Source organism: Microbulbifer sp. ABF4_148 (assembly GCF_056158985.1).
In genome coordinates this window covers 3,119,910-3,176,975 of sequence record NZ_JBSWUI010000001.1, presented here as the reverse complement: position 1 = coordinate 3,176,975, position 57,066 = coordinate 3,119,910, and the positions used below count along the sequence as shown (strand labels likewise).

Genomic DNA, 57,066 nt, shown 5'->3' with positions numbered 1-57,066 from the left:
GCAGGCCCAGCGCGATTTGCTCGATTGGCAGGGGCTCGGATGTTCGGTGATGGAGATCAGTCACCGTTCTCCCGAGTTCGTAGAAGTGGCGGAGACCGCTGAACAGGATTTGCGGGATCTCCTCCAGATTCCCGACAATTACCGCGTCCTGTTTGTGCAGGGTGGTGCCACCGGGCAGTTCAGTGCCATTCCGTGGAATCTGTTTGGTGGCGAAAGCCAGACCGCAGACTATATCCATACCGGGCAGTGGGCCAAAAAGGCGATTGCCGAGGCGCGTCGCTACGGCCAGGTGAATATTGTCGCGTCCAGCGAAGATCAGAATTTCTCCTATGCGCCGGCTGCAGACAGCTGGGAGCAGACCCCGGGTGCGGCTTACTTCCATTACACGCCAAACGAAACGATCGGCGGGGTGGAATTTAATTACGTACCGGAAGTCACCTGCCCACTGGTGGCGGATATGTCTTCCAATATTCTTTCCCAGTCCATCGATGTATCCCGGTTCGGCATGATTTATGCGGGTGCCCAGAAGAATATCGGCCCCTCTGGCATTGCGGTAGTCATCGTGCGGGACGACCTGCTGGATCGCGCTTTGCCGGAGATTCCCCGCAGCCTGAACTGGAAGATCGCCGCGGAAGGCGGCTCAATGGATAACACCCCGCCGACATTTGCCTGGTACCTGTCCGGACTCGTGTTCCAGTGGTTGAAGGCGCACGGCGGGGTCGAGGCGATGTCACGCCTCAGTCTTGAGAAATCTGGCCTGCTCTACGACTTTATTGACGGCAGCGATTTTTATTCGAGTCCGGTGGCGCTGGATAGCCGCTCCCGAATGAATGTTCCTTTTGTGCTCGCCGATGCCAAGCTGGATAAGGTGTTCCTGAGTCAGGCAGAGGAAGCGGGTTTGTTGGGCCTGAAAGGGCACCGGTCGGTGGGGGGCATGCGCGCCTCTTTGTATAACGCGGTCAGTGTAGAGGCAGTGGAAGCGCTGGTAGCGTTCATGAAGGATTTTGAGCAGCGCCAGGGTTAATTGTCGCTGTTGGTAAGGAGAGGGGATAAATGTCAGAGAGTAAGGCTTCGGTGGATCCGCGCTTGATTGCATTGCGCGATCGCATCGATGCAATCGACAGTGAAATTGCCGAGCTGATTAGTGCGCGCGCAGAGTGTGCACTGGAAGTCGCCGAGGTGAAGAAAGCCGGAGGCGGTGATGCCGTCTATTACCGCCCTGAGCGCGAAGCCCAGGTGCTGCGCCGGGCGATGGAGCGCAACCGCGGGCCATTGAATGATGAGGAAATGGCGCGGCTGTTCCGGGAAATCATGTCGGCGTGCCTGGCACTGGAAGAGCCGGTTAAAGTCGCGTATCTGGGGCCGGAAGGTACCTTTACCCAGCAGGCCGCACTGAAGCACTTTGGCAATTCGGCCCAGAGCCGGCCGCTTGCCGCCATCGATGAAGTATTCCGGGAAGTTGAAGCGGGCGCTGTGGCTTATGGCGTGGTCCCGGTAGAAAACTCTACAGAAGGTGTGATCAATCACACCCTCGATAACTTCATGAGTTCCAATCTGTGTATCTGCGGGGAGGTGGAGCTGCGTATCCATCATCACCTGATGATTTCTGATATCACCAAGTCGGACGCAATCACCCGTATTTATTCTCACTCCCAGAGTCTGGCCCAGTGTCGTAAATGGCTGGATGCGCATTATCCGAATGTCGAACGGGTTGCGGTATCGAGCAACGCGGAAGCGGCCCGGCGGGTAAAGGGTGAGTGGAATGCCGCAGCGATTGCCGGGGATATGGCGGCAGATCTCTATGGTCTCAAAGTGCTGCAGGAAAAAATCGAGGACCAGCCCGACAACTCGACGAGATTCCTGATTATTGGCACCAAGCAGGTGCCGGCCAGCGGCGATGATAAAACGTCTCTGATGGTATCCATGCGCAATGAGCCTGGTGCCCTGCACGATCTGCTCGAGCCGTTCCAGCGACATGATGTCGACCTGACCCGGGTTGAGACGCGGCCCTCGCAGTCAGGCACCTGGACCTATGTGTTTTTTATCGATTTTATCGGTCATCGAGATTCCGAACATATCGCCGCTGCTCTTCAGGAAGTCGGCGCCTGTGCGTCAGATCTCAAGGTGCTCGGGTCGTACCCGCGCGGAGTGCTGTAAGTGACCAGCGCCAGGGAAGGGGAGCGGAAGCGCAATATCGAGGTGGCGGTCGGCCGCCTGGTTGTGGTGGGGCTCGGATTGATCGGCGGAAGCCTCGCGCTGGCACTGAAGGCGGCCGGCGCCTGCCGGGAAGTGATCGGGGTGGCGCGTCGCCAGCAGACATGTGACGAGGCGGTAGCCCTCGGGGTTGTCGATCGCGCGGTCACCAGTCTTGCCGATGTCATGCCGGAATTGCAGGAAGGGGATGTTGTCTTTGTTTCCGTGCCGACCCTGGCAGTAGAGTCTGTTTTTCGTGAGCTTGCCGATGGTCTTCCCGATGGTGTCACGATCACGGATGGCGCCAGCGTCAAGGGCAGTGTGATAGAGGCTGCCCGCCAGGTCTGGGGTCAGGTTCCTGAGAATCTCGTGCCCGGTCACCCCATTGCGGGTTCCGAGCGCAGCGGGGTTGCTGCTGCGCGCGACGACCTGTATATCGCTCACCGAATCATATTGACTCCAGTCGCGAGCACGGGCGACGCGCATGTGCAGCGGGTAGCCGCCATGTGGCAGGCCGCCGGGGGTGAGGTGCTGTGTATGTCGGTGGGAGAGCACGATGAGGTGCTGGCGGCCACCAGTCATTTGCCCCATGTGATTGCGTACGGTCTCGTCGATACGCTCGCGCACGACTCGGAAAATGAAAATATCTTCCGCTATGCGGCAGGGGGCTTCCGGGACTTTACCCGCATCGCCTCCAGTGACCCCACCATGTGGCGGGACATCATGCTGGCGAACCGCGATGCGATCCTCAAGTCCATCGATCTTTTTTCCGCGAATCTCGGCGCGCTGCGCACTGCCATCGCTGATGGTGAGAGTGAGCAGTTAACGGGGATTTTCACCCGGGCCAAGGTGGCCAGGGATCACTTTACAAAAATGTTGGCTAAGAAAGCGTTTATAGAACCTATGCAAGCTCAGGAAGTTACATTTATCGCAAAACCCGGTGGCACTGTGACGGGAACCTTCAGGGTGCCCGGTGACAAGTCTATGTCTCATCGCTCTATCATGTTGGGCTCGCTCGCTGAGGGCGTGACAGAGGTTGAGGGTTTCCTTGAAGGGGAAGACGCTCTGGCCACACTGCAGGCGTTCCGCGATATGGGGGTGGTCATCGAAGGTCCGGTCAATGGCCGTGTGACCGTGCATGGCGTTGGCATGCAAGGATTGCAGGCACCGCCCGGGCCGCTGTATCTGGGTAACTCCGGCACTTCCATGCGTTTGCTGGCGGGCCTGCTCGCGGGGCAGTCTTTTGACGTCACACTGACGGGTGATGAGTCTCTTTCCAAGCGTCCGATGAATCGCGTCGCTAATCCGTTGCAGGAAATGGGTGCGGTCATTGAAACCGGATCGGAAGGACGGCCGCCCCTGACGGTGCGTGGCGGCGCTGCACTGCAGGGGATCGAATACAAGCTCCCCATGGCGAGCGCACAGGTGAAGTCCTGCGTTCTGTTGGCTGGCCTGTATGCCGAAGGCGAGACCAGCACAGTTGAGCCTGCGCCAACCCGCGACCACACCGAGCGCATGTTGCAGGGCTTTGGTTACGAGGTGCAGCGTGACGGAGCGCGGGCAAGCCTGCGTGGCGGCGGCAAACTGCAGGCCTGCAAGATTGACGTTCCTGCGGATATTTCCTCTGCGACCTTCTTTATGGTTGCGGCATCCATTGCCCCGGGTTCCGACATTCTGTTGCAGCATGTGGGCATCAACCCCACGCGGGACGGTGCCATTAATATTCTGCGAGCGATGGGTGCAGATATCGAGTTGCTGAATCGCCGTGAGGTCGGTGGTGAGCCGGTGGCCGATATTCATGTGCGCTACGCGCCGTTGAAAGGCATTCGCATTCCCGAGGACCAGGTTCCGCTGGCCATTGACGAGTTTCCGGCGCTGTTTGTGGCAGCCGCCTGTGCAGAGGGTGAAACCGTGCTGACCGGTGCGGAAGAGTTGCGGGTCAAGGAAAGTGACCGCATTCAGGCGATGGCAGATGGTCTCGAGATCCTCGGTGTCGATGCCAAGGCGACCCCTGACGGAATCGTGATTCAGGGCGCCGGTGCCGGATCTGCTTTTGGCGGTGGCACCGTCGACAGTCTGGGAGATCACCGTATCGCGATGTCTTTCGCCGTCGCCTCGCTGCGGGCCAGTGAGTCGATTGAAATCCTGCATTGTGCCAACGTGGCCACGTCTTTCCCCGATTTTGCTGGCCTTGCGGCGCGCGCGGGGCTGAATTTGGAGCTAGGCTGACGCCATGGGGCAGTCGACAGGCTGCCCTGACCTTGAGTTGTTTTTTAAAGAATGATGACTGAATCGAATACGCTTCCCCCGGTCGTGACCATCGACGGACCCAGTGGGTCTGGCAAGGGGACTATTGCCCGCCTGGTGGCCGAAAAGCTGGGCTACAGCCTGCTGGATTCCGGTGCGCTCTATCGTCTGACCGCCCTGGCGGCCCTCGGGCGCAGTGTGGATCTGACCGATGAGGCAACGCTGACTGAAGTTGCCGCCAATCTGGATATTCGCTTTGAGTTGCGTGATGGCGAGGTTGCCGCGCTGCTGGAAGGGCGGGATGTGAGCCGCGATATCCGTATGGAAGAGGTCAGTATGGCGGCCTCTAAAGTCGCGGCGATGCACGGTGTGCGCGCCGCGCTGTTGCAGCGCCAGCGGGATTTTCGCGAGGCTCCGGGACTGGTGGCGGATGGCCGGGATATGGGTACCACCGTGTTCCCTGACGCCCCGGTCAAGGTGTTCCTGACGGCCTCGGCAGAGGAGAGGGCGCGCCGCCGCCATGAGCAGTTGCGGGAGCGGGGGGTTTCTGTTAGCCTCCGCGACCTGCTGGAGGATATCCGCGCCCGGGACGCGCGTGATATGAGCCGGGAGGCCTCCCCACTGGCTCCTGCTGAGGATGCAGTCGAGCTGGATAGTACCGGGGTCAGTATTGACGCGGTGCTGGAGCAGGTATTGGCGCTGGTTGAGCAGCGCATTGGTGCCCAATAGGCACACCCAGACAGTTTTATCCGATAGCGGCCGGGATCAGCCAGAATTGCCCGGCCGTTGTCGTAATTCGACCCGCGTGCTGGCAGCGTGGTGGGGCTTTTGCTGGCGGTTGACTACACTTTCAAGTTGCCACCGGCTGGGTCCATATATATAGGTAATGTAATGAGCGAAAGCTTTGCTGATTTATTTGAAGAGAGCCTGAAAAGCGTAGAAATGGCGCCGGGTGCGATTGTTACCGGTGTTGTGATCGACGTGGACAAAGACTGGGTTACCGTTCATGCGGGCCTGAAGTCTGAAGGCGTTATTCCCGCTGCCCAGTTCCTGAACGAAAAGGGTGAAGTGGACCTGCAGGTTGGCGACGAAGTTCAGGTTGCCCTCGAAGCAGTAGAAGACGGTTTCGGTGAAACCCGCCTGTCCCGTGAGAAAGCCAAGCGCGCTGAAGCCTGGAAGATTCTCGACGCTGCACACGCTGCAGACGAAGTGGTCAAGGGTGTTATCAGTGGCAAGGTCAAGGGTGGCTTCACCGTTGACGTGGCTAACATTCGCGCGTTCCTGCCGGGTTCCCTGGTAGACGTTCGTCCGGTTCGCGACACTGCGCACCTGGAAGGTAAAGAGCTCGAATTCAAAGTCATCAAGCTGGACGCCAAGCGCAACAACGTTGTTGTTTCCCGCCGCGCGGTAATGGAAGCAGCCAACAGCGAAGAGCGCGAAGCGCTGCTGGAAAGCCTGCAGGAAGGCATGTCCATCAAGGGTATCGTGAAGAACCTGACCGACTACGGTGCATTCGTGGACCTGGGCGGTATCGATGGCCTGCTGCACATCACCGACATGGCCTGGAAGCGCATCAAGCATCCGAGCGAGATCGTCAATGTTGGCGACGAGATCGAAGTGAAGGTCCTGAAGTTCGACCGCGAGCGCAGCCGTGTATCTCTGGGCCTCAAGCAGCTGGGCGAGGATCCTTGGGTATCCATCAAGCAGCGTTACCCGGAGAACAGCCGCGTGAAGGCGGTTGTGACCAACCTGACCGACTACGGCTGCTTTGCCGAGCTGGAAGAGGGCGTCGAAGGTCTGGTACACGTATCCGAAATGGATTGGACCAACAAGAACATCCACCCGTCCAAAGTTGTCAACGTTGGCGACGAGGTCGAGGTAATGATTCTGGATATCGACGAAGAGCGTCGTCGTATTTCCCTGGGTATCAAGCAGTGCCAGGAAAATCCGTGGGATGCGTTTGCTCGTAAGTTCGCCAAGGGCGACAAGATCTCCGGTAAGATCAAGTCCATCACCGACTTCGGTATCTTCATCGGTCTGGACGGCAGCATCGATGGTCTGGTGCACCTGTCCGACATCTCCTGGAACGAAGCGGGCGAAGACGCAGTTCGCAAGTTCAAGAAAGGTGACGAAATCGAGACCGTTATCCTGGGTATCGACTCCGACCGTGAGCGTATCTCCCTGGGTATCAAGCAGCTGGAGTCCGATCCGTTCTCCGATTACGTTGCGACCAACGACCGTGGCACCATCGTAACTGGTACCATCAAGGAAGTTGACGCCAAGCAGGCTGTCATCGTCCTGGCTGACGAAGTAGAAGGCGTTCTGCGCGCTTCCGAAATCAGCCGCGACAAGGTTGAAGACGCTCGCAACGTACTGAAAGAAGGCGAAGAGGTTGAGGCCAAGATCACCAGCGTGGATCGCAAGAACCGCGTGATCAGCCTGTCCATCAAAGCCAAGGATCAGGACGACGAGAAGCAGGCCATTAAGGATCACACCAAGAAGCAGGCTGAACAGGTTCAGCCGGCCACTATCGGTGACCTGATCAAGGCCCAGATGAACAACAAAGACTAATAGTCTTTAGTTTTCATCAGGCCCCGCCTTATAGGTTGGGGCTATGCGAAAGCCGGACTGGGGTTGCCCAGTCCGGCTTTCTGTTAGATGATTGCGGCTCTAATCTAGAATAATCAATGACTTAGATAAGGTTACGGGGCGCATGACCAAATCCGAACTGATCGAAAGGATTGCGTTGAGGTTGGATCAGCTGCCGGTCCGCGATGTGGAGCTGGCGGTGAAGGTGATGTTGGACTCTATGTCTGATGTGCTGGCCAAGGGAGAGCGGATCGAGATCCGTGGCTTTGGTAGCTTTTCACTGCATTATCGGGCACCACGGACGGGTAGAAATCCCAAAACCGGTGATGCCGTCGCGCTGGCGGGCAAGTATGTCCCTCATTTCAAGCCCGGCAAAGAGTTGCGCGACAGAGTCAATCAACGCATGCACCAGGAGTCGATCCCCGAAGTATGATTGGGGGGATTGATCACCGTTGAATTAACCACGCTCGCGAAAGCGGAGGTGCTCTTGTCATTTTTGCGTTGGCTATTGCGAATCATCTATGGATTGCTCGCGATACTATGTATCGCTATCGGCGTTTACTTCGCAGTAGATAACCCCCAACAGATTTCCCCCAACTTCGTTGGTAATACCATGCCTGCGGGCAGCGTCGGTTTTTGGTTGATCGGTGCTCTGCTGCTGGGCGTGCTGCTTGGATTCCTGATCGGTATTTTGCCGATGGCGAACGAACGTCGCCGGGTGCGCGGGCTGGAGCGTCAGCTGCGCCGCACCGAGCAGGAGCTGTATACCGTTCGCCGCAAGGTGTCCGCTGACTAATGGGTGATCTGACCTTTTTCTTCTTTCTGCTGGCAGCCATCGCAATTGGATGGCTGCTGGGGCGTCGTAGTATGAGGAAGAAAAAGCCCGATTGCAGTGCCCAGGAGCAGGCGTTGGCCCGCTCCTATGCCCAGGGACTCAATTACCTCCTGAATGAAAGGCACGATGATGCGATCGATAAATTTATCGATTCCCTGGAAGTGTCGAGTGCCACGTTCGATACCCATCTGGCACTGGGAAACCTGCTCAGGAAGCGCGGTGAGCACGATCAGGCGATCCGTGTGCACCAGAACCTGCTCGCGCGCCCAAGCCTTGCGCGGCAGGCCCAGCAAAACGCACAGCTGGAACTGGCGCGCGACTATATTGCAGCGGGCTGGCTGGACCGGGCAGAGCGTCTCCTGCAGGAACTGGTGGAAACGTCCTCTGATTTACGTGATACCAGCCTGGAGCACCTGATTGAGGTGTATCGGGATGAGCGTGAATGGGCAAAAGCAATTCACGCAGTGAACTTACTGCATGGACGTCGGTTCAAGCGAATTTCGTCCGAGTGGGCACCGGTGCAGGCACACTTTTGCTGTGAGTTGGCCGAAGAGGCGATTACCTCGAAAGATTACCTGAGTGCCCGCAAGCATATCGACGCGGCACTCAACTATGACAAGAATTCGGTGCGCGCCAATTTGCTGTTGGGCCGTTTGGAGCATCTGCTCGGCCGACCGCGGGAAGCAATCCGGGTGTTACAGCGTATCCCCCGTCAGAACCCGGACTACATTCCGGAAATCCTCGATCTTCTGATCACATCTTATCTGGAGGTAGGAGACGAGACTGGGTTGGATCGCTATCTGGAATCCCTGCTGAAGGAGTATCCCTCCAACAGCGTTTTGATTGCGCTGACAGAGCGTATCCACCAGGAGCAGAATGAATCCGCTGCTGCGACTTTTATGGGCGAGCAACTGGCGCTGAGACCCTCTCTGCGTGGACTCGGACATTTCCTCGACCTGCATCTGGATATCGCTGAAGGGCGCACCCGCGAGAATCTCACTTTACTCAAGACGCTGATTGATCAGCTGATCGCCAGCAGGCCGCATTATCGCTGCGTCAGTTGCGGGTTTTCCGGTAATCAGCTGCACTGGTTGTGTCCCAGCTGTAAGAGCTGGGGAACCGTTCGCTCCGTAAAGGGTGTTGAGGGTGACTAGCGCGCCTTTCCATCTTTCACTTTTTCCACATATTTTCTGCACGAGGTAATTTCTTGAACGCACAGGTTGCATCCCCCGTTATCGTCGCTCTGGATTACAACAACCCGGAGGCAGCACTCACTATGGCGGATTTACTCGATCCGCAGTTATGCCGGGTCAAGGTCGGTAAAGAGCTGTTTACGATTGCCGGCCCGGAGTTGGTCCGCGCACTGGTGGCGCGCGGATTCCAGGTGTTTCTCGACCTCAAGTTTCACGATATTCCCAATACTGTAGCGGCAGCAGTCAAGGCGGCGGCGGACCTGGGCGTATGGATGGTCAATGTGCATGCGAGTGGCGGGGCGAGAATGATGACCGCGGCGCGTGAGGCTATTGAGCCGTTGGGTGAAAGTCGTCCGCTGTTGATTGGTGTCACCGTGCTGACCAGTACGGCATCGGAAGAGCTGGCCGAAGTTGGTGTAGAGCGTGAGCTGCGGGATCAGGTTGCGTCTCTCGCGTTGCTGGCACAAAAAAGTGGATTAGACGGCGTGGTTTGCTCTGCCCAGGAAGCGGCATTATTGCGTTCTGTCTGCGGAGATGACTTCGCGCTTGTCACGCCAGGCATCCGTCCATCAGGTTCTGCCGCGGATGATCAGCGTCGAATTGTGACACCGTCAGATGCAGTGGAACTAGGGTCTGATTACCTTGTGATTGGCAGACCCATTACCTCTGCTGCTGATCCCATGGCAGCGTTGCGCGGCATTCTTCAGGAACTGAATAGCGCATCATAAATTCCCTCCAGACTTTTGTTTTCTTTGTCGTCTCTTCGCTGTTAGAGTGCCTTTTCCCTTTGGAAGTTGTTGTTTTTTAAGGGAAATTTTTTTGACTATCACATGGAGGCGACAATGAAAAAAATTCAATTTTCTTTCTTCAAATTTTTTCTGGTTTGTTTTTTTGCGGCAGCGGTTCCTGCGCTGGCAGTAGAGGAATCTACTGCTTTGGATGAAGGTCAGGCTCAGCTTGCGTCTGTCGAAACCGTCAACCTGAACACGGCAACGGCGGAAGAGCTGGCAGAAAGTTTGGCAGGTATCGGCCTTTCCAAAGCAAAGCGGATTGTTGCGTATCGGGATGCGTATGGTCCCTTTGCGCGCATTGAGGACTTGCTCGAAGTGAAAGGCGTGGGCATGGCAACACTCGAGAAAAACCGCGCCAAACTTTCACTCTGATCACAAATTGAGAATAGAGTGCTGGCGCGATGATTGCGCTTGCTCTAGATTTGTGCAGTCGTAGGGTGCGAAATCTATTTGGAGTCAGGCCGCATGACTCGTTGGGTAGTCGTCGGTGGTACCGGAAAAATTGGCAGGGTGCTCTGCGAGGCATTGAGTGCACAGGGGAATCCTGTGTTGTCCATTTCCCGTTCCTTTTCTGCGCCTGATGGTTGCCAGCAACTCTCAATGAATCTTGACCCGGGCGTGAGTTTTGCCCGGGTTTTTCGTTCTGGGGATCGGGTAATTTACGCTGCGGGCATTGCATCTCGTTCCCGGTGTGAACGCGATCCGGAAAAAGCGCTCTGGCTCAATGCGGAGTGCCCGTCGCAAATGCTGGAAGCCGCCGCGGAGGCAGGGGCTGAAAGCTTTACCTATCTTTCCAGCGTCAAAGCAATGACGGTACCGGCGGGAAAGCTCGCCGATGAAAAAACTGGCGAACCGGCAAAAGATCCTTACGGCCGCACTAAATGGCTGGCAGAGCAAAAACTTCTGAATTGCGACGCGCGCTGCCGGGTCAACATTGTACGCCCTGCAGCGGTCTATGGGTTTCCCGCACGTCAGGCTCGCCTCTCTGCCGATCACTGGAGACGTCGGATATTGAATCTTTTGTCGGTTTTACCCGTTTTGCCTGCCAATGGCATGCGCAGTGTGATCAGCGCAGATGATCTGGTGCGCGCCATCCAGCTGGTGGGTGCTTCACCAAGCTGTCATCGACAAACCTATATTGTCGCAGAGCCTCGCTTTTATGATTTTTGTGGTATTGCGCGTGAACGCGGTGAAGCGCCCCGCTCGAGTAGGGCGCTGTTCAATATAATTCGACTATTACTGTGGCCGTTTCGGTCTGCCTCCCTGGCCCATGCATTTGTCCATTCGGGGAGCAGTGAGCTATTCAGCGCTGCGCTGATCAGGGAAAAGCTTGCCTGGGGAGCACAGAAAACCTATGGCGATTATCTCCGTCTTGAGGTTCGCCAGTGAATACTGCAATCACTGAGCAGTTATTGCCGCTTCTGGTTGCCGGGCTGGTAGGTTACTGCATGCAGCGTGTGGCGCTGCAGAGTGCCCTGCGTATGATTGTGGACGCGCCTAACCACCGGTCGATGCATGACCGTCCGATCCCGCGAACCGGCGGGTGGGCGCTTGTGGTTGGTGTTGCCGCAGGTCTGGTACTTTCTATTGATGGCTGGTCGCTGGTGCTGGCGCTGGCATTTGCTTCCTTGTTTTTGATTTCTGCGCTGGATGACGTCGGTCACATTCCTGCCGCTGTGCGTTTTCCCGTACACGTGTTCTCGGTTGTGTTGGTTCTGATCGCGTTGCCGGGGACGCTCGTCTGGTGGCAATTCGCCGTATTGTTGTTTGCCGGTGCGTGGATGATCAACCTGTACAATTTTATGGATGGGATTGATGGGCTAGCAGCGTCAATGACTGCGGTGGGTTTTTCTATCCTTGGGCTGCTGAGCGCATTGCGCGGATTTGAAGAGCTCGCGACGATTTGTGGACTGCTGGTGGTCGGTGCACTGGTGTTTTTACGCTTTAACTGGCCGCCCGCGAAAATTTTCCTCGGTGATGTTGGGTCTACCAGTCTTGGGCTATCGGCTTTCGTCGTATCCGTTTATGGCTGGCAGGCCGGCGCTTTTTCGTTATTGGCGCCGCTCATTTTGTTTGCGCCTTTCTGGCTGGATGCTACCTTGACGCTGGTAGGCAGAATATTGAGTGGCAAACGGTGGTGGGAAGCGCACCGCGAACATTTTTATCAGCGCAGCGCACTCCAGAATGGGGTCAGGTCTGCACTGCTTTTTCAGTTGAAACTGATGCTGTTGTTGTCAACGGTTGTCGTCATTTTAGCGTTATCAGGGTTGGTTTAGAGAATTTTCACGTTGCAACTAGGGAATAGGGGGCACGGTGAAGCGTTTCTGGAGTGTGGTACAAAAGCATTACAAGCCGGCACTCATGCTGGTGCACGACCTGTTGATGCTGAGCGCAGCATTTATCGGTGCGCTTGCAATTCGCCTGAACGGACTCGGCGAAATCCTGGATTCCTCCATGCTACTTTGCCTTGGGCTTACACTGGCGACGAGTAGCTTTATCTTCTTGCGGCTGGGTCTCTACCGGACGGTCATTCGGTATATGGGGCAGCAGGCGATCGTCGCCGTTCTCCAGGGCGTCACTGCATCGGCAGTCGTATTGGCGGTGGCGTCTTATGTCACCTATGCCGGCGTACCCCGGTCCATTCCCCTGATTTACTGGTGCTTTGCCCTGATTGCGGTGGGTGGTTCCCGCTGGATGGTTCGCCTGTATTACCAGATGGCACTGGAAATTCACAAGACCCGCGTAGCGATCTATGGTGCCGGTACCGCTGGCTTGCAACTGTATAAAGCATTGATTCACGGGGAACTGTACAAGCCGGTTGCGTTTTTTGACGACAACGCCTCGAAACAAAATACCCTGATTGATGGGGTTCTGGTGTACAACCCCGCACATATACTGCATATCGCTGCGGATCGGGATATTGCCGAAGTGCTGTTGGCGATGCCGGCCGTTCCCAAGCAGCGGCGTCGGGAGATTACGCGCTCGTTGCGAGAGCGGGGGCTGGTCGTCAAAGTCATACCCGGGCTGGAAGAGCTCGTGGATGGTGCGGGCAGGACATCAGATGTCCCGCAAATTTATGAAAATGTTCTCGGGCGCGCGCCGGTAGAACCGGAGAAGGCCCTGATCGCTTCATCGATCAGTGAGAAAATTGTTCTGGTGACGGGAGCCGGAGGCTCCATCGGCTCGGAGCTTTGCCGACAAATACAGCAGTGGAATCCGGCGCATCTGGTTTTGTTTGAGTCGTCAGAGTTTGCGCTTTACCAGATTGAGAGAGAGCTTCGACAGGTACAGATTGACGAAGGGCTCAACCTGAAGGTGACGCCGCTACTCGGTGACGTCCGCAACCGGCAGCGTATCGAAGAGATACTTCGCGACTTCGGTGTGCAAACGATCTACCATGCGGCAGCTTACAAGCATGTGCCGTTGGTTGAGCAGAACATTGTTCTGGGCGCGGATAATAATGTGCTTGGGACGTTGGCGGTTCTCGAGGCGGCGGAATCCTGTGGCGTTGAGCAGTTCGTGCTGGTTTCGACCGATAAAGCGGTCAGGCCCACGAATGTGATGGGCGCGACCAAGCGACTGGCCGAACTGGTGTGTCAGGATTTTGGCTACCGATTCAGCAAGACCCGGGTGTGCATGGTGCGTTTCGGCAACGTGCTCGGGTCCTCGGGTTCGGTCTTGCCATTGTTCACCGACCAGATCAATGCGGGCGGGCCGGTGACGGTGACGCATCCCATGGTAACCCGCTTCTTTATGACAATTCCCGAGTCCGCACAGCTGGTTCTGCAGGCGGGCAGTATGGGGTGCCATGGTGAAGTATTTGTGCTCGATATGGGGGAGCCGGTCCGAATCTATGATCTGGCCTGCCGTCTGATCAGTATCATGGGGCATACGGTGCGCGATGAGCATAACCCGAAGGGCGATATCGAGATTCAGATTACCGGGTTGCGCCCCGGGGAAAAACTGTACGAAGAGCTGTTACTGGGCGACAACGTCTCTGGTACCGATCATCCAATGATCATGCGCGCAGAAGAAGAGCGCCTGGAGAGCGAGCAATTGCAGGCCCTGCTGCTGGAATTGCGGCGGGCGATACAGCGTTACGATTGTGAAAAGGTGCACCAGATTCTGCGCGAGGCCGTCAAAGACTATTCGCCCAAACATGGATTGGTTGATTCCGTATTGGTCAGAAAGCGGGAGCTGGAAGCTGAGGCGCCCCGTGGCCAGGTTAAGCATCTGCCCGTAATCGGGGAGGGTAATCGGTAAGTGTCAGCCAATGTCGAGCTCGCTATGCTGTCTTGCTTTCTTTTCCTGCTCTCAGGGCAATTCTCGAATCAAGGCGCGCCCATTCCGTTTGTCTGAATGTGGCGCTATTGGTTTTTCCTCAGATCGCAACCGCGTTTCCTCCGAACCTTTTATCGATCACCCCGATCATGTGGCTTCCTCTTCAGGCCATCTTTTGATGGTTTTCTTATTGTTCTCCGAGCTACAGCTTTCGATTGACTAGAATTTTCGGGTACTGATTGGGCGGCATCCCGATATCCGGAGGAGAGTCAATGGATTGGCGTAATTTTTCTGTGTCTATGTTACTGACCGGGTCTGTGGCGCTGATGAGCGCCTGCGAGCGGGATCAGGGTGCGGACGATCAGCTTGCTATCGCGTCAGGTTCGAACGCTGAAGTGGTCGCTGAAGCGGACAAGCAAGTAGAGCAGGGTGTTGGCGCGAGCAGCGAAATCAAAGTCGTCGATGGCATCAAGCAAAAAACTGTCGAAGGATTTGGCGGCGTCATCGCGGAGCGTTACCAGGATTCGAAAGAATGGTGGCCTGAAGAAAAGGTGCCGGCGGCGGGCTCTCCCAATGTCATTATCTTTCTATTGGATGATGTGGGGTTTGCACAGGTCGGCAGTTTTGGTGGCTTGATCGAAACACCCAATATCGATCGGCTTGCAGAAAATGGTCTCCGCTTCAACAACTTCCATACCACAGCCCTGTGCTCGCCGTCTCGCGCTTCTCTGATGGCGGGGCGCAACCCGCATTCCATCGGGCTTGGCAGTCATGCGCTGACCGCCATGGGATTCCCCGGCTATAACGCGATCATGCCGGACTCGGCGAAGTCGGTGGCAAACTACCTGCAGGATGCCGGTTATATCAACTACGCGTTGGGGAAGTGGGACCATACGCCGCTGTACGAGGTGTCTCAGGTCGGTCCATTTGATCGCTGGCCCAGCGGGGAGGGTTTCCAGCATGCCTATACCTTTATGGCGGCGGATGTGCACCAGTTCGTGCCCGTCATGTGGAACGACCACACCCCGGAGCCCTATCGCAAGTCGGTGCATCTCGATCAGGATCTTGCAGATCGTGCCATCGAGTGGATTACCGGACACAAGTCCATCAAGCCGGATTTGCCGTTTATGATGCTCTGGGCGTCGGGGTCGATGCACTCACCGCATCATGCGCCAGACAGCCATATCAATAAATATAAGGGCAAGTTTGATGAGGGCTGGGACGTCGCGCGGGAGAAAATCCTCGCGCGCCAGAAGGCGCTGGGTGTCGTCCCGCCGGACACGAAGCTGACTGAGCGGATTGATGATATTCCAGCTTGGGATTCGTTGAATGCGGATGAGAAACGGCTCTACGCACGACAGATGGAAGTCTTCGCGGCGCAGATGGAATGGGTGGATTTGCAGATTGGCCGCGTGATCGATGAGCTGGAGCGTATCGGCGAGCTGGATAATACGCTGATTTTTGTTACGGCGGACAACGGAGCCAGCGGCGAGGGCGGTTTGGCCGGTACCTTTAATGAGACCTATGTGCTCAATGGATTGCAGACACCATTTGAGTCGAGCCTGCGCCAGATCGACGCGTGGGGTACCGAGACCACCTACCCGCATTACCATGCGGGCTGGGCGATGGCAGGTAACACACCCTTCCGCTACTTCAAGCAGAGCGAACACCGCGGCGGTCAGCACGATGCATTGGTGGTGCACTGGCCCAAAGGGATTCAGGCCAAAGGAGAGATTCGCAACCAGTACCACCATATCAGCGATATTGCGCCGACCATTCTCGATGTTGCCGGACTGGAAGTGCCGGCGGAATACCATGGCGTACCGCAACAGCCGATGGATGGCGTGTCGATGCGATACGCATTTAACGACGCAGATGCGCCCAATCGCAAAAAGCGCCAGTATTACGAAATGTTCGGTAACCGTGCAATTTGGGAGGATGGCTGGAAGGCTGTGACCCTGCATGCCAACCGGATGCCCTGGGATCTGGCGGTGACCCTGCCGTTTGACCAGGACCAGTGGGAGCTCTACCACGTCGCAGAGGACTTTTCTGAATCCACCAATCTCGCCGACCAGCACCCCGAGAAGCTCAAGGCTTTGATCAAGGCATTCGATGAAGAGGCGTGGAAATATAATGTCTATCCGCTCTATGACGATATGATCGCGCGGCTGGCCAAGCAGCAGGATCGTTTGTTTGGCGACAAGACCGAGTTTGTCTATTTTTGGCCGGGCGCCGTACGGATTGCGGAGAAGTCATCTGCCCCGGTGAAAAACAGGAGCCACACGATCGAGACGACACTGGATCTACAAGGCGGCGAGGAAGGGGTGATCATGGCGGTCGGCGGGATGACCGGTGGATTCTCGTTGTTCCTGAAGGATGGCAAAGTCATCTACGACTACAACTATCTCGACGGGGTGCATTATGTACTCGAGTCGCCTCCCGTTGGCACTGGCAAGGTGGATGTGAAGTTCGTCTTTACCAAAACCAAAGACTATGGCGGTACCGGGGCGTTATTGATTAATGGTGAAAAGGTAGCGGAAGTCGATATGCCGCTGATGCATATCAGTACCTATTCGCTGGCAGAGACCTTTGATGTGGGGCGGGATACCGGCACTCAGGTATCCAAATCCTACAAGGATCCGTTCCCGTTTACAGGCAAGCTTGATCGGGTGGTGATTCGCCTGGATGCGCAGGAAGCTGAGACACCGGATGTGCCGGGTAACTACCGCTAGTGGTTCATGCGGAAAATGATGTAACAGTTCGCTTCACTAGCTTGCCCAGCTCTGCGCTGAGAAAGCTTGAACTGGAATCGCTATTCCTGTGCTTCCTCGTCTTGATATGAACACCTTGGCTGTGCTGCTTTGTTGCAAAACTTTCCGTATGGACCACTGGGCAATTTGGATCCCGGAAATGAAAAAGGCCCCTAGCTTGCGCTAGGGGCCTTTTTGCTATTTGGCTCCGCCTGCTGGGCTCGAACCAGCGACCCAATGATTAACAGTCATTTGCTCTACCAACTGAGCTAAGGCGGAATTTCTTAGCGGCTGTTGCCGTTCAGATGGCGCGTATCTTATAGAGGGGGTTTCGGTTGGTCAACCCCTTTTTTTCACTTTTAAGTTGTTGATTTGCCGGTATTTTCATTTTTCTCCCGAGTTGAGCAAAAAGGCGGCAATCTGCTTCTTTGCGCGCCAAAACCGCATTCCGCGACTCGGTAGAATTGTTGTGGGCTCTGGCGAAGGCCTACAATGTGCCACGCATCGAGACTGGAGTATTGGGAAGGTTATGGAGTCGCGTCCGTTTAAAGTAGCGAGTAAGTATGAGCCCGCCGGCGACCAGCCTGGCGCCATCGACGCACTGGTCGAGGGGATTGAGGACGGCTTGAGCCATCAGACCCTGCTGGGTGTGACCGGGTCCGGCAAGACTTTCACCATGGCGAATATTGTCGAGCGCCTGCAGCGCCCGGCGATCGTCATGGCGCACAACAAGACGCTGGCAGCGCAGTTGTACGGCGAGTTCCGAGAATTTTTTCCCAAGAATGCGGTGGAGTACTTCGTCTCTTATTACGACTACTACCAGCCCGAGGCCTATGTTCCTTCGTCGGATACCTTTATTGAGAAGGACGCCTCGGTCAATGAGCACATCGAGCAGATGCGACTGTCCGCCACCAAGGCGTTGATCGAGCGTCGCGATGTCATCGTGGTGGCCACCGTGTCTGCCATTTACGGTTTGGGCGATCCCGACAAGTACCTGAAGATGGTGTTGCACCTGGACCGGGGTGACATCATCGACCAGCGTTCCGTCCTGCGTCGCCTGGCGGAGCTGCAGTACACCCGCAACGATGCGGATTTCCGCAGGGCCACCTATCGCGTGCGCGGCGATATCATCGACATCTATCCGGCGGACTCCGATCTGGAGGCCGTGCGCCTGTCGCTCTTCGACGAGGAGATCGAGGATATCTCCCTGTTTGACCCGCTCACCGGTGAGGTACTGAAGAAAGTGCCCCGGGTCACTATCTTCCCCAAGTCCCACTATGTCACGCCGCGGGACACCATCGTCAAGGCCATCGACCAGATCAAGGACGAGCTGCAGGACCGTCTCAAGCAGCTGAGGGATCATGACAAGCTGGTAGAAGCGCAGCGACTGGAGCAGCGCACCAAGTACGATCTGGAGATGATGCAGGAGCTCGGCTACTGCACCGGCGTGGAAAACTATTCGCGCTACCTGTCCGGGCGGGATCCGGGGCAACCTCCGCCCACACTGTTTGACTATCTGCCGCACGATTCGCTGTTGTTTATCGATGAGAGTCACGTGACTGTGCCGCAGGTTGGCGGCATGTACCGCGGCGATCGCTCACGCAAGGAAACGTTGGTGGAGTATGGGTTCCGCTTGCCCTCAGCACTGGACAACCGCCCGCTGAAATTCGAGGAGTGGGAGCACCTGTCCCCTCAGACGGTTTTCGTTTCGGCGACACCCGGACCCTACGAACAGGAGCACGCCGGTGCCGTCGTGGAGCAGGTAGTGCGTCCTACCGGTCTGGTGGATCCGGAGGTTGAAGTGCGTCCCGCCTCCACTCAGGTGGATGATGCCTTGTCGGAAATCCATCGTTGTGTGGACGCGGATCAGCGGGTGCTGATTACCGTGCTGACCAAACGCATGGCAGAAGACCTGACCGAGTACCTGAACGAAAGCGGTGTGCGCGTGCGTTACCTGCATTCCGATATCGATACGGTGGAGCGGGTGGAGATTATCCGGGATCTGCGCATCGGTGAGTTTGATGTGCTGGTAGGTATTAACCTGCTTCGGGAAGGCCTGGATATGCCGGAAGTGGCCCTGGTGGCAATTTTCGATGCCGATAAAGAAGGTTTCCTGCGTTCAGATCGCTCATTGATCCAGACGATCGGTCGCGCTGCACGAAACCTGCATGGTCGTGCCATCCTCTACGCGGATAAAGTGACGGATTCCATGCGGCGGGCCCTGGACGAAACCCAGCGGCGCCGTGACAAGCAGCTGGCTTACAACGAAGAGCATGGGATTACGCCCAAGGGAATCCGCAAGAGTGTTGCCGATATTATGGAAGGGGCGATTGCCCCGGGTGTGCCCAAAAAAGGGCGACGCAAGGTTGCCGAAGGCAAGGCGGAGTACAGTGCCGAGCCATTATCTGAGAAGCAGCGTTGGGCGCGCATCGAGTCCCTCGAAGAGCAGATGTATAACCATGCCAAGAACCTGGAGTTCGAGGCCGCGGCGAAGCTGCGCGATGAGATTACCAAGCTGAAGGAAAGTGCGTAGCCCGGTCGAGGTGCCGCTGAGAAATGAAAAAGGGCGCCATCTGGCGCCCTTTGTTTGCCGGTGACGCCGCGCCTTCAAGCTGGGTTGGCGGCAGCCCCGGTGGCGTGTGCGGCAGGTTAGCCGCCCATATAAATGACATTGAGCTTGTTGCCGTCCAGGTCGCGAAAGTAGCCGCAGTAAAACTGGTCGTTCTCACCACGCGGCCCGGCAGCGCCCTCATCCTTGCCCCCCAGCTCCAGTGCTTTCGCGTGGAGCTTTTCCACCATTTCCTTGCTGTTGACTGCCAGGGCCACCATGTTGCCGTTGCCCACTGTGGCGGGGTTGCCGTCGAAAGGCTTGATCACACCGAGTGCGGGTTTATCGGGTGCAACCGCCCAAACGACGAGTCCTTCGCTATCCATCATGCGATGCGCGCCAATCTCTGCCAGCAGGGCATCATAAAACGCAGCCGCTTTGGGAATGTCGTTACTGCCGAGTGTCACGTAGCCGATCATAGTTACTCCTTGTTGTTTTTGGGGCGCCTCAACAGGCTGAGGCTGCCAATGATGATGACCATACCCACGATGTGGTAGAGCCCAAATGACTCATCGAGAATCCACGCCGCGGTGATCAGGGTAAACACGGGTCCGATACTGCTGATCGCGCCGGTACCGGCGGAGCCAATCCGCTCGATGGCTTCACTCATCAGTAATGTCGGGGCAACGGTGCAGGCAAATGCGACGATGAGCGCATAGCCGTAAACCTGCCAGGGTTGCTCCAGTCGTGCGAAGTCGCCCTGCAGGGTGAAGTGCACCATGATCGCCGCGCTCGCAGCGCACATTGCCATGACAGTGAATTGTTGGCTACCCAGCTGGCGGATGATTCTTTCACTGAAGGTCACAAAAATGGCGAAACTGAGGGCGCTGCCAAAAGCCAGCAGCGCACCCCAGGTCACCGGTGAAACGGTGACCCAGTCCGGTACGGCGATACCGGTACTAAAGTCCTGGTCTCGCCAGTAAATCAGCAGGATGCCGGCATAAGCACCGAACACGCAGAGCAGCTCCCGGGCCGTGGGGCGTCTTCCTAAAAACAGGAATCCCAGCAGTAATACCAGTGTTGGGTACAGGTAGAGAATCAACCGAGCGAAGTTCGCGGTGATATAGCGCAACCCCTGTAAGTCGAGATAGCTGGCAACGTAATAACTACAGACGCCCAGTAGCGAAACCTTTACCCAGGTTGCTACAGGTACCGGAACCCACTGATCTCGAATCAGGATGTGTGCCAGTACTGCGAGATAAAAGGGCAGTGCCAGGGTCATGCGCAACAGGATGAAGGTCTCAACATCGACCTCGTATCGATAGGCAAGCTTCACAAAAATCGCTTTCAGCGAAAACAGGGCTGCTGCGCCCAGTGCCAATAAAATCCCTGATTGATCGCGTGTGATCGAAAGTGTGCGGGTGACGTGCACCGGTTGTCCTTGATTGGCTATGGTAACGCTCGACACTCCGATAGATAGAGTGCGTTAGCGCATAGTACACACACTTCTGCTTTCGTTGAACGTCGCTCTTCGCCGCACTGACCAGAAGCGCCACCTGTCACGGGTAGTCTCCGTGACCGGGCAGTTGGTTGTTATCGAAAAAAACAGTCGCCCTTGACCCATACTGAAATAAGGCAGTCTGCAAGGCGGTAAGGTTTCATGTGGTTGGCATTGTTCGGAGCGGCACTGTTTACGATGGGGCTGCTCAATGTCGGAAACGTGCCCCTGGCACGGGCGTTGGAGCAGCATGATGAGGAGGCCTGGCAACGACTGGGGCGTCCCGCAGGGTTTTCCTTTGTCGACCTTGGCGCGACCTTGTCGCTGTTCAGCTGGGTGCTCAGTGGTCGGTATTCTCAGGCCAGTCACGCGGAAGTGCGCAGTCTCGGTGCCCGGGCATTTCTTCGCGCGCGCAAGGCGCTGCGATTGATGCAGGTCGGCGTCATCATTCTGGTTACCGGCTTGTTGCTCGCCCTGTTTGGTGTGTTGCCGCTTTGGGGGGCAGGGCTGATCGCCTAGCCCCCATCGATACCACGCTCAGTCCTCGAAGATTTCTTCAATTGATTTTTCGAAGAGCCGCGCAATTTTGAATGCCAGCGGCAAGCTGGGATCAAACTTGCCGGTCTCGATGGCGTTGATCGTCTGGCGCGATACGTCGAGCAGTTCCGCCAGATTGGCCTGTGTCCAGCTGCGCTCGGCGCGCAGAGCCTTTATCTGATTTTTCATGCGTAGCGTAGCCGTGCCTGCACAATACCAGCGGTGTAGCTGATGCCCAGGGCGGCCAGCAGCAGGGTGGCGCCGGGCTGCGGGATGAGTCCACCGGCGAATAGAATGGTGCTGCCGGAAAAGACGAGCAGTCCGCCGCCACAGGCCAGGGCCAGGGCCTCCAGTTGAATCTTGCGCTCCAGTTCATCGGCCCCGGTGATGAAATTCTTGTAGGCGCGCAAAAATCCCAACGCGAACACCAGATTGAATACGGTTGCGGCGAGCGTCATCCAGGCGCTGTCGAAGAGCCCCAGTCGGGCAGGGATGCCCGCTGCTGCCAGTGACAATACCCAGGCGACGCCCCACTTGAGTACCTGTCGTTCATTGCGGTTGTCGCTGTCGCGCAGTTGCGGTCCGCAGAGGGCTTTTAAGATTTTGTTCATGTCGACACTCCTGTGTTTTGTTTTGTAAAGCTTGCTTGACATGAACAATAGGGGTAATACGCAGTTTGTGTCAAGTATACTTTACAAAGTGTGTGTAGATCGCTGCGCCAGTAAGTCATTGTTATCCCACGGGAAAAAATCTCGCTTCGTGTGTTGAAATGCCAGAATCACGGTGCTAAAGTTCGCGTCCTCTGCAGCACGGGGCACCCCGGTTGCAAAGTTCTAGACCCGTAGCTCAGTTGGTTAGAGCGCTGCCTTGACATGGCAGAGGTCAGCAGTTCAAATCTGCTCGGGTCTACCATTTTCTCCCCTGGCGCTATGCGCTGGGTTCTTACAGGCCCACGAAGGGTCAGCTGCCCTGGCAATCAGAGCAGGGCAGGTAATCATGCGGTCTTTGGTAGGGATCGCCACTGATAGAAGGAAGTACAATGCCTGTTGTCACTCTCCCTGACGGTTCCCGTCGCGAATTTTCCAATGCTGTTTCTGTATTTGACGTTGCTGCGGATATTGGTCCCGGTCTCGCCAAAGCTGCGCTTGCGGGTGTGGTAGACGGTAAAGAAGTCGATACCAGCTTCGTTATCGAGCAGGACGCTGAGCTCGCCATTATTACCGAGCGCCAGCCAGAAGGTTTGGAAGTTATCCGTCACTCCACCGCGCACCTGCTGGCCCAGGCGGTCAAGCAGCTGTACCCCGGTGCCCAGGTCACCATCGGCCCGGTGATCGAAGACGGCTTCTATTACGACTTTGCCTACGAGCGCCAGTTTACGCCGGAAGATCTCGAGAAGATCGAGAAGCGGATGGAAGAGCTCGCCAAGGAAGATATTCCGGTTTCTCGCCGCCTGATGCCGCGCGACGACGCTGTGAAATACTTCAATGACATGGGTGAGGCCTACAAGGCTGAGATTATCGCCAGTATCCCCACCAATGAAGATATCTCCCTGTACAAGCAGGGCGACTTCGAAGATCTGTGTCGCGGCCCGCACGTGCCGTCCACTGGCAAGCTGAAAGCCTTCAAGCTGACCAAGGTGGCGGGTGCCTACTGGCGTGGCGATGCCAACAACGAAATGCTGACCCGTGTATACGGTACCGCCTGGGCCAACAAAAAAGAGCTCAAGGCTTACCTGCGTCGCATCGAAGAGGCGGAAAAGCGCGATCACCGCAAGCTGGCCAAGAAATTCGACCTGTTCCATATTCAGGAAGAGGCGCCCGGCATGGTGTTCTGGCACCCCAATGGCTGGACCGTGTACAGCACCGTTGAGCAGTACATGCGCGAGCGCCAGCGTGTTGCCGGCTACAAAGAGATCAAGACCCCGCAGATGGTGGACTTCTCCCTGTGGCAGAAGTCCGGTCACGCCGACAAGTTTGGCGACGACATGTTCACCCTCGAGAGCGAGGAGCGGAAGTTTGCCATCAAGCCCATGAACTGCCCGTGCCACGTGCAGGTGTTCAACCAGGGCTTGCGCAGCTACCGTGATCTGCCCCTGCGTCTGGCGGAGTTCGGCTCCTGTCACCGCAGCGAGCCGTCCGGCTCTTTGCATGGCCTGATGCGCGTGCGCGGTTTCGTGCAGGATGACGGTCATATCTTCTGTACCGAAGACCAGATCCAGTCGGAAGTGTCCGAATTTATGGATCTGCTGCACTCGGTGTACAAGGATTTCGGCTTCGAAGACGTGATTTATCGCCTGTCTACCCGCCCCGAGCAGCGGGTGGGTTCCGACGAGAGCTGGGACAAGGCCGAGAAAGCCCTGGCGCAGGCCCTCGATGAGGCTGGTCTACCATGGGAAGAGCTGCCCGGTGAGGGTGCCTTCTATGGGCCGAAGATCGAATTCTCCCTGAAGGATTGTCTGGGCCGGGTTTGGCAGTGTGGCACCATTCAGGTCGACTTCTCCATGCCGGGTCGCCTGGACGCTCAGTTCGTGGCGGAAGATGGCTCGCGCCAGACCCCGGTCATGTTGCACCGTGCGACCCTGGGTTCCTTCGAGCGCTTTATCGGTATCCTGATTGAGCACTACGAGGGCGCGTTCCCCACCTGGCTGGCTCCCCAGCAGGTTGCGGTGCTGAATATCACCGACCGCCAGTCCGACTATTGTCGTGATCTGGAGGAGAAGTTGGGTGCTGAGGGCTTCCGAGCGGCTGCCGACTTGAGAAACGAGAAAATCGGCTTTAAAATCCGCGAGCACACGCTTCAGCGTGTCCCTTATCTGCTGGTAATCGGCGATAAGGAAGTAGAAAGCCAGACGGTCGCCGTACGCACCCGGAGTGGTGAGGATCTCGGAACCATGACGTATGAGTCATTCCTTGAGATCCTTTCCCAGGATGTGGGACGTCGCGGCCGTAACTCTATTGAAGACTGATTAACAAGTTCCAGTCACAAGAGTAAAGGCGACAACGCTGCCGCCAGGGCGCACCGAGCTGGTCCTGGCGCTGCTTTTTATTGGGTAGACGGAGAAGATAGCTATTAAACGAGAGAGCAAGGGGCGTTCCAAGAAGGCCCGGATTAATGACCAGATTGAAGTGGCGCAGTTGCGCTTGATCGGTGCCGATGGCGAGCAGGTAGGCATTGTTTCCCTGGATGACGCCCTGAAAATGGCTCAGGAAGCCAGTCTGGATCTCGTTGAAATTTCGCCTGACTCCGACCCCGTGGTCTGCAAGATCATGGACTACGGCAAGCACGTATTCGAAGCCAAGAAGGCCAAGAACGCTGCCAAGAAAAAGCAGAAGCAGCAACAGATTAAAGAGATGAAGTTCCGTCCCGGTACTGATATCGGTGACTATCAAATCAAGCTGCGCAACCTGACTCGCTTCCTCGAAGCGGGTGACAAGGCAAAAGTTTCCCTGCGCTTCCGTGGCCGTGAAATGGCCCACCAGGAGCTGGGCATGGAAATGATGCAGCGTATTGAGAAAGATCTCGAAGAGCTGGGCACCGTCGAGCAGCGACCGAAAATGGAAGGTCGCCAGATGATGATGGTGATTGCCCCGCTGAAAAAGAAGAAGTGAGTCCCGGCGGGTAACCGCCGAGCCTCTTCTGGGAAGTGATCGGGCGACGGCTGCCTTCTCACTCCCATCGCGCTACCGGGTTCGCCCGGCAGCAGTAAACGCAGGTCTGCGCAAGCAGACAATTTTCATCAATGGAGTAAAAAATGCCGAAAGCAAAAACGCATAGTGGCGCCGCCAAGCGCTTCAAAAAGACGGCTGCGGGCTACAAGCACAAGCACGCGAACAAGAGCCATATCCTCACCAAAATGACCACCAAGCGTAAGCGTCAGCTGCGCGGCACCCAGACCATGAACAAGTCTGATGCCACCCTGGTCGATCGTATGCTGCGCGCCAAGTAATTGGCACACCGCTAACAGTTTTAAGAGGATAGAGTTATGGCCCGTGTAAAACGTGGTGTAGAGGCGCGTCGTCGTCACAAGAAAATTTTGAAGCAGGCTAAAGGTTACTACGGTGCGCGTTCCCGCGTATTCCGCGTAGCCAAGCAGGCGGTCATCAAGGCCGGCCAGTACGCTTACCGCGACCGTCGCGTTAAGAAGCGTAACTTCCGCGCCCTGTGGATCACTCGTATCAATGCCCAGTCCCGTGCTGAAGGTCTGAGCTACAGCCGTCTGATCGCCGGCCTGAAAAAGGCTGAGATCGCCCTGGACCGTCGCGTCCTGGCTGACCTGGCTGTATACGACAAAGCCGCTTTTGCTGCCGTAGTTGAAAAAGCGAAGGCAGCCCTCGCAGCTTAAGTTGCGTCTCAGTTGAAAGACTGAACAAAGAGTGGGGAAGGGCTGTCATGGCCCTTCCCCATTTTTTTAAGCGGAGTCACCCCAGTGCCATCCGCCGCGAGATAAAATGGCCCGCCCCAATCCATTCGGAGTAGGGGTTGGTCCCGGGTAAGCCAGTTGGCCCCCGCGAAGAAAAACGATGTCAAACGGAAACGATTCAATGCAAGACTTGCAGTCCCTGACCGAACAGGCGATCGGCCTGGTGGAAAAGGCCGAAGACCTGGCCGCACTCGACCAGGTGCGCGTGGATTACCTCGGTAAAAAAGGGCACCTGACCGCTCTGCTGAAAGGCCTGGGCAAACTGTCTGCCGAAGAGCGCCCGGCCGCCGGCGCGCGCATCAATGAAGCCAAGCAGCAGGTTCAGGAAAAGATCAACGCCCGTCGCGCCGCGCTGGAAGAAGCCGCCATCAACGCCAAGCTGGCCGCCGAGACCATCGACGTGACCCTGCCGGGCCGCGGTGAGACCCAGGGCAATGCGCACCCGGTGACCCGCACCCTGCGCCGCATTGAAAAACTGTTTGTCCGCCTCGGTTTCTCGGTGGAAGAGGGTCCCGAGATCGAGGACGACTACCACAATTTTGAAGCCCTCAATATCCCCGCGCACCACCCGGCGCGCGCGATGCACGATACCTTCTATATCGATCCCTCCACGGTGCTGCGTACCCACACCTCTCCGGTGCAGATCCGCACCATGGAGAAGGCTGCGCCGCCGATCCGCATCATCTGCCCGGGCCGTGTGTATCGTTGCGATTCCGATATGACCCACTCCCCGATGTTCCACCAGGTCGAAGGCCTGGTAGTGGACAAGGGCGTGAGCTTCGCGCACCTGAAGGGCTGCGTGGACCAGTTCCTGAAAGCCTTCTTTGAGGCGGATGTGCCGGTGCGTTTCCGTCCGTCTTACTTCCCGTTCACCGAGCCGTCTGCCGAGATGGATATCCAGTGCACCGCCTGTGGTGGTGAAGGCTGTCGCGTGTGTTCCGGCACGGGTTGGCTGGAAGTGGGTGGTTGCGGCATGGTGCACCCGAACGTATTTGCTTCCTGCAATATCGACAGCGACGAATACTCCGGTTTCGCTTTCGGTATGGGTGTGGAACGCCTCGCCATGCTGCGCTACGGCGTAAAAGACCTGCGGCTGTTCTTCGACAACGACCTGAGATTCCTCAAGCAGTTTTAACTGCAGCGTCGCGTATCGAAACCAGAACAGAAACGAACAGATTCGAGTTAGAGAACAACTATGAAATTCAGCAATGCATGGCTGCGTGAATGGGTTAACCCGCAGCTGACCCCGCAGGAACTCGCTGACCAGGTCACCATGGCCGGACTGGAAGTAGACGGCATCGAACCCGTCGCCGGTGAATTCTCCGGTGTGGTTGTGGGCGAAATTGTCGAGTGCGAACAGCACCCGGACGCCGACAAGCTGCGCGTGTGTAAAGTGCAGGGGCATCCGGAAGGCGAGATGCAGGTAGTCTGCGGCGCGCCCAATGCCCGCGTTGGGATCAAAATTCCATTTGCGCTGGTCGGTGCCAAGCTGCCCGGCGACTTCAAAATCAAGAAAGCCAAGCTGCGCGGTGTCGAGAGTTTCGGCATGCTGTGTGCCCAGACCGAACTGGAGCTGGGTGACGACAGCGACGGCATCTGGGAGCTGCCTGCCGACGCCCCGACTGGTTCCGATCTGCGTGACTATCTGCAGCTCGACGACGTGGCCATCGAAGTCGATCTGACCCCGAACCGCTCAGACTGCCTGGGCGTGGCCGGTATTGCCCGCGAAGTGGGTGTACTGAACCGCTGCGCCGTGCAGGGCCCGGACATTGCCGAGGTGCCCGCACAGATTGAAGACAGCCTGCCGGTCACCCTGGCCGCAGAAGAGGCCTGTCCGCGCTATGTCGGCCGGGTGATCCGCAACATTGATGTGAGTGCTGCAACCCCGCTGTGGATGCAGGAACGCCTGCGTCGTGCTGGCCTGCGCAGCATCGATCCGGTGGTCGACGTGACCAATTATGTGCTGCTCGAACTGGGCCAGCCCATGCACGCGTTCGACCTGAACAAGCTCGAGGGTGGCATCAAGGTGCGCCTGGCGGAGCAGGGCGAGCAGCTGACCCTGCTGGACGGGCAGGAAGTAACCCTGAATGAAGGCACGCTGCTGATCACCGATGAGCAGAAGCCGCTGGCCATGGCCGGCATTATGGGTGGCCTGGATTCTGCCGTTACCGGCGAGACCCGTGACATCTTCCTCGAGAGCGCCTTCTTCAATCCGCTGGCGATAGCCGGCAAGGCCCGTTCCTACGGCCTGCACACTGATTCCTCCCATCGTTTCGAGCGCGGCGTGGACTATCGCCTGCAGGAAACCGCCGTCGAGCGCGCTACCCAGCTGTTGCTGGATATCGTGGGTGGCGAGCCGGGTCCGGTCCATGTGCGTGAATTGAGCGAGCTGGTACCTGCCGAGCGCCGCATTACCCTGCGCCGCGCCAAGGTAGAGAGTGGCCTGGGTATCGCCATGGCCGACGATGAGATCGTCGACATCATCACCCGTCTGGGTCTGGAAATGCTCGAAGAAACCGCCGAAGGCTGGGTCTTCCTGGCGCCGAGCTTCCGTTTCGACCTGGGCATCGAGGCCGATCTGCTTGAAGAGCTGGCCCGAGTGTATGGCTACAACCGCCTGCCGAGCGTCTCCTTCGAGGCCGCACTGGAAATCCTGCCGGCGGACGAGAGCGATCTCGACAGCACCCTGCTGGAGAAAACCCTGCTGGCCCGCGGTTACAGCGAGGCCATTACCTACAGCTTTATCGACAAGTCGTCCTCTGAGCTGTTTGACCCGCAGGTAGCGCCAGTGGCGCTGCAGAACCCGATCAGTGCGGATCTGGCGGTTATGCGTACCACGCTGCTGCCGGGCCTGTGCAAGGCGTTGCAATACAACCTGAACCGTCAGCAGGAGCGTGTACGCCTGTTTGAGACCGGCCTGCGCTTTGCCCCGAACGGTGGTGAGCTGCAGCAGGAGCGAATGGTTGCCGGCCTTATTTACGGCCCGCGTTCCGCTGAAAACTGGACCGGTGACAAGGGTGATGTGGACTTCTACGACATCAAAGCCGATGTCGAGGCCCTGCTGAGCCACTGCAATGCCGATGCCGAGTTCCGCTTTGTAGCGGGTAAGCATCCGGCCCTGCATCCCGGCCAGTGTGCCGCCATCCTGCGCGGTGAGCGCCAGGTGGGTATTCTGGGTGCGCTGCACCCGCAGCTGCAGAAGAAGCTCGACCTGCCCAAGACCGCCTTCGTTTTCGAGCTCGGTGTTGAGGCATTGGGCGACGCAGCCCTGCCGGCTTTCCAGGCGCTTTCCCGCTTCCCGGCGGTACGTCGCGACCTGGCACTGCTGATTGATGCGGATGTACCAGCCGCCAGCTTGGTTGAATGTGCTGCCGCAGCCGCCGGTGAGAACCTGACAGACCTCAAGATTTTTGACGTCTATCAGGGCAAAGGTATTGATTTCAATAGAAAAAGTGTCGCTTTGGGGTTGACGTATCAGCATCCGTCACGCACCCTTAATGACGAAGAAATCACTGACTCGGTAGATGCAGTGGTTCGTGAGTTAGAACAACAATATAACGCCAGCCTGCGCTGACGGAGTCTTGGCTCCGGGGTGCAGACTGATTAACCCGGTGGTACTACGGGTTAAGGCACCCCGAGAGCGTCAGCGCCCGGGTGGTAAGTTGCCGCGGTAATGGGCCGCTTCCGAACCGACACTGGCGCCTCTGTATTACTTGGTAAAGACCATGTCAGAGGCACTGACCAAGGCCGGGCTCGCCGAAAAATTGTACGAAGAGCTGGGCTTTAACAAGCGCGAAGCAAAGGAAATCGTCGAATTCTTTTTCGAGGAAATCCGCAATGCGCTAGAGAATAATGAGCAGGTCAAGCTGTCCGGGTTTGGCAATTTCGACCTGCGTGATAAAAGTCCGCGCCCCGGGCGCAACCCCAAGACCGGAGAAGAGATTCCTATCTCCGCGCGGCGGGTTGTTACCTTCAAGCCGGGTCAAAAACTCAAGGCACGAGTAGAAGAAGATGCTGGAAGCGAGTCATAACAGCGAATTGCCGGCCATTCCCGGCAAGCGTTATTTCACCATTGGTGAGGTGAGCGAGCTGTGTGCAGTGAAGCCTCATGTGTTGCGCTACTGGGAACAGGAATTCCCGCAGCTCAGCCCCGTCAAGCGCCGTGGTAACCGTCGCTACTACCAACACCAGGATGTCATCCTGATCCGCCAGATCCGCTCTTTGCTGTACGAAGAGGGTTACACCATCGGTGGCGCTCGCCAGCAGATGGAAACGGGCAGCGAAAAGGCAGAAAGTGGTGATGTGAAGCTGCTGATCCCCGAGGTCATTGCCGAGCTCGAAGGCGTGCTGACCCTGCTCAGAACCTGATTTTCAAAAACCCCGAAACGGCGCAAATCCGGACTTGCATTCCCCGGTCACTGATGTATGATTTGCGCCTCCTCGCCAAGTGAGGCCTTAAAAATCAAGCACTTAGAGAATGCCAAGCGCCTGATTTTTTCCCAATCGGAGTGTAGCGCAGCCTGGTAGCGCACCACACTGGGGGTGTGGTGGTCGTCGGTTCAAATCCGGCCACTCCGACCATCTTTCAAAAAAGCCCGCTTTTTAGCGGGCTTTTTTGTGTCTTTAATTTAAGTCTGCTTTGCTTCTGTGGGGGGTAATCTATTGCAGATGATGCTTGGCAAAGTTTGCGTCGCCGCTTTATTAGGTTTCTACAATCTTTCCGGTTCTCGTTGGTTCCAGCGAACATCATGCTTTGTTGAACGCCTTGATGAAGTTCTTGGGGTGTTGGTGAAAACGAAAATGGTCGGGGATGTTCAGCTGCTTTAGCTTTTGTCGGAATGGCTTTGCGACATACCCTCAATCCCTAGTCAGGGTAGTTGTCTTATTCTCCGCTACCCATTGCTCAATTTTCTACAGTTATTTTTTCGGTTTTGGAAGGCTGAGTACGGTATCCCACACATTTTCCTGAAAGACAGCACCGCTGACAGCGCGTTGCACCGCATCTAGGAGGGCTTCGGTATCACTATGCGCGTTCGTCGTTTCAGATATCGCGAGTTCTCGATGGAAGTATCCTGCCCCCATTGAAACGCCATCGAGCGTTTTACCCGGAGTGACTACCATAACTTTGACGGACTGGGCTGACAGGTCCGGGGCCTGTGAAACAGGGATATGGTGGACAATGATCTCAAGGGTGGGGCCGGTGAGTGATCCCTCAACTGGCTCGCCAGTTACACCGAGTTTTTCAATTGTTGGGCGACGGCAGATTCCAGTGTTTGCTCCTTCACAAGTAAAGGGGGCAGGGGATTTTCGGTTGTATGAATTTGTACTCGGTAGTCCAACTCTAACGCCGTTACGTTAAGGCTAAATACCGTTAGTAATAGTGCGAATAACTTCTGCATTGCATCCCCGATTGGTCGATAGAGCATTGATCCTGGTCAATTATTCCATTGGGGGTGTTGGCGTGTAAAGATACCGAGAAAGCCCGCTAAATAGCGGGCTTTCTTGCTTCTGCGGAATCCGTCTTTTTCAGCACAAGCCGAAGGCAGCGAGAGAAAGTGGCGCTCGCGGGACTGGTTTATGCGTTCTTGCCGCAGCACTTCTTAAACTTCAGGCCACTCCCGCATAAGCAGGGGTCATTGCGGCCGATTTTCGGAAAGGCGCGAGTGGCAGGCTGTTGCGGTGGGCAGCAGCTGGTATCGCTACAGCAAGACTCGCTCTCTTTAAACTCATCGTTTTGAGCGATTTTGTTTTCTTCAGACATTTTTTACTTTTGTGTTGAAGTGGATGACTCGGGCATCTGTGAAGAGTGGTGCTCGATGATCAGCCAGCGCTGACCGCTCCAGCGGTAAGCAAAGGTGTAGCGTGCCTGAACAGTTGAGCCGTCGTTAAAGCTAAACGTATAAATACCGGAATTAATTGCGAGCTGGCCAAAAGTGCGGACATTTGCCTCGTCTATTTTTCCGCGCGGACCTCTTGCGAGAAAGTCTGTAAAGTAGTTTTCAATTTCCTTGTGGTTATGCCGAACTTCGTTCGACACTGTAGGAAGTAAGATGCCGTTGGTTTCGTAAAGGGCGGCCACTTGTTTAGGGTCGCCGGTTTGCAGGGCATTATTCCACTCGTCGAATAATGCCAGGACTTCAGAGTTGGTCATATCAAATATACAGGGCCTGAAATGTATTATTGTTGAATGTTTGATGAGAGACCGGGCAACGCCGGGCGCTGCTGCCGGAGATTATTTGCGGGAATCCGCTAAGCCCGCTGTGAATCGTCGCGTATTGTTACGTTCGTATTAGGTTTTGCTTCTCCGGAAAGTCGAGGCGCTATCGGAGCTTGCGGAAATTACGTTCCTTTTGTTCTTGTCGGCTTTTTTCTTCAAACGACAGGGTTGCGGTAGGGCGTAGCAGGAGGCGCTTCAGGCCAATCGGGTCACCACTGACCTCGCAGTAGCCGTAGTCTCCCTCGTCGATTTTATCGAGGGTGCGTTCGATCTTGCGGAGCAACAGGTATTTGCGCTGGGTGAAGCGCAAGCGCTGGCGACTTTCCTCTTCTGCTGCGGCGCGGTCAAGTTCATCGGCCGCTGCCAGGTCTGCTGCGGCAATGGCATCGCGATCCGCTTCGATCTCCGCCAGTGCTTCTTCCCTGAGTTCTAGAAGACGCCGGCGGAAGAAGTCCAACTGAACATCATTCATATAGTCCGATTCGGGCATCCGTAGCAGATCTTCCTCGCTGATCTGGGGCATAGGAACTCCTGGTATCACTATGGCTTTAGGCATTTGCTGGATATATGATATAACGTAACATTGCGACGGTGAAAGCCTCTATTTGGGCTGGCCTGACTCGATGAGGTTATCTGGTCATAACATAGTCGGGCAGGATCATGCCTCAGGTGACCGCTCAGTTGAATTGCCGGTTGCTGGCGATTAGCGGACGGCACCGGGCTCGATGTTCTCAGGTGCTGTGATGCATGCCACTTTTAACGGCTGATATTCCGGAGGGCGGAAATGAAGTTAAGGAATTTCCTTTTCGGCACACTCGTGCTGCCGTGTCTGGTGTTGGCACACCAGGACGATCATCAAGGAACCCAAGGCGATCAGCATGTCCATGACGATGTGGGAGAAGAACACCACAAGCATGGACATGATCACTCTCACAGGCACGCATCGGCGCATGTACATGGCGAAGCAAAGCTGGATATCGCTGTACAAGCGCAAATGATCTATATCGAATTTGAATCGCCTGCGGCAAATATTGTCGGTTTTGAACACGCACCGAAGAGCTCTGCCCAGCGTGGGCTTCTTCAGGACGCGGCTAACCTGCTGAGTACACCGGGTGATCTGTTCCAGTTTGGCGTCGCGAAGTGCCTGGAGCACAAAGTTACGGTAAGGATGCCCCACACCGGAGAGCAGCATGATGACTCGGTATCGCACTCTTCGGTCTATGCGAGTTATCAGTTTGAATGCGATGATCTGGCCCAGCTGGACGACCTGATGGTACAGCTCTTTTCACGTTTTCCCGCGTTGCAAAAGATTGCGGTGCAATGGATAGCCCCCCACGGGCAAGGTGCCGCAACACTCACAGCGAAAGCGAACAGATTCAAGATGCACTAAACGATGAAGCCGGACGATGTACAACTGGCCCTGAATTCTGCCGAAAAAATATGCCGTAACGCCGGGGCTCGGCTAACGGAAAAGCGCAAGAATGTACTTGGTGTGCTGCTGCGCGCAGAGATTCCTCTGTCCGCCTACGAAATTGTAGAGCGCTACAAGGTAGAGTGTGGTGAGCCAATACCGGCGATGTCGGTATATCGCATGCTGGATTTTCTCACTGAGCAAAATCTCGCCCATAAGCTGAATTCAGAAAACAAGTTTGTCGCTTGCGCGCATATCCACTGCGAGCACTCCCACAGGACGCCTCAATTCTTGATTTGCGGACGTTGTAACAAAGTGCAGGAGATCGGTGTGAATCCGGAAGTGATAGCTGCCTTGCGTGACACCGTAAAGGGGGCGGGATTTCTGTTGCAAACGTCGCAATTGGAGCTTGATTGCCTTTGTGATGAATGCGTTCAGTGATGCGAAGGATGTTGCGAGGGATGGTTGCTGACAATGCTATCCCCTCGGTTCCGGCCTCGCTAAAACTTAGAATAAGATCGAAAAAAAGTGAACAAAAACAAGTGGTTGTGGTCTCTTTACTCTGTGGTAAAAAGTCCCAAGCCTTGCCTTAAGCCTGATGCCGCATTGAGTGGTGATTGACCACCAGATGTGGAAACACTCTCACCGGAGTTTTTAGGCTTCCATTCTCAAAAAGAAGCATATTGGAGAAGAACATGCGCAAATCTCTTCTGGCTGTAGCCATTGTGGCCGTTGCAGCTTGCTCGGAATCCCCGAAAAACGATTCGGTTGATTCTGCTCAGGCACTAGAGGCAGGAAGCCATCAAGCGGCTGGCGAGCTGACTGCTCAGGCGAAAGGAGCCAATCCGTTGCTGGTTCGGAGCGCGCTGCAATATCAGGCGCCTGACTTTAGCCTGATCAAGGACGAGCACTTTGAGCCGGCTTTTAAACAGGGCATGGCGGAGCATTTGCAGGAAATTCAGGTGATTGCCGAAAACAGCGATCCGGTCAGCTTCACCAATACCATCGTGGCGATGGAAAAGGCCGGTGGCCTGCTAACGCGGGTATCTCGTGTATTCTTTAACCTCGCAGGTACCGATAGCAACGAAAAGCGTAGGGCAATTCAGAGCAACATTGCTCCTCAGCTCGCATCCCACTTCGATAGCATTTACCTGAATGAAGACTTATTCGCGCGGGTGCAATCCCTGTATGACCAGCGTGTAGCCCTTGAGCTGGATCCAGAGTCTGATCGATTGCTTGAAGTGACTTACGATAATTTCGTTAAAGCCGGGGCCAAACTTTCTGAAGAAGAAAAGGCCACTCTGCGCGCCTTGAACGAAGAACATTCCTCACTGACTACCCAGTTTAGTCAGAATCTGTTGAAGCTGGGTAAAGAGATCGCAGTTGTTGTCGATGACAAGAGTCAGCTGGAAGGGATGTCTGATAGCCAGATCAAGTCAGCGGCGGAAGCTGCAGTAGCGGCGGGTCACGAAGACAAGTACTTGATCAGCATTACCAATACTACCCGCCAACCAGTGCTTGCGTCGTTGAACAATCGCGAATTGCGTCAGCGCATCTGGGAAGCCTCTGCAACTCGGGGAACTACCGGCGAGCTGGACAACCGTCCCATCGTGAAGCGCCTCGTGCAGATTCGTGCTCAGAAAGCGGCGCTGCTCGGTTACGAAAACTGGGCTGAGTATCAGCTGAAAAACACCATGGCGAAAAACTCCGAGAATGTGATGGAGATGCTGAATTCTATGGTGCCGGCGGTGGTGAAGAACACCAAAGCTGAGCAGGCTGATATCCAGGCGATGATCGAAAGTGAAGGTGGTGACTTTACCGTACAGCCGTGGGATTGGGCCTACTATGCCGAGAAGGTACGTCAGCAGAAATACGACATGAATGAAAGTGAGGTACGTGAGTACTTCGAATTTAATCGCGTACTGGAAGATGGTCTCTTCTACACCATGAATCGTCTGTACGGTATCCGCTTCGAGGCGCGTACGGATCTGCCGGTATATCACCCCGATGTGCAGGCATTCGAGGTGTTTGATCATGACGGTAAGAGCCTGGCGATTTTCTACGCTGACTACTTTGCCCGTGAAGGCAAGCGCGGTGGTGCCTGGATGAGTTCCTTTGTTGGCCAGTCTGGCCTGCTGGAGCAGAAGCCGGTAGTTGTCAACGTAATGAACATCCCGAAGGGTCCGGAAGGTGAGCCCACGCTGGTTAGCTTTGACCACGTGACTACTATGTTCCATGAGCTGGGCCATGGCATTCATGGAATGTTTTCCGATGTACGTTTCCCGAGCCTGGCAGGTACCAACGTTTCCCGTGACTTTGTAGAGTTCCCATCTACGTTTGAGGAAGACTGGGCAAGCCTGCCCGAGGTGCTGGAAAATTACGCATTCCACTATAAGACTGGCGAGCGCATTCCGGCGGAATTGTTGGAGAAGGTGCTGAAAGCCAAGAACTTCAATATGGGCTTCGATACGCTGGAGTATATGTCGGCGGCCTTGCTGGATATGGAATGGCATTCACTGCCCGGCGATGCGGATCCTCAGGATATTGCCGCATTTGAAGCCAAGGCATTGAAGAAGCACGGTGTTGATCTGGCGGCGGTACCGCCCCGTTACAAGTCTACCTACTTCGCCCACTCTATCGGCGGTGGCTACTCTGCCGGTTACTACGCCTACATGTGGAGTGAAATTCTGGCTGCTGATGCCTTTGCCTACGTCCGTGAGCGTGGTGGCCTGACGCGGGAGAACGGTGATTGGTACCGTAAAAATATCCTCGAGGTGGGTAATTCCCGCCCGACCCTGGAGTCTTATGTGAAATTCCGCGGTCAGGAGCCAACTACGGATGCCTTATTGGTTCGTCGTGGTCTGAACCGCGATAGCGAGTAAGACTGTTGTCGCCCGCGCAAGAAAGCGCGGCTGGCAATAGATATTAAAAAGCGCCGCCCTCGATGATGGTGGCGCTTTTTTTTGGATGACGATGATTTAAATCAGTATTAGCAGTGGCAGAGAGGGGTACCTGGCGCGCTCTTCAGAGTGCGATTCGGGGTTAGTGCGCAGGGCGCAGTGCCTACTTCGCTGCTAGCTTGGATACTTCTGGTCAATTACTACGGCGTTGTGAGCATGCAGGCTTTCCTGGTGCTCGACTTTAAACCAGTAGTCCGCCACCCAGTTGGACTGTTCCAGCATCGCTTTGATTTTCCGCGCTGCATCCTCACAGAACATCAGATTGTCGGCATTCAAACGGGCGAACTCCTGCTCGTCGCTGCGCTTTACCATGGTCTGTACCGGAGTGCCCACGGTTTCTTCAATCTGAGTAATCAGGTTGCCTAGATTGGGCCAGCTATCATCGCCGAGAGTCAGAGTCAGGTAGGCATAAGAGCGCTGGCTATGAGGGGTGGCAATAGTGTTGGCTTGAGCCCACGCCAGTAGATCTTCCTTGTTGACCGTATCAGTCGGAAACGCTTTGTCGATTGCCTCGGCATATAGCTGGCGGGAGAGCGCTGCAGAACAGGGGCAGGTGCTGGAGTAGGGGACCGTTACCTGCAAATTATAGGTGAACTTACCGTTCAGCTTTTGTCCATTGATTTCGACCTGATAAGTCTGAAAACCGGTTTCACTACTTAGCAGGGATGGTTTAGCTAGTAAAAGATCAAACGCCAGATCAATTTTTGCGCTTTTACTGATCTCTGACTGTGAGGCAATCATCTCATTTAGAATGCTATCCAGACTGTCCCTGTTGCAGGGTAAGGTGGACAGCTTATTGAGTAGATGATGTAGTCGCGACATATGAATGCCTTTTGCCGCTGCATCGTCAAGACTGACGTAAACATTCGCCTTCGCCGCTACGGCTTGCGAGGCACCGTTGGCTAGTTCAATGGTGAGTGGCACGGCAATGTCTTCCATGCCCACCCAACCCAATGCATGGGATTTTTTCTCAAACTGGGTTTTGGCAATGTCGGGAAGCGTTTCGGTAAACTGCATGCAATTCTTACCTGGCTAATTTGCTAAATAGTGAGTGGGAGTGGCTTGCTTACCGTTCAAAGGCGAGAGGCATGGCCGCAGATGCGAGCGCAGCGAGGCCCTCGCTGCCATATACCTGTTGTCCATTCACCCAAGTGCTGATGATCGTAGATCCAAAAACATGCCCGCTAAATGGCGACCAGCCGCAGTGATATAGGCTGTTTTCATTTGTTACGTTGGTCGAATTTTCGGTATCAATAAGGACAAGATCTGCGAAATACCCTTCGCGTACATATCCTCTATTTGCAATCCCATAGCGGATTGCGGGGTTATGAGAAACCTTTTCGACAACCTGTGGCAAACTGAGTCTTTGATGCTTGACGTGGTCCATCAGCGTAAGCAGTGCATGTTGGACAAGAGGCAGGCCAGCTGGCGCCTGTTCGTAGTTCGCTTGCTTTTCTGCCCAGGTATGCGGAGCGTGATCGGTGGCGATAATATCGATTTTGTCAGTATGCAGGGCTTTTAGAAGGGCGTCTCTGTCCCGTTGAGTCTTGATCGACGGGTTGCATTTGATGAGGTTACCCAGCGTGGCGTAGTCTCGATCGGTAAACCACAAGTGATGTACGCAAGCTTCGGCAGTGATATGTTTTTTTTCTATCGGTCCGGCTTCAAACAGTGCGAGCTCTTTTTCCGTAGTGATATGTAGAACATGCAGCTGGCTACGGTATCGCTTAGCCAAATTTACCGCATAGGAGGAGGATGCAAAGCAGGCTTCGGTATCCCGAAGCTTGGGGTGATCTTCAATGGTGAGAGCGGTCTTTCCGCGAACTAGTGCTTCGTAATTTTGTTTAATCACTGCGCCGCTTTCGCAATGAGTCACAATCAATACTGGAGACTCCCGGAAGATCGCGTCGAGCGCAGCCGGGTGTTCTACCAGCAGGTCGCCAGTCGAAGCGCCCATAAAAACTTTTACACCACAGTGCCTTTTGGTATCCAGTCGTTGAATCTGCTCGAGGTTGTCCTCGGTTGCACCAAGATAAAATGCATAATTCGCGGCAGAATGTTGAGCCGCTAGGGCATATTTGCTTTCTAGCGCTTCAATCGTTGTGGTAGCGGGGCTGACATTCGGCATTTCCATATAGCTTGTAATGCCGCCCGCTACCGCTGCGCGGGACTCGCTGGCGATGGTGCCTTTATGGGTCAGGCCTGGTTCGCGAAAGTGCACCTGATCATCAATCATACCGGGAAGCAGGAATTGCCCATTGGCCTCGATGATTCGGTCTGAGGGCAGCGCACTGATATCGCCCGCGATAAGGGAGATTCTGTCATCGACAATACGCAGGTCTGCTTTGGTGATTTCTCCCTCGTTCACAATACGAGCGTTCTTGATAAGCGTCGAGGCAGTCACTTATGCGTGGTCTCCGGTAATCTCAATTTTCTCTTGTTCTGAATTCAGGTTCAGATAGAAGCATGTTGGTCGTCCTGTGTGGCAAGCAGCGCCTTGTTGGCGCACTTGGCAGAGAATGACATCCCCGTCGCAATCGAAAGACATCGATACCAGTGCCTGAGTGTGTCCACTGGTTTCACCCTTGACCCATAACTGCTGCCGACTACGGGACCAGTATGTCATTCGCTTGTTTTTGATGGTCTTCGAGAGAGCCTCTTTATTCATCCAGGCAAACATCAGAATTTCTTTACTGATAGCGTCCTGAGTGATCACAGGAATGAGGCCTTTCTCATTAAAAGCCAGCTGGTTGATGACGTCGGACACTGGGAGCGAAGTGCCGCTTGGAAGCTGCTCCAGCTCGATAAAATAGTCGTGCTTCATTCAATGAGAAGTCTCTGCCATTGAGGGTTGATCCTCCGGGCAGGGGCAGGCGTTTCTTTTCTGGCAGAGACGCACATTCCAAATATGACCAATAGCGACTAGTCCGGTGCCAATCAGGGTCAGTACTTTTTCCCCGGCTTCTCCAATGGTCTCTTCGCCGAGCAGTACAGCTATGGCCAGTAATGTGAGCCCGATGGATCCCAAGGCTAGTAGTCCATAGCGTTTGTGCTGCTTGCAGCCTAAAGTCAGCGCATAAATACTGGTCGGAAGCACGGCGACTACCAGCCAGGTGTGGAATGCCTCACTACCTAAATTCAATGCGGCCATACCAGGTAGTAATGCGAATACCAGCGGAAGCGCCAGACAGTGAATGGCGCATACCAGAGATATGCCGATCGCGGTCTTGTCTGTCATACCCTGAGTTTTGGTTAGCAGTTGTTTGCTGATCATGAATACACTCTCTTTGGAAACAAAGGCCCCTCAGTGCAAATAGTGTACTGAGGGGCCAAATTGGAAAGAGCGACAACGTCATGGGGCCGCTCATATTCTGCCGTTTCAATACGTCAGAACATGCTGCGCAGGCCAATACTGAAGTTGCGTCCGGGAAGAGGAGCGCGGTCCTTCAAAAAGGAGGTATGTACGCGGGCGTCCTCGTCAGTGAGGTTGCTTCCTTTCAGGAAAAGGATCATGTCTCCAAAACTGCTGGCGAAGGAATAGCTTAGCTCCGCATCTAGAAGGGAGTAGCCGTCGGTCGAGGTCTCCAGCTCGGCGATATCTTTCTGGTCGAAGTAATGTGCCATGCCTAAGCCGGCTTGCCATGCATTGTTTTCGTAATTCAGTCTGCTGCCGATTCGCACTGGCGGCATGCGGGGTAAATCGCCACCGTCCTGCAGCTTGGCGCGAATGCTGTCTCCCCATAAATTGAGCGTAAAGTGATCGGACAGTCGCCAGGCTAACTGAGCCTCCAGGCCATAAAGTACCACGTCGGCTTGCTCGAATGCATAGACAGGCAGGGAGCCGTGGTCGTGTTCATGTTCGCCTTCGTGTTCACCTTCATGGCCTGCTTCTTCTCCCTCCCCATGATCGTGGCCTGCTATTGCGTCGCTATCGAGGCCAGTATTGCGCTCGTAATAGTAATTGTCGATCTGGTTGTAAAAGAGGTTGATAGTCCAGCCAATATCCCCAGAATGCTTGCGCAGGCTCAGGTCAATATTGTTGGATTCTTCCTCATTCACGTTTCCGTCGTAATGGAAATGCGGATCATCGGATTCATGCAGTCGGAACAGTGCGCCAACTTCAAAGCTGCCTGTACCAATGTGAGGGCCGTAGGAAAACAGCTCAGCAGAGCTCGGGGCTCTCTGTGCATGAGTTACGGAAACGCCGGCGTTGTAATCCGCTGCAAAATCCCACACCACTCCAGCCGAAGCGCTATATGGAGTGAAATCCAGTTCTTCGAAGACGAGAAATTCTTCCTCATGTTCGTGTTCACCGGCTTCTTCCTCGGATCCATGGTCTTCCTCTTCCCATGGAATAGGGTCGGCATCAATGGTCACTTTCTCGATGCGTGCGCCTAACTGCCAAAGTAGGTCGCCAGCCTGCTTTTCCTGCAGGAAGCCGATTGCAAGGCTGTCGGTGCGGCTCGGCGGAGTGAAGGCTTCTTCGCCGACCGCGGCAAAGTCGGTCGTCTTACCTTCCAGAGAAACTGCGCCGCGCCAGCCGGCAAACTCCTGAAGAAGTAGGTCTGTGCGAACCTGTAATGTTTCGTTAGCAAACACGGTACCAGATTCACCATTTTCCAGTTCCACGTGCTCGTAATCGGTGTAACCGATGCGAGTATTGAGACCATTTAACCACGCGTTCTCCAGCTCAAGTTCACTGATCAGTTGCCAGCGGTCTTGCTTGAGGTCTGACAACACGGACTCTTCTCCGTGTTCTTCTTCAAGCCCAGCGAGTTCATCTTCATGATGCTCTTCTTCATGACCATGGTCGTGGCTGTGACCTGGAATACCATTCAGCCTTTCCAGTCGTCCATAGGACAGGCCAATGTAGCCATTGTCCAGTAGCCAGCTGCCGCCAAGGTTGAAGCCCTGGCTCTCGGAGGCACTATTTTCCAGAAAGCCTTCTGAGTGTTCCTCATGGCCCTCTTCATGGCCTTCATCATGATCGGCCTCCGCCATCAGTTCGGCAGGCCCAGGAATCTCATAGTTGTCACCGTTACGTGAAAAGCCATCGATATGGAAGGCGAATCGGTCGGTGCCACCGGTGTAGGCGAATGAGGCTTCGTCTTCTTCATTGACGGAGTTGTAACCCACCGCAAACGCACCCGTGCTGTCACTGGAAGAGGGTACTCGGTCGTCGACCACATTGATGACACCACCAATTGCGCCGGAACCGTAAAATAGCGTTGCCGGCCCGCGCAAAATTTCAATCTGCTCGGCAGTCATTGCTTCTGTTGCAACGACGTGGTCAGGGCCTACCCTGGACGCGTCACTCACGTCCAGACCGTTCTGGGCAATGAGCACTCGGGGGCCGTTGAGTCCGCGAACGATTGGACTGCTGGCTACGGGTCCGAAGTAACTGGAGTGCACACCCACTTCATCTTTGAGGGTTTCCCCCAGGGTGGATGACTGCTTGCGACGCAGATTATCTCCGGCCAGCACGGTGACCGGCTGGGCGGATTCCATTGCCGAGGCGTGAAGAGGCGTCGCAGTGACATCGATCTGTTCGATCATCGTACGACGCAGTGTGACGCTCACAGGCTCACCGCTGGTCGTATTGAGGCGCAATGTCTGATGGCTGAAGCCATCTGCCTTGATATGTAGCTCTGTCGCGTCATTGTTCGCAGTCTCAAGAGTAAACTGCCCATCTGCATCGGTTTGGGTTTGCACGCGGCTCCCCAGCACAGAAACGGTGGCGTCGCTGACTGGCTGGCCGGCGGTGTCTGTAATCTGTCCCGTTACTCCATAAGCAACATTTGTCAGCGCCATAATGGCAAGCGCGATCGTTGTGTGTTTCATGTGTCGATCCTTGAAGTTTATTGGTCGTGAATCGTTCAGAAGGCGCGGTCGAATAACGCCGGTTAGTCGGTAGAGGAAAAGTCCAGGGTGAGCAGCAGCCTCTGTTCGCCGGCAGCTAACGCCGGTGAGCGGTGCACACATCCGGCCCCAAGGTTGTCCTGCCAGAGTTCCCCTTTAAACAGAGCTACGTGGCCGCTGGAAATTGTTTGAACGGATTGGGTGTGCGGATAGAGGCCACTCTCTTCGTCGCTGAGCCCTCCGCTACCCGCGCCCAGCTTGCTTCGATCCACCGATTCATGGGGCAGCCACTCTGTACCCAAGCCTGTATAGGTAGTGATTAGCCGGCATGGCACTCGATCGACATGAAACTTCGGACACATAGCGCGCTTGAGTGCGGTGAGCCTCAGACCGACGGCGCTGAGATCAAACAGATAGCTGAACATGTCGATCAGTAGTTGAACGTCCGCCTTCAGATGGGGGTAATCAGCGAGAAGAGGCAGCATCTCGTCAAGGCAGTCGATTTTTGCAGTTGGAATAACCAGCCGCTCACTGGAGAGCCTGTCCTGATCCAGTAGCTGTTGGATTTCAGCGATTAGCTTTGGGTCGAGTTGGCGTTGCCATACAGCCATACTGACGTCGTCTTGGCAGATGTCTGCGAGGATATCTGCATGGTCCGCTGTTACAGGGCGACGGGTAACGGCAGTAGGTTCTAGAGCGGTGGTAGCCAGAGTTGCTGCGTTCATGGACGATTCTGCTCCGCTTTTGACTGGTGCGGTGCTCTCTTCCGGGGCCCGATAACGGCAGTTGGCAGCTGGGTACGGAGGCGAGCAGTCGTGGTTAATTAACAGTTATGATATAACGTATCATAATGAGTGAGGTCAGGAAGAGCAACTGGTCTTTTGGTACTGCGCTCTAAACAGGGTTAGCTGGGCAGGAAAGCTCGGGCGTGACCTCTTAAGATCGCGCCCTGGGTTTCACCGGTCAGTCTTCATACGGATAGACATTCTTGACGTTCAGGGTATAAGCCGCAGTGCCCTGCTGAGTGGTCTGAGGCAGCGTGCGCATCTCACCTTCCACATAAAAGGGGTCATACAGGAACTGCACCTTGAACCCCTTGGGAAACTCTCCATAAATCACCTGGTTGGGCGGCGGCGCGGGTAGGTGAATACAGGCGCCGAAGTAGGGCACCAGCAGGAAACTCTTGATCGTTTGGTCGTCGTCAAAGTCCAGCGGCACCACAAACCCGGGGATACGGACGTGTTGCCGGTCGAACTCCGGAATGATTCGTGTGGATGTCAGGGCCTGTTGATAGGGGTTTGTGGCCACGGCGCCACCCGGGTTGACCAGCTGATTCATTGCCCGGTCCGCCGCAGATCCCTCATCGATCCCGCTCAGGTACTCGGGCGGATTGAGTAATGCTTCGAGGTCATCTTTGGGAATCAATTCCTCCCAGGCAACATCCCGATAAACTTGCGTGCTCTCTTCCTGCGCTTCCTCTGATGTTTCTTGCTGCGTCACTGTATCGACAGGCTGGTTGGATTCCGCTCCATTATCTAGCGCATTGGCGCTTTCGGCGGTGGAGGTTATTTCCGACTTGTTATCTGAGCACCCGATCATGAGCGCTGCACTCAACAGCAACAGGCGGGGGAAAGTGGTCGCAGGCATGGGCTTTCGTCGTAGATTCAAACAATTAAGATATGTTATATCATTTGCTGGCTAATCAATACATCTTCACTTGAGGTTATCCATGAACGCACCGGTAACGGAGCTGGTGGAAAGTGCTGTCATGATCGAACAGCTCCGATTTGGCTACAAAGGCGGTCCGCTGGTGCTCGATGTGCCCCGCTGGGTGTTGCCGCGTGGCAGCCGGCTTTTCCTACGAGGGCCATCGGGCTCCGGCAAGTCGACTTTGCTGAACCTGCTCGCCGGCATCCTGACTGCTCCCGAGGCACGGCTGGAAGTGCTCGGCCAGCCGCTGTCGGGCTTGAGTGGTCGGCGCCGCGACCGTTTCCGCGCGCAACACATTGGCGTGGTGTTTCAGCAATTCAACCTGATTTCTTACCTGAGCGTGTTGGACAATTTGCGTCTGGCTGCCCATTTTGCCCGCGGCGACGTTGACGTGGAGCAACGAGCGCTGGAGCTGCTGGGGCAGTTACGCCTGAGCGAAGATTTACTGCATCGTAGCGCAGGTGCCCTCAGTGTCGGGCAGCAGCAACGCGTCGCAATCGCCCGAGCGCTAATAAACCGCCCTCAATTACTGCTCGTGGATGAGCCTACTTCCGCGCTCGATCCAGAAGCTCGTGATGCCTTCGTTCAGTTACTCATGGACAACTACAGCAGTTCGCAAAATACGCTGATATTCGTCAGTCATGACATGACCCTGGCTCCGCATTTTGCGCAGGTTGCGGACATGCGTGAATTGAACCGCGCTTGGGAAGAGGGGGCTGCATATGGTGTTTAAACTGGCGTGGCGGAGTCTGGTACATCGTAAGGGCAGTGTATTGCTGGCGATCCTTTCTGTGACGGTGAGTCTTTCCGTATTGTTTGGTGTGGAGCAGATTCGCAGCCATGCCAAAGATAGTTTCAACCGTACGGTTTCCGGCGTTGACCTGATTGTTGGCGGACGTACCGGGCCAATAAACCTGCTGCTCTACAGCGTTTTTCGAATTGGTACCCCGAGTGCCAATATTTCTTGGGACACGTATCAGGATATCGCCGGGCAACCGCAGGTCGCCTGGAGTATTCCGATCTCGTTGGGGGATTCTCATCGTGGTTATCGGGTCGTAGGTACCTCACAGGCTTTTTTTGATCACTACCGTTTCGGTAGGGGAATCCTGCTGGAATTTTCCAGTGGGCGGGCATTCGCTGACACGTTGGATGTAGTGCTCGGTGCGGAAGTGGCGCGGAAACTCGGCTACCAATTGGGCGACTCACTGGTGCTCGCCCATGGTCTGGGCAGTACCAGTTTCCAGATGCATGACAAGCAACCATTTACTGTAACGGGGATTATGGCCTCTACGGGAACTCCAACCGATCAGGCGCTGTACATCAGTCTGCAGGGAATGGAAGCGGTGCATCGTCACGAAAGTGCTTCCGGTGCGCTTGAGCCCGACAGCATTACGGCGTTTCTGGTAGGGCTGGAGTCCCCGGTGGCCACGTTTCAACTGCAGCGCTGGATCAATGAGTACCGCAGCGAACCGTTACTCGCGATATTACCTGGTGTGACGATGTCGCAATTGTGGCAAATGCTTGGAACGGTTGAAAATGTGTTGATGTTGATTTCGGCTTTGGTGGTGCTGGCGGCTCTGCTGGGGCTCAGCATTATGTTGCTGACCTCTATCCGTGAGCGCAGACGGGAAATCGCATTGTTACGTACCATTGGCGCCGGACCACTACAGCTATTTTTGCTGGTGCAGGCAGAGGCCATACTCGTTGTTCTTTTGGGCGCCGCTTGTGCATTGTCCATTATGTCTGCCTGCCTGTGGGTGGCGGAGCCATTCTTGGCGGCGCAGTACGGAGTCTATCTGGAAGGCTCGCTTCTGACGGAGCAAACACTGATATTGGTTGCGGGGATTTCAGCGGCTACTTTTCTGGTGACGATGATTCCGGCGGTAGGGGTCTATCGGGAATCTTTGAAGATCGGCCTGGAGGCCTAGACGACAGCGGGGGAGTGCCACTGCTTCCGTCAACAGCACTCCTCACTCTGCTGAAATTTCATAGCATGGCTTGTAGGTTTTGCCGGGCAGTTTCATCCTTTGCTGCTGCACAAAAGATTGCAAAAGTTCATCCATGCTCGCCATAAGTGCCGGATTGCCACACAGTTCATAGGGGCCGTGCTTCTCAACGGCGCGGATTCCGTAGTCTTTCACATTTCCCGATACAATCCCGGAAAAAGCTCTGCGTAAATTTGCGGCAAGTAGATATGGCTCTTGTTCCGTGTGTAGGTCTAGTTCCCGCATATTCTCGTGTGTTGGATGGAACGGTCGTTGGAACTCGGTGGATATTTTCAGCTTCCAGTTGAAGTAGTAGGCGTCGCCAGAGGCTTTGCGGAACTCGCGCACCTGCCGGATACCCTTCGCCATTTGACGGCCCACTTCCTGTGGGTCATCGATAATAATCTGGTAGCGCTTTCTGGCCTCTTCGCCCAGGGTGGCGGCGATAAATTTGTCGATACGGACGAAGTATTCTGCTGCGTTGGCGGGCCCGGTGAAGATAACCGGAAAAGGCTGCTCGCGGTTGTCTTCGTGTAACAGAATACCGAGCAAATAGAGGATTTCTTCGGCGGTACCCGCGCCTCCGGGGAACACCACAATACCATGCCCGGTCCGCACAAATGCCTCCAGGCGCTTTTCGATATCCGGCATGATCACCAGTTCATTCACAATCGGATTGGGCGCCTCCGCAGCGATGATACCGGGCTCGGTAATACCCAGGTACTGACCATTCTTATCGCGCTGTTTGGCGTGGCCGATGGTCGCGCCTTTCATGGGGCCTTTCATGGCGCCGGGGCCACAGCCGGTGCAGATATCCAGGTGGCGCAGTGAAAGTTCGTAGCCGACCTCTTTGGTGTAATCGTATTCGCTGTCAGAAATCGAGTGTCCGCCCCAGCAGACCACAAGCCGGGGCTGGCGATTCGTGTGAAAGGTGCCGGCATTGCGCAGGATATGGAATACGGCATCCGTGATGCCCTGCGCAGAAACCAGGTCGTAGCGGGGGTCGCCGGTAATTTCGCTGTTCACATAAATAATGTCGCGCAGCACCGCAAATAAATGCTCGGCAATCCCGTGAATCATTTTGCCATCGACAAAAGCGCTGGGCGGCGCATTCTGTACCTGTAGCTTTACCCTGCGCTCAGTGGGGATGACCTCAATATCAAAGTCGGCGTACTTCTCCAGCAGCTCTTTGCCGTCGTCCATATATCCACCACTGTTCAATACCGCCAGGGCGCAATTGCGAAAGGTTGTGTAAAGCGGGCCGTGGCTGTCGTCGATCAGGCGGTGGATTTCATATTTGGAGAGAATATTGAACTGTCCAACGGGGGACACCTGTGCATCGACGATATCGGTTGACATAAATTTCCTCGAACGCTGTGCAGTCAAACGCCTGCATGGAGTGCGGCCAGGCACGATCTGGAGCGTGCTCCAGGATGTCCATGGCGTCACTACTAGCTTACTCCACCGGGTTCGGCTGGTAAGTAATTCACGGAAGATTGACGGGAAAATCCACTTATCGAAACGCCAGAGCGTGGCTGCGGGAGTTTTGGCCAGTGCACCGCAGACGTCATACGTGCCTGCAAAAAGAAACCCGCATAGTGCGGGTTTCCTGGGAGCTGACTTTTAGGATGGCTTAACTGGTCAGATCTGCACGTTGATTAGGTAACGTCAAGCCGTGCTCACCCGTCGCATCTGCTCTTCGCCCATCCGCAACGTCAGCATTTCCTGTACGCCTTGCTCGCCAAATACCTTGGTGGCGAGTTTGTTCATCGGATCGCGCTCGTAACAGAGTCGGCGCAGCATATGGTCGGTGTCGCGCAGGGCAGGGCGCTCGTTTTGCGGCATAGGCTGTGCCTCGTCGTACCATTTCAGCCAGTGTGCCAGCATCGAGCGGGCGTAGTCTTCGAGAATGCTGATATTGGTGTTGTTCAGGTCTGCCATCAGGCTCTGTGTGGAGGGATTCACCAGGGCACGCATATAAGGGCCGTGGCTCACGGACCATTGGAAGTTACTGTGGCCGCGGAGCGCCAGGTATTCCTCATTGATGGGCGCGTAGTACTTGTCGAGATAGTCGCTGTCCACCAGCAGGTTGCGGCGCGGCATAAAGTCGAAATAGAAAAACAGTTTGGGAATGGTGCCGAATACCATCACAAAATGCGGTACATCGGTGTCCTGCCCCAGATAGGCGGTGGCATTCATATCCAGGATGCTGGCTTTGCGGTTGCCGAGCCAGGAGTTCACCAGCCACTCGCAATCGCCGCCGCTCCAGGCCTGGAAAGAACCTTCGAATTCGCCATTGGGCGAGGTGTAGTATTCGCGATCACGACAGGCCGGTTCCAGTTGCAGCCCGCTGAAGCGGCTGGCAATGGTGCTCTTGATATCCGTCAGGATGCCCCAGCAGCGCTCCCAGGATTCACTCACATCTACATCGGGGTTCTCTGCCAGAAACTGGTCGATGGTCTTCGTATCGGAATGCATGGTGGTCCTCTGCTAGTAGCGGTTTGGAATACTGCGGTATTTCCTTCATATTGGTTGTCGTGCCAGCTCTGATCTGTCGAAATCGTAGAATTTGGTTTTTCGACAGCGTGTGGCGGCTCAGTCAGATCCTGTCGGTCTGGGCGTTTGCCGCATTGACTATTATCAATTCCGTTTGTGTGGTGGGACTGCACCGGGATTTTCCCTGGTTTATTCAATGACAAGTGCGTCGACAGGCGTTTTCTCAGAAGTGGGTGGGCTGCATTGAGGTTTTGTCGCGGTCCCCGTAGCATGGCCGCCCAACCAGAATAAAACGAGTGATTGCGGTATGGCCGATACGGGTGGAGAGGCTTTAGTTAAGCTGTTACAGAACTATGGAGTCGACACCGTGTTCGGCATTCCCGGCGTGCATACTCTGGAGCTGTACCGGGGGCTGCCACAAACGGATATCCGCCATATCCTCACCCGGCACGAGCAGGGTGCGGGCTTTATGGCCGATGGCTATGCGCGGGTGAGCGGCAAGCCGGGTGTGTGCTTTTTGATTACCGGCCCGGGGCTCACCAATGCGGCCACGGCCATCGGTCAGGCCTATTCCGATTCCATTCCCATGCTGGTTATTACCAGCGTGAACGAGACGCCCACCCTCGGCAAGGGCCTGGGGCGCCTGCATGAAACCCAGGACCAGCGTGCGATCAGTGCTCCCCTGACCGCCTTCAGTGCCACCGCCCTGTCGCCGGAAGAGCTGCCCGGGCTGGTTGCCCGTGCGTTTGCAGTGTTCAACAGTGAGCGTCCGCGCCCGGTGCATATCGAGGTACCGATGGACGTACTGGCCGCACCGGTGGCGTATGACTGGACAGAACAGGTGGCCGTGAGCGCGAAGCGACCGGCCCCCTGTGCCGCCGATATCGAACAGGCGCTGGCAATGCTGCAGTCGGCGAAAAGACCTATGATCATTGCCGGTGGCGGTGCGCTGGATGCCGCGGCCGAAGTCCGCGCACTGGCGGAAGCGGTGAATGCACCGTTGTTTACCTCGATTACCGGCAAGGGCATCTTGCCGCCCGGCCATCCGCTCGCGGGGGGCGCGACATTGTGCGTGTCGCCAGCCTGGGACTTTGTCGCCGATGCGGATCTGGTGCTGGCTATTGGCACCGAGCTGGCCGATACCGATTTCTGGCGGGATACCTTGCCGATCAATGGTGCGTTGATTCGGATTGATATCGACAGCGCGAAAATGAATGACCTCTATCCCGCTGCGTTGCCCATCGTGGCGGACAGCCAACAGGCGGCTGCCGCGTTGCTGGCGGCCTGGGGTGACAGCCAGCCCTGCGTCGAAGGTGCCTGGCTCGCGCGCCTGCAGCAATTGCCGGCGCAGGTGAAAGCGGCGCATGCGCCGTTGCAGCAACAGCACCAGCAGGTGCTGGATTGCATTGCCGAGGTGCTGCCGGAGGATGCCCTGGTTTCTACGGATATGACGCAAATTGCCTACACGGGTAACTATGTGTTCGAGAGTCGCGCCCCGCGCAAATGGTTGCATCCAACCGGCTATGGCACGCTCGGTTACGGTTTGCCGGCCGGTATCGGTGCCAAGGTGGGTGCGCCCGAGCAACCGGCACTGGTGATCGCCGGCGATGGGGGTTTCCTGTATACCGTGCAGGAGCTGGCCACGGCGATTGAGGAAATTGACAGTGCACTCGTTGTGTTGGTGTACAACAACTCGAGCCTCGGGCAAATTCGTGATGATATGGTCGAGCGCAAGATTGAGCTGGTGGGCGTATCGCCGCGCAATCCGGACTTTATCGGCCTGGCCACGGCCTTCGGTTGCGAGGTATATCGGCCCGCGTCGCTGGCCGAATTGCGACGCGACCTTACCGACGCGTTTGGCCAGCCCAAAGTCAGCTTTATCGAAGTGGATGCCGAGCGCGTTGCCGGCGCGCTGTGAGATTACCGTGCGGCACACAACAATAACGGAGCAAATCAGAGAGTGGTTATGCAGTACTCAGACTTGACTCAACGCATCGCTGGCGAGGGTTCCAGCGCATGGGATATTCATTTTCGCGCGCAGCGACGTGTGGCTGCCGGCGAGGATGTGGTGATTCTATCGGTGGGGGATCCCGACTTTGATACCCCGGCAGCCATTGTGGAAACCGCCTGTAACGAATTAAAAGCCGGTGCGACCCATTACGCCGATCACCGCGGAGAGCCGGAGCTGCAACAGGTGCTGGCCCGGCGTCACTCTGCCCAGACCCGCGTGGAGACCAGTTCCGAGCAGGTGGTGGTCGTCGCCGGTGCGCAGTGCGGCCTGTACGTGGCTGCGCAGTGCCTGCTCAACCCGGGTGACGAAGTAATTGTGCCGGAGCCCATGTATGTGACCTACGAGGCGTTCCTGCAGGCGACTGGTGCGAAGGTGGTCAATGTGCCCCTGCAGCCGGAGCAGCATTTCAATCTCGATCCGGCGGCAATCGCCGATAAGATTACGTCGCGCACACGCGCGATTCTGGTCAACACACCGAACAACCCCACGGGTGCTGCGGTCGATGGTGAAACCTGGCAGGCACTGGCAAAACTCTGTATCGAACACGATCTATGGTTGATGCTCGATGAAGTGTACGCAGACCTGATGTTTGAAGGGGAGCATTTCCATCCCGGGCAATTACCGGGGATGGAGGAGCGCACTGTTACGATTTCCAGCCTGTCGAAGTCCCACGCGATGACGGGCTGGCGTCTCGGCTGGGTCATCGGCCCGCGGGAATTTGCCGAACACGCCGGCAACCTGACGCTGTGTATGCTGTATGGCAGCCCCTCGTTTGTGCAGAGCGCCGCGGTGACTGCCCTGACGGCAGACCTGCCCGAACTCGACGAGATGCGCTATGCCTACCGCCGCCGCCGCGACCTGATGGTAGCGCGGATGCAGTCGATTCCCGGTATTCGTTGCCATACCCCGGCCGGCGGTATGTTTATGATGCTGGATGTGCGCGAACTCGGTGTGACCTCGGAAGCCTTTGCCGAGCTTTTGCTGGACGAGTTCGGAGTCTCCGTGTTGGTGGGAGAGGCCTTTGGCCCCAGTGCGCGCGGCCATGTGCGGGCGAGTTTCTGCGTGAGTGAGTCCGACCTGGACAAAGCCTGTCAGCGTATCGAAGCCTGTGCCGCAGCTATCCGTGCCGATAGCGCGACTGGCTAGATTCACATTGCGGAAGCGCGCAGATTCTCTATCTGCGCGTTAGCCAGACTTTTCTATTCAGCCGGCAACCGCTGGCTTTTCCGTTGCGGGCACCGTGGTGGTGTCGGTTTCCTTATCTTCTTCATCAATACGGACGATACGGATGTTCAGGAAACCATACGCCAGCGCAACCAGCGGGTTGATCAGGTTGAAGAAACAGAAGGGTAGATAGGCGAGGGTGGCGACTTGCAGGGTACCGGCCATATACACACCACAGGCATTCCACGGAATCAGTGGGGAAGTAATGGTGCCGCCATCTTCTAGACTGCGCGACAGGTTCTCGGGAGCCAGTCCGCGTTTCTTGTATTCCGCTTTCCACATCTGGCCGGGCAGTACGATCGACAGGTACTGATCTCCGGTCAGCACGTTCACGCCCAAGCAGGTGCCCATGGTGGTGGCGATGAGCGAGCCGGTAGAAGAAATCAGTTTCGACAGGGCCCGCATCAGCAGGTCGACGAAGCCAATACGCTCGAGTACTCCGGTCATCATCATCGATGACAGCACCAGCCAAACCATATTGACCATCGACAGCATACCGCCGCGGGAGAGCAGGCTGTCCACCTGTTCGTTACCTGTGTTGATGGTGAAACCGTCGTAGAGGGTGATCCACACTGCGCGGCCAAGTGCCGTGGAGCCCTCGAGCCCCAGCTGGGCAATAAAGTGATTGACCACCGGCATCTGGGTGAGCAGCGCCAGCGCGATGGCAATAATGGTGGCACCGGTAATGGCGAGATAGGCCGGGACTTTTTTCACGGCCATCACCAGCAGCAGGATGACCGGGATCAGGTTGTACCAGGCAATGGTATAGGAGCCGTCCAGCGCGGAGAGAAACGCTGCCACCTGGCTATCCTGACCTTCGCCAGAGGCATTGAAAATGCTCACCAGCACGAAAAAGACCAATGCCAGCGCCATGCTGGGCACGGAAACCCAGCTCATATTGCGAATATGGGAAAACAGGTTACTGCCGGCAATGGCTGGAGCCAGGTTGGTGGTTTCCGACAGGGGGGACATTTTGTCACCGAAGTAGGCACCACTGATCACCGCGCCCGCGGTGATTGCCGGAGACAGCGAAAACCCGTAGGCCACACCCACCAGCGCCACGCCTACGGTAGCGGCGGTAGTCCAGGAACTGCCAATGCAAATTGATACCAGTGCGCAGATCAGCAGGCAGCTCGGATAAAACCACTCGGGGGAGAGCAGCTTCATCCCGACATATAGCAGCGTGGGTACGGCACCGGACAGCATCATGGCGCCGATCAGGGCACCCACAGAAAGGAAAATCAGGTTCGGGACAGCGGTGCGGGCAGTGGCCTGAATAATCGAGGCTTCAATATCGGACCAGCGAATACCGTTCTTGAGGCCGACCATCGCCGCTAGAAAGCCGGTCATCATCATCGCCACCTGGGTGGCACCGGATAGAGAATCGCTGCCAAACAGACCGATGGCGCCACCGAGTACCAGCAGTAACACGGCCCCCAGCAAGACGGCGTCGAGTGTACTCAGGGCATGTTCTTTGGAGGAATGCATAGGGTGGTCCGGGTGTTATTAATGCTTTTACACCGGACCGCATATTGGCCATCAGCGCGTGCGTGTCATCCGAGCGTAACATGGCTGGCGCTCTCAACCCACCGCGGCTCTGCGGGCGGGGTACGCCAGAACCAGCGGAAAGGCGCGGTAAACGTGGGTTTGAAGCCAATTACAATAAAAACAGGAACTGTACGGTCGAGGGAGGCCCTCGGCCAAATTCAGCAAAGCTGAGGGAACCGCGATCTCAGGATGTTCTAAACAAGCTGCGGATCCAGTCCATAACACCGGGGTAGTCGTCCAGATCCAGGACAAATTCCTGACCCCGCGCTGCGGCACTGAGCAAACAGTGTGCCTCCTGCAGTTGCCAGCGATCCAGCTTGCCGTGATAGGTCAGCGGCTGAGCGTTGGTTGGGTAGAAAGCACGCGGTAGTTGCCATTGGCTGGGCTTCGGGCTACCCGGCGCGGTGAGCTGTAATTCCGGTGCAAAGTGCGAGAAAGTGCCGAAGCCCGGCTGTTCGAGATTTTTACTGCCGCCCAGCCGCAAGTGGCAACTGGCCTGATACAGCGTGTTCTGTGCGCCGCGCTCGCCATAAAAATGGGGGTGGTAGCGCGCCCAGGGCAGGGCGTCCGCATCCAGTGATGGTAACGGGTGCACGGAGGCAACCTGGAGCCATCCCCAGATGACATGTCTGGGCGGCTCGGCTTTTACAAAGCGCCAGTGTCCTTTTTGGCGTTCCACCGGGCGGAACAGTCCGAAGAACACAAACAGATCACCCTTTGTGACGCCCTGATTACGCAGGTGCGACTGCGCAGCAGCATCCTGTCCCAGGACGCCGGTCCAGCCTGCTTCGCGGGGCAGTGTGCCCGCTTCGAGATCTGGATCCAGGTGTGCGCGGTGTTGCGTCGTCATTTTTTTGCGTGTCAGGTCCGCCACCAGCTCGCCCGCGTTGACCCCGCTGATCATCAGGTCGCCGTAAGGGATCGGAGACTGGGTATCGGGAATGGGCAGACTGCACAGGCGGCCGTCCGGCAGTATCGGGCTGGGGCAGCCCCCGGATGAGGAATCGAAGCCTTTACGGCTCAGGATCAAGCGCATGGTGCTCTGGCCTTTATCGAACGCTAGTGTGCCAGCAGGCCACTTTGCAAATGCTCGGCAAGTCGCGTGGCCGCCTGGCTGGGGCGACGACTCTTGAAATGCAGCCCAATGCCAATCTCGCCCAGTTTGGGCAGATTCTTTGAGGGTCGCAGGATACGTAGCGATTCTGGCACGGTACTGCGGGTCAGGGCGGTGATGCCCAGTCCGGCCTCAAGCGCCGACTGAATGCCGTTCAGATCGGGAATGGTAAACACATTGCGCCAGCCGATATCTGCAGTGCGCAACACCTGCTCGGCCCGTTGGCGATACATGCAACCCTCCGGCGCCAGCACCAGCGGTAATGGCTTCAGCAGGTGGGCAGAAAACTTGGGACTCGCGACCCAGACCAGATCGTCTTTCAGTACCACCTGTTCATCGGATGCCTCGGATTCTTCCTGCAGGGCCAGAACCAGGTCGAACTGGTCGCGCTTGCCCTTGGCCAGCAAATTGCGGCTCAGATCGCTGGTCACTTCCAGCGACACCTCGGGGTAGCTCTGGGAGAAACTGCCGATAATGCGCGGCAGGAGGACGGAAGCAAACTCGCTGGGGATGCCCAGATGTAGTTTGCCGGTCACTGAACTGCCGGAAAACTCCATTAGTAGCTCGTCGTTCAGGGCGAGAATCTTCTTGGCCTGGTCATAGACACGCAAGCCGCTCTCGGTCACGTTCAGCGAGCGGCCGGAGCGCAGCAGTAGCTGGCGACCGAGTCTTTCTTCCAGTTCCTTGACCTGTCGGCTGATGGCGGGCTGGGTACGTGCGAGCAGCTCGCCGGCCTGACTGAACCCACCGCTGTCGATCACCGTCACCAGTGTGCGCAGCCACTCCATGGGGATGTTCTTGTGGGGTAGTTGCATAAGAAAATCTTATAGAAGAATCAAAACTATAAATTTTTAAAAGTTTATCAGGGGGGCTAGCATCGCTCAATAAATGATAATCAGGAGGCCGCCATGACCCCCGCCGACACCTATCTGCAGCCCGCAGACCCTGAGCTCTTCGCCGCCATTGAGGCCGAACGCCAGCGACAGGAAGATCACATCGAACTGATTGCATCCGAGAACTACGCCAGCCAGGCCGTGATGGCGGCACAGGGCACGGTACTCACCAACAAGTATGCCGAGGGCTATCCGGCCAAGCGCTACTACGGCGGTTGCGAGCATGTCGATGTTGTGGAGCAGCTGGCAATCGACCGTGCCAGGGACCTGTTTGGGGCGGCCTATGCCAATGTGCAGCCGCACTCCGGATCCCAGGCCAATGCGGCAGTCTATATGGCCCTGTTGCAGCCGGGTGATACATTCCTGGGCCTGTCCCTCGATCACGGCGGTCATCTGACCCACGGCGCCAAACCCAATTTTTCGGGCCGCATCTACAATGCGATCCAGTATGGGCTGGATCCAGCCACTGGCGAGATCGACTATGCGGAGGTGGAGCGCCTTGCGGTAGAACACCAGCCGAAGATGATTGTGGCTGGCTTCTCGGCCTATAGCCGGGTGATGGACTGGGCCCGCTTCCGCGCCATTGCCGACAAGGTGGGTGCTTTCCTGTTTGTCGATATGGCCCACGTGGCCGGGCTGGTCGCGGCAGGCAAGTACCCGAATCCGGTCCCCCACGCCCATGTGGTGACCACCACCACCCACAAGACCCTGCGCGGACCGCGCGGCGGCCTGATTCTGTCGAATGATGTCGATGGCCTCGGCAAGAAATTCAATTCACTGATCTTCCCGGGTATCCAGGGCGGGCCGCTGATGCACGTGATTGCGGCCAAGGCAGTGGCACTGCGTGAGGCTGCCAGTCCGGTATTTGCCGATTACCAGCAGGGTGTTATCGATAACGCCCGCGCCATGGCTGCCGTCTTCCAGAGCCGCGGTTTCGATATTGTCTCCGGCGGTACCGACAACCACTTGCTGCTGGTGGATCTGAGTAAGCGCGGCGTGACCGGCAAAGCTGCCGATGCGGCGCTGGGCGCTGCCCATATCACGGTGAACAAAAACACCGTACCCAATGACCCGCAATCGCCGTTTGTCACCAGTGGTATCCGGATCGGCACCCCGGCGATCACCACGCGGGGAATGGGAACCGCCGAAGCGGAACAGTTGGCAGTGTGGATGAGCGACATTCTCGAAGTGCTGGATGATGAGACAAAGCTGGCAGGGGTACAGGCGCATGTACGCGCCCAGGTCAGTGCGCTGTGCGCGGCGTTTCCCGTATACGGTTCAGCAGGTTAAACACGATGTCCCTGAGTGTCTTTGATCTGTTCAAGATTGGAATTGGTCCTTCCAGCTCGCATACCGTTGGTCCGATGAAAGCGGCCGGGCAGTTTCTGCAGCTACTCAAGGCGAAAAAACATTTCGCCAACGTTGGCCGGGTGCAGTCGCTGCTGTTTGGTTCTCTCGGTGCCACCGGTGTCGGGCATGGCACCACCAAGGCGGTCTTGCTGGGATTGGAAGGTGAGCAGCCGGAGCTGGTGGATACCGCGCAGGTAGATGCCCGTGTTGCCGCGATTGAGGTGCAGGGGCATCTCAATCTGGCCGGTGAACGGGTCATTGCGTTTGATCCCGATGCCGATATGCAACTGCACGGCGAGGAAGAATTACCGTATCACGCCAACGGCATGCGCTTCGCCGCGTTCGACGATAACGGTCGCCTGCTATTGGAAGAAACCTTTTACTCCGTCGGCGGTGGCTTTGTTGT

Annotated in this window: 52 protein-coding genes and 3 tRNA genes (2 of these 55 running past the window's edge); 35 read left to right on the top strand and 20 right to left on the bottom strand. The window is 56.1% G+C overall.

Features of this window, described 5'->3' with window-relative positions; all coding sequences use genetic code 11:
• From serC to ACXAD0_RS13970, 14 genes are all read left to right on the top strand, one after another.
• Positions 1–1,024 carry the 3' portion of a 3-phosphoserine/phosphohydroxythreonine transaminase gene (gene serC / locus ACXAD0_RS14035; protein WP_475089134.1) on the top strand. Its footprint begins 56 nt before the window's first position, so only the last 1,024 of its 1,080 coding nucleotides appear in the window; the start codon falls outside the window, past its left edge; it ends in the stop codon at positions 1,022–1,024.
• A gap of 29 nt (positions 1,025–1,053) precedes the next feature.
• On the top strand, positions 1,054–2,157 hold the full coding sequence (gene pheA, locus ACXAD0_RS14030) for a prephenate dehydratase (RefSeq protein ID WP_475089133.1): 1,104 nt from the start codon (positions 1,054–1,056) through the stop codon (positions 2,155–2,157).
• On the top strand, positions 2,158–4,422 hold the full coding sequence (locus tag ACXAD0_RS14025; protein WP_475089132.1) for a bifunctional prephenate dehydrogenase/3-phosphoshikimate 1-carboxyvinyltransferase: 2,265 nt from the start codon (positions 2,158–2,160) through the stop codon (positions 4,420–4,422). It begins immediately after the preceding gene.
• A 54-nt stretch (positions 4,423–4,476) separates the two neighbouring features.
• Positions 4,477–5,169 (top strand): (d)CMP kinase, encoded by a 693-nt coding sequence (gene cmk / locus ACXAD0_RS14020; protein ID WP_475089130.1) that lies wholly within the window; start codon positions 4,477–4,479, stop codon positions 5,167–5,169.
• A gap of 162 nt (positions 5,170–5,331) precedes the next feature.
• The gene (gene rpsA / locus ACXAD0_RS14015) at positions 5,332–7,011 is read left to right on the top strand and encodes a 30S ribosomal protein S1 (protein WP_475089128.1); all 1,680 of its coding nucleotides are present in this window, start codon (positions 5,332–5,334) and stop codon (positions 7,009–7,011) included.
• Positions 7,012–7,153: 142 nt separating this feature from the next.
• Positions 7,154–7,462: an integration host factor subunit beta gene (gene ihfB / locus ACXAD0_RS14010; RefSeq protein ID WP_475089126.1), complete on the top strand. Its 309-nt coding sequence runs from the start codon at positions 7,154–7,156 to the stop codon at positions 7,460–7,462.
• Between the two features lie 54 nt (positions 7,463–7,516).
• Positions 7,517–7,825, top strand: a complete 309-nt coding sequence (locus tag ACXAD0_RS14005) for a lipopolysaccharide assembly protein LapA domain-containing protein (protein ID WP_475089124.1) — start codon at positions 7,517–7,519, stop codon at positions 7,823–7,825.
• Entirely contained in the window at positions 7,825–9,018 is a 1,194-nt protein-coding gene (gene lapB, locus ACXAD0_RS14000; protein WP_475089123.1) for a lipopolysaccharide assembly protein LapB, read from the top strand. The genes ACXAD0_RS14005 and lapB overlap by 1 nt, the downstream gene beginning before the upstream one ends.
• A 53-nt stretch (positions 9,019–9,071) precedes the next feature.
• Positions 9,072–9,785, top strand: a complete 714-nt coding sequence (pyrF, locus tag ACXAD0_RS13995) for an orotidine-5'-phosphate decarboxylase (protein WP_475089121.1) — start codon at positions 9,072–9,074, stop codon at positions 9,783–9,785.
• 69 nt (positions 9,786–9,854) lie between these two features.
• Positions 9,855–10,220 (top strand): ComEA family DNA-binding protein, encoded by a 366-nt coding sequence (locus ACXAD0_RS13990; RefSeq protein ID WP_475089119.1) that lies wholly within the window; start codon positions 9,855–9,857, stop codon positions 10,218–10,220.
• A 93-nt stretch (positions 10,221–10,313) separates the two neighbouring features.
• Positions 10,314–11,237, top strand: coding sequence for an NAD-dependent epimerase/dehydratase family protein (locus ACXAD0_RS13985; protein WP_475089117.1), 924 nt, complete (start codon positions 10,314–10,316; stop codon positions 11,235–11,237).
• A gap of 68 nt (positions 11,238–11,305) precedes the next feature.
• Positions 11,306–12,124, top strand: a complete 819-nt coding sequence (locus tag ACXAD0_RS13980; RefSeq protein WP_475089116.1) for an MraY family glycosyltransferase — start codon at positions 11,306–11,308, stop codon at positions 12,122–12,124.
• Between the two features lie 37 nt (positions 12,125–12,161).
• Positions 12,162–14,111 (top strand): polysaccharide biosynthesis protein, encoded by a 1,950-nt coding sequence (locus ACXAD0_RS13975; protein WP_475089114.1) that lies wholly within the window; start codon positions 12,162–12,164, stop codon positions 14,109–14,111.
• 290 nt (positions 14,112–14,401) lie between these two features.
• The gene (locus tag ACXAD0_RS13970) at positions 14,402–16,861 is read left to right on the top strand and encodes an arylsulfatase (protein ID WP_475089113.1); all 2,460 of its coding nucleotides are present in this window, start codon (positions 14,402–14,404) and stop codon (positions 16,859–16,861) included.
• 221 nt (positions 16,862–17,082) lie between these two features.
• Here the strand turns inward: ACXAD0_RS13970 and ACXAD0_RS13965 are convergent.
• Positions 17,083–17,158, bottom strand: a tRNA-Asn gene (locus tag ACXAD0_RS13965).
• Positions 17,159–17,408: 250 nt separating this feature from the next.
• Here ACXAD0_RS13965 and uvrB point away from each other — a divergent pair.
• Positions 17,409–19,412, top strand: coding sequence for an excinuclease ABC subunit UvrB (gene uvrB / locus ACXAD0_RS13960; protein ID WP_475089112.1), 2,004 nt, complete (start codon positions 17,409–17,411; stop codon positions 19,410–19,412).
• 116 nt (positions 19,413–19,528) lie between these two features.
• Here the strand turns inward: uvrB and ACXAD0_RS13955 are convergent, their stop codons facing one another.
• Both ACXAD0_RS13955 and ACXAD0_RS13950 read right to left on the bottom strand, forming a co-directional pair.
• Complete coding sequence (locus ACXAD0_RS13955) at positions 19,529–19,906, bottom strand: VOC family protein (protein ID WP_475089111.1); 378 nt, start codon at positions 19,904–19,906, stop codon at positions 19,529–19,531.
• A 2-nt stretch (positions 19,907–19,908) separates the two neighbouring features.
• Positions 19,909–20,808 (bottom strand): DMT family transporter, encoded by a 900-nt coding sequence (locus ACXAD0_RS13950; RefSeq protein ID WP_475089109.1) that lies wholly within the window; start codon positions 20,806–20,808, stop codon positions 19,909–19,911.
• A 279-nt stretch (positions 20,809–21,087) separates the two neighbouring features.
• Here ACXAD0_RS13950 and ACXAD0_RS13945 point away from each other — a divergent pair, with 279 nt between their 5' ends.
• Positions 21,088–21,444, top strand: a complete 357-nt coding sequence (locus tag ACXAD0_RS13945) for a hypothetical protein (protein WP_475089107.1) — start codon at positions 21,088–21,090, stop codon at positions 21,442–21,444.
• An 18-nt stretch (positions 21,445–21,462) separates the two neighbouring features.
• Here ACXAD0_RS13945 and ACXAD0_RS13940 read toward each other — a convergent pair whose 3' ends face one another.
• Positions 21,463–21,651, bottom strand: coding sequence for a helix-turn-helix transcriptional regulator (locus tag ACXAD0_RS13940; RefSeq protein ID WP_475089106.1), 189 nt, complete (start codon positions 21,649–21,651; stop codon positions 21,463–21,465).
• Positions 21,648–22,073 carry a hypothetical protein gene (locus tag ACXAD0_RS13935; protein ID WP_475089105.1) on the bottom strand — a complete coding sequence of 142 codons (426 nt, stop codon included), beginning with the start codon at positions 22,071–22,073 and terminating at the stop codon, positions 21,648–21,650. Before ACXAD0_RS13935 ends, ACXAD0_RS13940 begins: the two co-directional genes overlap by 4 nt.
• Positions 22,074–22,297: 224 nt before the next feature.
• On the opposite strand from ACXAD0_RS13935, the gene ACXAD0_RS13930 reads away from it, so the two are divergent.
• The 10 genes from ACXAD0_RS13930 (at position 22,298) to ACXAD0_RS13885 (ending at position 30,463) form a co-directional block, all read left to right on the top strand.
• Positions 22,298–22,374 (top strand) — tRNA-Val (locus tag ACXAD0_RS13930).
• Between the two features lie 127 nt (positions 22,375–22,501).
• On the top strand, positions 22,502–24,427 hold the full coding sequence (thrS, locus tag ACXAD0_RS13925) for a threonine--tRNA ligase (protein ID WP_475089104.1): 1,926 nt from the start codon (positions 22,502–22,504) through the stop codon (positions 24,425–24,427).
• Between the two features lie 97 nt (positions 24,428–24,524).
• Positions 24,525–25,070, top strand: a complete 546-nt coding sequence (gene infC, locus ACXAD0_RS13920) for a translation initiation factor IF-3 (RefSeq protein WP_475090392.1) — start codon at positions 24,525–24,527, stop codon at positions 25,068–25,070.
• Between the two features lie 143 nt (positions 25,071–25,213).
• The gene (gene rpmI / locus ACXAD0_RS13915) at positions 25,214–25,408 is read left to right on the top strand and encodes a 50S ribosomal protein L35 (protein ID WP_073271300.1); all 195 of its coding nucleotides are present in this window, start codon (positions 25,214–25,216) and stop codon (positions 25,406–25,408) included.
• Positions 25,409–25,444: 36 nt separating this feature from the next.
• Positions 25,445–25,804, top strand: a complete 360-nt coding sequence (rplT, locus tag ACXAD0_RS13910) for a 50S ribosomal protein L20 (protein ID WP_252082363.1) — start codon at positions 25,445–25,447, stop codon at positions 25,802–25,804.
• A 199-nt stretch (positions 25,805–26,003) separates the two neighbouring features.
• Positions 26,004–27,017, top strand: a complete 1,014-nt coding sequence (gene pheS / locus ACXAD0_RS13905; RefSeq protein ID WP_475089103.1) for a phenylalanine--tRNA ligase subunit alpha — start codon at positions 26,004–26,006, stop codon at positions 27,015–27,017.
• A gap of 60 nt (positions 27,018–27,077) precedes the next feature.
• The gene (pheT, locus tag ACXAD0_RS13900) at positions 27,078–29,456 is read left to right on the top strand and encodes a phenylalanine--tRNA ligase subunit beta (RefSeq protein ID WP_475089102.1); all 2,379 of its coding nucleotides are present in this window, start codon (positions 27,078–27,080) and stop codon (positions 29,454–29,456) included.
• Positions 29,457–29,607: 151 nt separating this feature from the next.
• Entirely contained in the window at positions 29,608–29,913 is a 306-nt protein-coding gene (gene ihfA, locus ACXAD0_RS13895) for an integration host factor subunit alpha (protein WP_475089101.1), read from the top strand.
• The gene (locus ACXAD0_RS13890; protein WP_475089100.1) at positions 29,894–30,250 is read left to right on the top strand and encodes a MerR family transcriptional regulator; all 357 of its coding nucleotides are present in this window, start codon (positions 29,894–29,896) and stop codon (positions 30,248–30,250) included. The genes ihfA and ACXAD0_RS13890 overlap by 20 nt, the downstream gene beginning before the upstream one ends.
• A 136-nt stretch (positions 30,251–30,386) precedes the next feature.
• A tRNA-Pro gene (locus tag ACXAD0_RS13885) sits at positions 30,387–30,463 on the top strand.
• 994 nt (positions 30,464–31,457) lie between these two features.
• Here the strand turns inward: ACXAD0_RS13885 and ACXAD0_RS13880 are convergent.
• The 3 genes from ACXAD0_RS13880 to ACXAD0_RS13870 all read right to left on the bottom strand — a co-directional run bounded on the left by ACXAD0_RS13880 (position 31,458) and on the right by ACXAD0_RS13870 (position 32,622).
• Positions 31,458–31,643, bottom strand: a complete 186-nt coding sequence (locus ACXAD0_RS13880) for an SEC-C metal-binding domain-containing protein (RefSeq protein WP_475089099.1) — start codon at positions 31,641–31,643, stop codon at positions 31,458–31,460.
• A gap of 3 nt (positions 31,644–31,646) precedes the next feature.
• A complete protein-coding gene (locus tag ACXAD0_RS13875; protein ID WP_475089098.1) occupies positions 31,647–32,033 on the bottom strand; it encodes an SgcJ/EcaC family oxidoreductase in 387 nt (128 codons plus the stop codon).
• 169 nt (positions 32,034–32,202) lie between these two features.
• A complete protein-coding gene (locus ACXAD0_RS13870; protein ID WP_475089096.1) occupies positions 32,203–32,622 on the bottom strand; it encodes a TraR/DksA family transcriptional regulator in 420 nt (139 codons plus the stop codon).
• A 261-nt stretch (positions 32,623–32,883) separates the two neighbouring features.
• Between ACXAD0_RS13870 and ACXAD0_RS13865 the strand changes: the two genes are divergently transcribed.
• The 3 genes from ACXAD0_RS13865 to ACXAD0_RS13855 all read left to right on the top strand — a co-directional run bounded on the left by ACXAD0_RS13865 (position 32,884) and on the right by ACXAD0_RS13855 (position 36,392).
• On the top strand, positions 32,884–33,489 hold the full coding sequence (locus tag ACXAD0_RS13865; protein WP_475089095.1) for a ZrgA family zinc uptake protein: 606 nt from the start codon (positions 32,884–32,886) through the stop codon (positions 33,487–33,489).
• A 3-nt stretch (positions 33,490–33,492) separates the two neighbouring features.
• Complete coding sequence (locus ACXAD0_RS13860; RefSeq protein WP_475089094.1) at positions 33,493–33,951, top strand: Fur family transcriptional regulator; 459 nt, start codon at positions 33,493–33,495, stop codon at positions 33,949–33,951.
• Between the two features lie 254 nt (positions 33,952–34,205).
• Positions 34,206–36,392, top strand: coding sequence for a M3 family metallopeptidase (locus tag ACXAD0_RS13855; protein WP_475089093.1), 2,187 nt, complete (start codon positions 34,206–34,208; stop codon positions 36,390–36,392).
• 192 nt (positions 36,393–36,584) lie between these two features.
• On the opposite strand, the gene folE2 is transcribed toward ACXAD0_RS13855, so the two are convergent.
• The 7 genes from folE2 to ACXAD0_RS13820 all read right to left on the bottom strand — a co-directional run bounded on the left by folE2 (position 36,585) and on the right by ACXAD0_RS13820 (position 43,976).
• Complete coding sequence (gene folE2, locus ACXAD0_RS13850; protein ID WP_475089092.1) at positions 36,585–37,487, bottom strand: GTP cyclohydrolase FolE2; 903 nt, start codon at positions 37,485–37,487, stop codon at positions 36,585–36,587.
• 49 nt (positions 37,488–37,536) lie between these two features.
• Positions 37,537–38,874: a dihydroorotase gene (locus ACXAD0_RS13845; RefSeq protein ID WP_475089091.1), complete on the bottom strand. Its 1,338-nt coding sequence runs from the start codon at positions 38,872–38,874 to the stop codon at positions 37,537–37,539.
• Positions 38,875–39,294, bottom strand: coding sequence for a phosphoribosyl-AMP cyclohydrolase (gene hisI, locus ACXAD0_RS13840; RefSeq protein ID WP_475089090.1), 420 nt, complete (start codon positions 39,292–39,294; stop codon positions 38,875–38,877). It abuts the gene before it with no gap.
• Positions 39,295–39,744 carry a MerC domain-containing protein gene (locus ACXAD0_RS13835; protein WP_475089089.1) on the bottom strand — a complete coding sequence of 150 codons (450 nt, stop codon included), beginning with the start codon at positions 39,742–39,744 and terminating at the stop codon, positions 39,295–39,297.
• A 113-nt stretch (positions 39,745–39,857) separates the two neighbouring features.
• Complete coding sequence (locus tag ACXAD0_RS13830; RefSeq protein WP_475089088.1) at positions 39,858–42,311, bottom strand: TonB-dependent receptor; 2,454 nt, start codon at positions 42,309–42,311, stop codon at positions 39,858–39,860.
• Positions 42,312–42,373: 62 nt separating this feature from the next.
• The gene (locus ACXAD0_RS13825; protein ID WP_475089086.1) at positions 42,374–43,054 is read right to left on the bottom strand and encodes a DUF1826 domain-containing protein; all 681 of its coding nucleotides are present in this window, start codon (positions 43,052–43,054) and stop codon (positions 42,374–42,376) included.
• 238 nt (positions 43,055–43,292) lie between these two features.
• On the bottom strand, positions 43,293–43,976 hold the full coding sequence (locus tag ACXAD0_RS13820) for a DUF3299 domain-containing protein (RefSeq protein WP_475089085.1): 684 nt from the start codon (positions 43,974–43,976) through the stop codon (positions 43,293–43,295).
• 82 nt (positions 43,977–44,058) lie between these two features.
• Here ACXAD0_RS13820 and ACXAD0_RS13815 point away from each other — a divergent pair, with 82 nt between their 5' ends.
• Positions 44,059–44,772, top strand: coding sequence for an ABC transporter ATP-binding protein (locus ACXAD0_RS13815; RefSeq protein WP_475089083.1), 714 nt, complete (start codon positions 44,059–44,061; stop codon positions 44,770–44,772).
• Positions 44,762–45,967 carry an ABC transporter permease gene (locus ACXAD0_RS13810; RefSeq protein WP_475089081.1) on the top strand — a complete coding sequence of 402 codons (1,206 nt, stop codon included), beginning with the start codon at positions 44,762–44,764 and terminating at the stop codon, positions 45,965–45,967. The genes ACXAD0_RS13815 and ACXAD0_RS13810 overlap by 11 nt, the downstream gene beginning before the upstream one ends.
• 42 nt (positions 45,968–46,009) lie before the next feature.
• On the opposite strand, the gene ppnN is transcribed toward ACXAD0_RS13810, so the two are convergent.
• On the bottom strand, positions 46,010–47,383 hold the full coding sequence (gene ppnN, locus ACXAD0_RS13805) for a nucleotide 5'-monophosphate nucleosidase PpnN (protein ID WP_475089079.1): 1,374 nt from the start codon (positions 47,381–47,383) through the stop codon (positions 46,010–46,012).
• 309 nt (positions 47,384–47,692) lie between these two features.
• Positions 47,693–48,502: a hypothetical protein gene (locus ACXAD0_RS13800; RefSeq protein WP_475089078.1), complete on the bottom strand. Its 810-nt coding sequence runs from the start codon at positions 48,500–48,502 to the stop codon at positions 47,693–47,695.
• Positions 48,503–48,827: 325 nt separating this feature from the next.
• Here ACXAD0_RS13800 and ACXAD0_RS13795 point away from each other — a divergent pair, with 325 nt between their 5' ends.
• Together ACXAD0_RS13795 and ACXAD0_RS13790 are read left to right on the top strand one after the other, a co-directional pair.
• The gene (locus ACXAD0_RS13795) at positions 48,828–50,438 is read left to right on the top strand and encodes a 5-guanidino-2-oxopentanoate decarboxylase (RefSeq protein ID WP_475089077.1); all 1,611 of its coding nucleotides are present in this window, start codon (positions 48,828–48,830) and stop codon (positions 50,436–50,438) included.
• 48 nt (positions 50,439–50,486) lie between these two features.
• Positions 50,487–51,677, top strand: coding sequence for a pyridoxal phosphate-dependent aminotransferase (locus tag ACXAD0_RS13790; RefSeq protein WP_475089075.1), 1,191 nt, complete (start codon positions 50,487–50,489; stop codon positions 51,675–51,677).
• A gap of 57 nt (positions 51,678–51,734) precedes the next feature.
• On the opposite strand, the gene nhaC is transcribed toward ACXAD0_RS13790, so the two are convergent.
• The 3 genes from nhaC to ACXAD0_RS13775 all read right to left on the bottom strand — a co-directional run bounded on the left by nhaC (position 51,735) and on the right by ACXAD0_RS13775 (position 55,232).
• Complete coding sequence (gene nhaC, locus ACXAD0_RS13785; protein ID WP_475089074.1) at positions 51,735–53,243, bottom strand: Na+/H+ antiporter NhaC; 1,509 nt, start codon at positions 53,241–53,243, stop codon at positions 51,735–51,737.
• 244 nt (positions 53,244–53,487) lie between these two features.
• The gene (locus ACXAD0_RS13780; RefSeq protein WP_475089072.1) at positions 53,488–54,339 is read right to left on the bottom strand and encodes an Nmad3 family putative nucleotide modification protein; all 852 of its coding nucleotides are present in this window, start codon (positions 54,337–54,339) and stop codon (positions 53,488–53,490) included.
• A 23-nt stretch (positions 54,340–54,362) separates the two neighbouring features.
• Positions 54,363–55,232: a LysR family transcriptional regulator gene (locus tag ACXAD0_RS13775; protein WP_475089071.1), complete on the bottom strand. Its 870-nt coding sequence runs from the start codon at positions 55,230–55,232 to the stop codon at positions 54,363–54,365.
• Between the two features lie 93 nt (positions 55,233–55,325).
• On the opposite strand from ACXAD0_RS13775, the gene glyA reads away from it, so the two are divergent.
• Positions 55,326–56,600, top strand: a complete 1,275-nt coding sequence (gene glyA, locus ACXAD0_RS13770; protein ID WP_475089070.1) for a serine hydroxymethyltransferase — start codon at positions 55,326–55,328, stop codon at positions 56,598–56,600.
• A 5-nt stretch (positions 56,601–56,605) separates the two neighbouring features.
• On the top strand, positions 56,606–57,066 hold the 5' end (the start) of the coding sequence (locus ACXAD0_RS13765; RefSeq protein ID WP_475089068.1) for an L-serine ammonia-lyase. The gene runs 943 nt beyond the window's last position; the window shows 461 of its 1,404 coding nt (coding positions 1–461); the start codon lies at positions 56,606–56,608; its stop codon lies beyond the right edge, outside the window.

What these genes read in the sequence shown, in the direction of transcription:
- pheA (WP_475089133.1), top strand. Translation starts at nt 1,054, where the DNA reads ATGTCAGAGAGTAAGGCTTCGGTGGATCCGCGCTTGATTGCATTGCGC.
- cmk (WP_475089130.1), top strand. Translation starts at nt 4,477, where the DNA reads ATGACTGAATCGAATACGCTTCCCCCGGTCGTGACCATCGACGGACCC.
- rpsA (WP_475089128.1), top strand. Translation starts at nt 5,332, where the DNA reads ATGAGCGAAAGCTTTGCTGATTTATTTGAAGAGAGCCTGAAAAGCGTA.
- ihfB (WP_475089126.1), top strand. Translation starts at nt 7,154, where the DNA reads ATGACCAAATCCGAACTGATCGAAAGGATTGCGTTGAGGTTGGATCAG.
- lapB (WP_475089123.1), top strand. Translation starts at nt 7,825, where the DNA reads ATGGGTGATCTGACCTTTTTCTTCTTTCTGCTGGCAGCCATCGCAATT.
- ACXAD0_RS13985 (WP_475089117.1), top strand. Translation starts at nt 10,314, where the DNA reads ATGACTCGTTGGGTAGTCGTCGGTGGTACCGGAAAAATTGGCAGGGTG.
- ACXAD0_RS13970 (WP_475089113.1), top strand. Translation starts at nt 14,402, where the DNA reads ATGGATTGGCGTAATTTTTCTGTGTCTATGTTACTGACCGGGTCTGTG.
- uvrB (WP_475089112.1), top strand. Translation starts at nt 17,409, where the DNA reads ATGGAGTCGCGTCCGTTTAAAGTAGCGAGTAAGTATGAGCCCGCCGGC.
- ACXAD0_RS13955 (WP_475089111.1), bottom strand. Translation starts at nt 19,906, where the DNA reads ATGATCGGCTACGTGACACTCGGCAGTAACGACATTCCCAAAGCGGCT.
- ACXAD0_RS13945 (WP_475089107.1), top strand. Translation starts at nt 21,088, where the DNA reads ATGTGGTTGGCATTGTTCGGAGCGGCACTGTTTACGATGGGGCTGCTC.
- ACXAD0_RS13940 (WP_475089106.1), bottom strand. Translation starts at nt 21,651, where the DNA reads ATGAAAAATCAGATAAAGGCTCTGCGCGCCGAGCGCAGCTGGACACAG.
- ACXAD0_RS13935 (WP_475089105.1), bottom strand. Translation starts at nt 22,073, where the DNA reads ATGAACAAAATCTTAAAAGCCCTCTGCGGACCGCAACTGCGCGACAGC.
- thrS (WP_475089104.1), top strand. Translation starts at nt 22,502, where the DNA reads ATGCCTGTTGTCACTCTCCCTGACGGTTCCCGTCGCGAATTTTCCAAT.
- rpmI (WP_073271300.1), top strand. Translation starts at nt 25,214, where the DNA reads ATGCCGAAAGCAAAAACGCATAGTGGCGCCGCCAAGCGCTTCAAAAAG.
- rplT (WP_252082363.1), top strand. Translation starts at nt 25,445, where the DNA reads ATGGCCCGTGTAAAACGTGGTGTAGAGGCGCGTCGTCGTCACAAGAAA.
- pheS (WP_475089103.1), top strand. Translation starts at nt 26,004, where the DNA reads ATGCAAGACTTGCAGTCCCTGACCGAACAGGCGATCGGCCTGGTGGAA.
- pheT (WP_475089102.1), top strand. Translation starts at nt 27,078, where the DNA reads ATGAAATTCAGCAATGCATGGCTGCGTGAATGGGTTAACCCGCAGCTG.
- ihfA (WP_475089101.1), top strand. Translation starts at nt 29,608, where the DNA reads ATGTCAGAGGCACTGACCAAGGCCGGGCTCGCCGAAAAATTGTACGAA.
- ACXAD0_RS13890 (WP_475089100.1), top strand. Translation starts at nt 29,894, where the DNA reads ATGCTGGAAGCGAGTCATAACAGCGAATTGCCGGCCATTCCCGGCAAG.
- ACXAD0_RS13880 (WP_475089099.1), bottom strand. Translation starts at nt 31,643, where the DNA reads ATGTCTGAAGAAAACAAAATCGCTCAAAACGATGAGTTTAAAGAGAGC.
- ACXAD0_RS13875 (WP_475089098.1), bottom strand. Translation starts at nt 32,033, where the DNA reads ATGACCAACTCTGAAGTCCTGGCATTATTCGACGAGTGGAATAATGCC.
- ACXAD0_RS13870 (WP_475089096.1), bottom strand. Translation starts at nt 32,622, where the DNA reads ATGCCCCAGATCAGCGAGGAAGATCTGCTACGGATGCCCGAATCGGAC.
- ACXAD0_RS13865 (WP_475089095.1), top strand. Translation starts at nt 32,884, where the DNA reads ATGAAGTTAAGGAATTTCCTTTTCGGCACACTCGTGCTGCCGTGTCTG.
- ACXAD0_RS13860 (WP_475089094.1), top strand. Translation starts at nt 33,493, where the DNA reads ATGAAGCCGGACGATGTACAACTGGCCCTGAATTCTGCCGAAAAAATA.
- ACXAD0_RS13855 (WP_475089093.1), top strand. Translation starts at nt 34,206, where the DNA reads ATGCGCAAATCTCTTCTGGCTGTAGCCATTGTGGCCGTTGCAGCTTGC.
- folE2 (WP_475089092.1), bottom strand. Translation starts at nt 37,487, where the DNA reads ATGCAGTTTACCGAAACGCTTCCCGACATTGCCAAAACCCAGTTTGAG.
- hisI (WP_475089090.1), bottom strand. Translation starts at nt 39,294, where the DNA reads ATGAAGCACGACTATTTTATCGAGCTGGAGCAGCTTCCAAGCGGCACT.
- ACXAD0_RS13835 (WP_475089089.1), bottom strand. Translation starts at nt 39,744, where the DNA reads ATGATCAGCAAACAACTGCTAACCAAAACTCAGGGTATGACAGACAAG.
- ACXAD0_RS13830 (WP_475089088.1), bottom strand. Translation starts at nt 42,311, where the DNA reads ATGAAACACACAACGATCGCGCTTGCCATTATGGCGCTGACAAATGTT.
- ACXAD0_RS13825 (WP_475089086.1), bottom strand. Translation starts at nt 43,054, where the DNA reads ATGAACGCAGCAACTCTGGCTACCACCGCTCTAGAACCTACTGCCGTT.
- ACXAD0_RS13820 (WP_475089085.1), bottom strand. Translation starts at nt 43,976, where the DNA reads ATGCCTGCGACCACTTTCCCCCGCCTGTTGCTGTTGAGTGCAGCGCTC.
- ACXAD0_RS13815 (WP_475089083.1), top strand. Translation starts at nt 44,059, where the DNA reads ATGAACGCACCGGTAACGGAGCTGGTGGAAAGTGCTGTCATGATCGAA.
- ACXAD0_RS13810 (WP_475089081.1), top strand. Translation starts at nt 44,762, where the DNA reads ATGGTGTTTAAACTGGCGTGGCGGAGTCTGGTACATCGTAAGGGCAGT.
- ppnN (WP_475089079.1), bottom strand. Translation starts at nt 47,383, where the DNA reads ATGTCAACCGATATCGTCGATGCACAGGTGTCCCCCGTTGGACAGTTC.
- ACXAD0_RS13800 (WP_475089078.1), bottom strand. Translation starts at nt 48,502, where the DNA reads ATGCATTCCGATACGAAGACCATCGACCAGTTTCTGGCAGAGAACCCC.
- ACXAD0_RS13795 (WP_475089077.1), top strand. Translation starts at nt 48,828, where the DNA reads ATGGCCGATACGGGTGGAGAGGCTTTAGTTAAGCTGTTACAGAACTAT.
- ACXAD0_RS13790 (WP_475089075.1), top strand. Translation starts at nt 50,487, where the DNA reads ATGCAGTACTCAGACTTGACTCAACGCATCGCTGGCGAGGGTTCCAGC.
- nhaC (WP_475089074.1), bottom strand. Translation starts at nt 53,243, where the DNA reads ATGCATTCCTCCAAAGAACATGCCCTGAGTACACTCGACGCCGTCTTG.
- ACXAD0_RS13780 (WP_475089072.1), bottom strand. Translation starts at nt 54,339, where the DNA reads ATGCGCTTGATCCTGAGCCGTAAAGGCTTCGATTCCTCATCCGGGGGC.
- ACXAD0_RS13775 (WP_475089071.1), bottom strand. Translation starts at nt 55,232, where the DNA reads ATGCAACTACCCCACAAGAACATCCCCATGGAGTGGCTGCGCACACTG.
- glyA (WP_475089070.1), top strand. Translation starts at nt 55,326, where the DNA reads ATGACCCCCGCCGACACCTATCTGCAGCCCGCAGACCCTGAGCTCTTC.